Origin of the sequence: Neolewinella lacunae (assembly GCF_014349155.1) — a bacterium.
Classification (GTDB): Bacteria; Bacteroidota; Bacteroidia; order Chitinophagales; family Saprospiraceae; genus Neolewinella; species Neolewinella lacunae.
Genome location: NZ_JACSIT010000061.1, coordinates 1 through 57,671, shown reverse-complemented (window position 1 = coordinate 57,671; position 57,671 = coordinate 1). Strand labels below are relative to the sequence as shown.

Genomic DNA, 57,671 nt, shown 5'->3' with positions numbered 1-57,671 from the left:
TAACTAACGGTAAGCGGGTCCAGTAGACCAACTTTGCCACGGGTCGCGTCTTGGTCGGGGTTTTCCAGTACCAGCAAGGCACCGTAGGCATTGCGGCCAATGACCATTCTTTCCACCTCGGTTTCGAAGAGAAAATGCCAATGCGCCAGTAGCGGATTCAGGTCATTGGCTTCTGCCCCAAACAGGTAGACGAAGCCGTGTAGAAAATAACCCGCCCCGGCTTGGTCAACGAAGTATTGCCAAAGCCCCTGGGCCCACGTTGCGGAAAAGTGGATGGGGGTGGCTGCGGGATTGGGGGAGCCGAATTTTTGCTTGAAAGCCTCAATTCCTGAACTCATGGTGCTAGCTTCTTCTTAGTGATACATTCATTTTCCAGATGCCCCAACCTTCCGGCGGGTAGGCTGTGGTGATGCCGGTGTGCAACGATTCGTAGCGGGTTCTCCAGCTGCGCCCGATGGCCTGGTTTACGTCGGCCGAACCTATGTACTGGGCCAGGTGCTGGAGGTATGCCCGCCATGTGGCCAGGTCTCCGTCGGGCCCGGGTTCGGCCTGCAAGGCGACGGCAGGGATGGTGCCGAATCCCCCCGCCACCTGGTCGGCATTGTGTAAGATATTGTACTGCGCGGTGATTTGTGTCCATCCCGGGTATTGCAGTTCCATTTCAGCGCGGACTTGGGCTAGGAGACCGGGCCTTTGGGTGATGTGGACTCGTTTCCATTGCGTCTCATTGCCGATCCGGCCGGAAACTGCTTCCACGCGGACGAAAGCGGAGGGATCTGCATTGTCCGGATCCGCCTCAATTTCGGCCAGGGCATCCAGCGCCCGTTGGTATTTGGTAACGTTGGCGCGGCTGACGTTATTCGCTGCCGTGGCGCGGCGGTTGAGTTCCAACAGCAGCACCCTGCGTTGTTCTGAATCCAGAGCGGCAAAACGCGATTCGTCTACGCTGTACGCGTTCCGGTTGAGCACCCATTGGTCCACCAATAGTTGGTTGATGCCCTGGGTTTGCAAGTCCAGTTGGCGGTCGTATTCCGTCAGCATCGCCGCATTGTTCAGGGGGACGGCTGCATCGGGGGTAAAGGCTATTTCCTGCCGTTGAATGTTGTGGGGGGGCGGCGCGCTCAGGTGGGCCAGGGAATGTGCCTTGGTGGGGCCCAGCGTAGAGAGTTGGGATTCAATGGTGTTGGCATTGGATTGTACCTCCTGAAGGAGTGGAGATTGCAATCGGCCGTTGCGAACCGATACCCGTTCGATGAAACGCACGGCGGGGTCCGTCGCTTCCAGCACGCTTTGTATCAGTTGGTTGCCGTGTTGGTGATGTGCCTGTGCGGTAGGCCCGTAGGCCATTGCGTTGAGTTTGCCCGTCAGGCTGCTTCCGCCCATTTCTACTTTGAGGTCACCACTTCTTTCCTCTACGGTGAAGGGTAGGCGGGCAGTGCCCAGGTTGCCCTGACGGTTAAAGGCTTGAAAGGGCACCCCCCCCTCAAAAATATCAAATAGCCGCCCCACTTCCGGGGCAAGTTCATCCTGCTTGCGCTCTACCTCGGCGTCCTCGGTTTGGGCGGTGGCAATCAGGGCAGGGTCTGCCGCTGGCCCGTCCGCCTGGGCGATGGCAAGTTTGGCTTGCTCCGCCTCAGTCAAAAGGATGCCTTCCTGAGCGCTCACGCGTTGGAGCAGCCCCCGGGCTTCGGCGGCTTCGGCGGCGGGCAAATCCCCCACCTCCCCAATCCAACGCCTTACTTTGGTGCCCAGCGGTTCCGGCGTGCCACTGGCCACCATCACGGTGGTGCTTCCCCCTACGCCGATCCACATCCGATGGCCTTCCCCTCCGCCACTGAAGGTTTTATTCTTCCCCACCTCATCATCCCCCAGCTCATTATCCCCATCTTCTGCACCTGCGCCCGCGCCCAAACCCAAATTCGCCAAAAGCCCCCGTGCCCGCTCCACCAGAAAACCAATGGCCTGGTCGATGGCTCCAAGGACCATCTGCTGAAAACCCTTCACCACATCCGCTACCCGCTCTGGCAAGTCGCCCAGGCCCAGGTAGCTGGCAATAAAGTCAATCACGGGCACCAACAAGCCCGCCAGGGCCTGCTCCACCCGTGCGGCCATGCCCCCGATGTTGCCCGCAATGAGGTCGGCGACGCCACTGACAATGGTCTGGACCAGGCTGAAAATCCGCGCCGCATTCTGAAATATCCACTGCAACACCCGGAAGATCGCCTCAATGGCCTGTACGATGGCTCCCACCGGATTGAAGAGCATGAGTAAACGCGCCGTAGCCATCGCCACAATGCGTTCCACCAAATAGCTCACCGCCGCATCGATGATGCTTTGCAGGATCATGGCCGGGTCCAACCGCTCGCGAATCATCTCATAAATGCCGGCTGGCCCCTGGGTAATGAGGATGCTCAGTAGCTCGTAGGCCTGCTCCAGTAAAGCCACGTTTTCCTCCCCGATGTGCCGGGCCAGAATCTGGCGGATGTTGGGCCAGGTAATGCCCATCAACTGCAAAAAGAAGGTGATGATGCTGCCCACCGACATATCCGGCGGCAACTGCACCCCCACCGCCCCCATGGCCGAAAACATCCAGGTCAAGAAGCCCGATAGGAGGTGGGTGAAAAAATTATCGAAAAACTGGCTAAAACCCTGCCCCACGGCCGCCATAAGGTTGTTGGCGAAGTTCCTCGGGTCGTCGGCAATGTCGCTGGCCACCTGCTCAATCTGGGCCACTAAAGCCCAAAAGGCCCCCGGCGCAATCCCCACCAAAGAGAGCAGGCCATTGATGATGGCCCGCACCGGATCTTCCAGGAAGGCATTGACGGCGTCGGCTACTTTCTGGATGAGTCCCTTGGCCGCTTCCCGGAGGGCATCGATGCGTTCGCGGGCCTCTTGCACCGCGTCGCCGGCCTGGCTGACCAGGTCGTTGGTAAAGTTGGTCTGGGTCTCGTGGACCCGATTGCGCAGGCCATCGAGCCGCTCCTGGAAGCCGCCCCGTTGCTGCGCTGCCCAGGTGGCCAGCTCGGGCCCCAGGCTGTCGAACAGGTTTTGGATGTCCCGGTCGGCATTGTCAATCAACTCTTCGCAGGCGATGACGATGCCATTTACGTAGGTGGAAATTTCCCGGATCAGTGCACAGATCTCCCGCCCGAAAGTGGCTTCGGCCCGGTCGTAGATGCGGGTGATGCTGCTGGGCAGGCCGGTGACGTCGTCCCAGATGGAGACGATGGCTCCGCCGATGCCTTCGTGGCGCTCATCGACCAGGTCTTTGGCGCGCTGGAGCTCGCGGTCGAACTCGCCAACGATGCGGTTTTTGCCCGCCGTCCAGCGCTCCATGGCGGTGGAGACCATCGGGTCGATCAGGGCGTTGACGGCGTCCTGGGCTCGGGTGAAGATGGTGTCGGCGGCAGCCGAGGCGGCCACCCGTTTTTCTTCTTCGGTGCGGGCCATGGCCAGTTGGCCACCCAAGGTGTCCTGAATGGTGTTGCCCCGGCTGTTTTCCAGGGCTTGGAGGGCCTGGACCTGCAGGGCACGCATGCTGGCCTGGCTGCTGGCAATGGCTTCCTGCTCCTGGCGCATCACTTCCGCCGGGGCGATGGCTGCGGTGGCTTCCAGCTCGGAGAGCCCCTCGCGCGCCGAGGCAAAGGGTTCGTCCTCTACCAGCTCGGCGGGTTCGGTAGTCATCCCGGCTTCTTCAACGGAGTTACTGGTAGCGGCCAGGTCCGGCCCCAGGTCTAAGTCTTCCGGATCGCTGGCCGGTGGGCTGGCTCCGGCGGCGTTGACGGGAGGGGTGGCCACCGAGGTGGCGGGCTCGGGCAGGGGGGCGCTTACTTGCTCGGGGGTGCCGCTGGTGGGGTCGTTGACGGCGTCGTAAGTGCCGCTGACGTTATCGGCACTGCCCTGGATGTCGGAATTGAGGTTATCGCCCACGGCCTGGGCTTCTGCGGCGGGGTTGGCGCGGCGCAGGCTGTCTTCGTCGACGGGCCGGCGGTTTTCGATGGCGTCCTGGATGTCGTCGCAGAGCTGCTCAATTTCGGGGCTGGGGGCCGGAACTTCGCGCAGGGTGGCGGTCAGGGCGGCGTCGGCCCGGGCGAGGGTTTCGGCGTCGGGTTCCTGGACGTTGGTGCGGGCGGTTTGGGCATTTTCATCGGCGGGAGGTAGGGCCTGGTTAGCACTGCCTGCGCCGCCCATGCCACCGCTGGCGGAGCGTGCGCCCTGGCTGGATCGGGCCTCGATCTCGGGCGAGGGTGGAGGGATGATCAGTTCCACTTCCATCCGCGGACTTTCCTCCACGGCCAGTTCGGCCTCGGCACCTGCTTCGGCGGGGTCTTCCGGGGAGGGTGCTTCCGGGGCCTCGGGGGCCATCTCAATGGCACGCGGGGCATTTGCGGCCAGGTCCGCCGGAGCCAGGAGGGCGGTTTCCGCAAGTTGGTCAGCGTCGGTTTTGGGCGCGGCCGCAGGTGCAAGGAGGGGAGTAGGAAGCAATGCCTGGCCCGCCCCACCCACCAGTGGCAGTAAGGATTCCGCCTTGCGGGGGGCGGGGCGAGGGCGTTGGGCACGGGCTTCGATCATGACCAGGCGACTTGTAGAAGGTCCGGCATCCAAGGGGCTTTTACCATGCTGATGCCCCAGGGCAGGCGGTCCAGCAGGACGTCATAAGGCTTGCGGTCCACCGTCAGGTGCCAGGTGCGTCCCTGACGGCGGAGTAATCCTGGGCGTTGCAGGAAGGCATCGCGCAGGGCGGCGGGACTGGCCTGGCCAAGGGCTCCCCAGTTTTCGATGACGCCCTCCAGGAAAGCATCCGCAAAGGCCAGGGGCTCCGCTGACAGTGGTGCACCTGGGCCGGGCAGGTAGTCGTCGGGCGTCAGGCCCAGCAGGACTTTGGTCAGGGGGTAGTCCCATTCCTGGCCGTTGGGCTGGCCAAAAGCGCAGTAATGCAATAAGGCCGCCGCTGGTCCGTAGCGGGGAAGGCCGTCGTCGTCCAATAAATTTGTTTCCTTAAGGAGGTAGGGTAGGTAGGCGTGCAGCAACACAATGCCCGCGTTTTCCGGGTACCAGGTTGTGGGGGCACCCGGGCTTGATCCCGAAGCCTGCGCAAGTTGAGGGAGGCTTTTGCTGGGGCTTGGCTGGTTGGTAAGGGCTGCCCTTTTGTTCCCGTAGCCCGCCGCTTTAAGGGTGGCTACCCACAGGTTCAAATCGCCGTGGGGCGGTGCCTGGTGGGGTAGGGCAGGGGCGGGATGTTGTCCAACCTGGTGGGGGTAGAGCTTCCGCAGGGTGGCCCAGCCTTGCGCCCAAAGCGACTGGCCCGGCACCTGCGCGATGCGCCCAAATATCCTTTCCGGTGCCGCAACCGCCAACTCGAACAAAAGCTCCCAATCACCCCGGTCGGCAACGGCATACCAGGCTGCCAAAGCCGCTTGAAAAGCCGCTGCATCACTAAAACTCGGCCCCAGGTTGCCCGTTTGCAGGTAGTGGACCAAGTGTTGAATGAAGGGGACGGCTGCCGTCCGGGGGCCATTAAGCTCCGGCATTGCTTGGCGCAATGCTTTGGCCAACAGCGGGGCAATTTGTGCTTCCAGTGTCGCTTCAAGCTGATCCAGGCCCGGGGCTTCCACCGTAATTTCCAGTCGCTCAATCACCACTTCCTCCCTGCCTGGGTCCACGGCCGCCAACTGCCGCTCAAGGGCGGGCAGGATGGTACTGGCCTGAAGTAGGTCCAGGCGCTCGTGCCAGGTATTAGCCGCCAAAGGCGCAATCCCACTGGCGGCCAACACCAGATGCTGGCGGAGAATATGGTGCTGGGCGGCCATCAGACGTTCACCGTACTGGTGGTGATGGCAAAGCAGCCATTATCTCCCACCACCAAAGCCGTAGCCCGGGTGGCAATGCCATCGCGCCGGTATTCCACCTCCGCTGGGTTGGTCAGCGATAGGCCAGGCTCGCCCAAGGGGAACTCAAACCAGATCTGGGCCAGGTCTTCACTTGCCCGGACGCTGAAGCTGCGCTTACCCCCTTCACCCCGCTGGGTAATACGCCCGGATACTTCCCCGGTGCAGAGCGGTTTGGGAGCCGCTGCCCGATCGCAACGGTCTACGCTGAAGCGCTGGTGGGAGGGGAAGAAGCTTTCAACACTGTCGGGCCGTGCACCGTCGTTGCTGTACTCGATGGTCCGTTTGCGATCTGATTGGGAACTGGAGGCTTTATCCAACTCATTGTAGGCTACGGTAACCACGAAGTTGAAGCGGAAGCATTCAAAGAAACTGACCGTCAACTCGTCAAAATTGCGGGTAGCACTCGTAGAAAACTCCAGGGCCCGTTGCCCTCCGGCCAGGTTGGCTTCGCGGTTGATGACTTCGTCGACAAACTTCATGATGTTGTTGACCAGCCCGCTCATCAGTTGCGGGTAGGTGTTTAAGTTGATGTCGGCCTCCCGGTCGATGGTAGCCTGCAGGTTCCGGTTGAGGCTGCGCAAATCATCGGCACTGAGGGCAAAGCGCTGGGTGTCGCTGATGTCGAGGTGCAGGCGCTCCACCTGGAAAAGGAGGTTCTCGTAGGTCACCCCTTCGCCAGCGGGGCGTTGGGTCCAGAGCGGCGAACTGTGGATGGTACCTATGCCCCCGCAGGGCAGGCCGCAGTCGTTGGGGTTCGGATTGGTGGAACAGGTAAAAGCGGGTAGTTCAATGGTTTGGCCACAGGCTTCGCCGAAGGCATCTTCGACCCGCAGGACGAAGCCTTCCCCACTCGGGATTTCCAGGCTGGCCACCTGACTTGAAGTGAGGGTTTGCAGGTTTCCCCGGGCGTCTTGGTAGCGGTAAGGAGGCTTTCCGCCTTCCACCAGGAAGTCTTGTAAGTAGCGCCGGTTGCCATCCAGGCAGCGTGGTTCGCCAGTCCGCTGTACGTTTAAGGGAGGGAATAAGGATACGGTAATGGGCACCCGCTGGTCCTGGTTATCCACCACCGTAAAAGCTACACCTGCCCTGACTTCAAAGGCTGCATTAGGTGCCGCCTGTCGGTTGCCGTTGCTATCCTCAATAAAGTAAGGGGGCGTACCACCACTGATTTGCAGGGTAGCAAGGGCTACCGTGGCCTGTGCCGCGTTAGTAGGGTTGCTGTCGATGCGTGAACAACTGCTTTGCTCCAGGCGGGCCACCAGAGGAGGGACAGGCGGCTCCGGCGGGGTGGGCGGAAAAATGTGGATCGGCGCACCCTGGCCGCAACAGCGGTAGGGGAGGTAAAAGTCAGCTACGACCGTCCCCTCGCTAATGCCCTGGATGGGGTTTTCGTCCGTTCCATCCCCACCGTCTTCGGCCAGGTCGATACTCAGGAATTTCTCTTCTTTCATCACCCACCGTTCCTGGCTGGGGAATCCCGGGTAGCTGAAGACCAGCTGAACGGGTAAGACCGTCACGAAAAGGCTGAAGCGGCCGTCAAGGTCCGTAGTCGTCCCGCTGCTGAAGCCCCTGGCCGCGACATTGACGCCTGGAACGGGCTCGCCGTCGTTGAGCACTACACCCGTCAGGCGGAACCTCCCGGTTTGGCGCGGGCCTCCACCAGCGTTTTCGGGGCCATGGTATACTACGATAAAAGTGCCGCCCAATTCACAGCCCGCCTTAAATTGTAAACCGGGGTGCTGCCGCTGGAAGGTGGCCAGGAGTTGTTGCTGCAAAGCGTCCTCCCGCCGGCTTTCCACATTCAGCCGCAGGGCACGCAGGGCATCGAGGTCGCCGGCTGTAATGAGCTCGTCCAATTGGTCGGCGTACTCTTCCAGATCTACTTTCAGACTCGTAGCCGCCCCACCGGTCTGGGCATCGTTGAGGCCCAGGGCCGCCAGCCTTCCGAACAGGCGCCCACCCCCCTGCAATTCCTCCAGGGCCTGCTCCGCCTCGGCAAAATCGAGGATGCGCAGCGTACTTCCCAGGCGGTTTTCCAGTTGCACCAGGAAGTGGATGACGCCCAAATGAACGCCGTAAGACCCATCCAGGCCCGTACTGAAGGGCGCAGAACTGCTGTGTTGATCAAAATGGGCTTCGTAAAAGTCACCCACCGTCCCCCCGAAGTAGCGGTATCCGGTTAAGCGGCGCAGCAGGGGAGACCGTGGGAAACCCCGTAGGGCAAAGGGCGGCGCTTCACCCTTCGGCCCCAGTATTTTGGTGTCGTAAAACCGCACCGCTACTTCGGCCAACCGCCCCAGCAGGCGCGCCCGCCAGGTTTGGTACTGGCTTTCCAGGTCGGCAAAAAGAACGTCGAAGTCCTCAATCTCCAACTCATCGGTCAGCGTGCCCGTCCGCAGCGCCACCACGTCGATGGGTAAGCGGAATTCATTGATCTGCCGTCGGATTTCGCGGAGAACCGGGAGGTAGTGCTGGCCGATGGCCCCTTCGATGCGCACGAAATTGCGGGGCTCAAGGTCGTACACGAGGGGGCGGCGGATGAAGTCGTCCGTACCGTTCCAATCCACTGCATCAAAGCCGTAATTTTCGGCGGCGCGGCCCCGGCGGCTCAGGCGGTAATTCCAGGGTTCCAACACGATGGCCGGGTCGTAATAAAATGGAATCGCTTTCTCGGAAAGGGGCTTGCCCAGGAAAGAAGGCGTAATGCGAATGGGTTGCCGCAGGCTGGGCTGGGTAGGAGCCGGGGCAAGGATGGCCGGACCCAAAAATTCCGCAAAGCGCACCGCGCCGATGGCTTGGAAGTTGGCCGTCGCAACAGCCAGCGGCTGGGCTTCTGATGACGCAGCGCTCAGTCGGTTGTTGTCTCCGGCAATCTCCCGCACGCGGCGTTCAGCGGTAGCCGCCCGGAGGCGATCGCGCAATTCCTCCCGGACCTCCTCTGCCGTGAAAACATCCCGGCCACCACCCGTCGGGGCCGGGGGCAGCGGCAGCTCCGTCGCCCGGGTCAGGGCCACCAGACGATCAAATAAGGACTCCAACTCAGCCCTCCCTTCGGCCTGCTGGTTCTGGACGGGCGAGCTGACCCACAGGTGGCGCAGTTCGTCCGAAATACCGGCAGCGGTGAAGTGGTGCAAGACCAGATGGCGGGGGAAGATCCGGTCGTCGGGGCAACAGAGGCTAAAGAGCTCCTCGGCTTTGCTGCGCAATTCTTCGTAGGCGTTGATGATGGTCAACAGATGGTCAAACCAGTATTGATAGCCCAGGGCATGCGCACCCGTCAGCAAGCGACCGTCGTGGAGAAAACTCAGCCCCGTGATGCGGTTCGCAAAGGGATTGCTGGTGTAGTCCGTCAGCAAAGGGGCCAGGCTGGCGTACACTGCGTTGAGCACCACCTGCACGCGGGCCAGAAAAGTTGCCGAGAGGGTAGCCCGGTAGGTTTCCAGAACCTGGCGGGTGGTGACGGGGTTGGTGTTGGGGACGTTGAAGCGCGGCGGCCGCAGCGTCGCCAGACCCAGGCGCGCCGCCCGGTCCTGGAACAGCGAGTAGTAGGCGGCCACCCCTGCGTTGCCCGCCGCAAGTACCCGCCGGATTTCTTCCAGGTCTCCCCGCCGGATCAGTACAGGACGGATGGCCGTCTCTACCGTGCGGCCCTTGTCATCACAATTGTTGGGGGTGCAGTTGCGGTTATCCACTACCCGGCATTCAATGAGCAGGAGCAAGACTTTTTCGTCGCCTTCACCCGCCACTTGGTTGGCACCCGTCAGGAAGTTGCGGCTCAGGGCCCTCGCGTCGGGGTCGTCGTTGCGGTCGGTCGTCAGTTCCCACATCGGGTAGGTCCCTTCGCCGTCGGGTAGGTCGAAAAAGGTATAGTCGATGTCTTCCGGGGGCGAGTAGGGCCGGAAAAACTCCAGCGCTTCGTCTTCGTCCCAAATGAGCAGGTGCCCGGCCGAACTCACCCCGCAGCCCCGGCTGATGGTGATGCCGGTACCCGCCGGGTTCAGCTCCGCACGGAGGCCACACACGATGCCGATGCCGATGAGGTGGGTGCGGGTCAGCCGCCCCTGCTCTTCGAGGTAGTCAAAAAGTTGGTTGAGGTGGCTGCTGCTCAGTACCTGGTTGGGGGCGAATTGCGGATAGTTGGGATGGATGGGTAACATGATGAGGCTAAATTTTAAAGGGTACCGAGGGTGGTTTGGTCCAGGCGTACGGGTTGGTCATCGTCCCCGTCATCGCAGTCGTGCAGGGTGGCTTCGGGGTAGGCGCTGCGCAATTGTTCAAAGACCAGCAGCAGGCGGTGCAGGCGGAAGCTGACGTCCAGCCAATCTCCGTAAAAGCTTTCCACAGTTTGCCGGAAGTCGGCCCGCCGGGCGGCGTCCTCCATACCTGTTTGGCCGTAAAAGGCGGGGTCGTTTTGCTGGATCAGCACCAGGTCGTCCACCAAGTCGTCCCAGACGCTGTCGGCCCAGTCAGCGCTGGCGGCGGGGGGCAATGTCTCGTTGCTCCGGGCTACGTCGGCCAGGAAGCGCCGGAAATTTTCGCCGTAGTAGCCCAGCAGCAGGTGGGCTGTAGTGGGCGTTGCGGCGGGGGGCAGCAGGTCCAGCACCGCACTGCTCAGTTCGTCGTTCAGGGCCGTCCAGGCAAAGTCTTTGTTCCGCTCCAGGTAGGCGCAGTAGACGGCCTCGAAGCGGCTCAGTTGGCGGGCCAGGGCATCGGGGACGGGGCAGCGACACTGTTCGGCCAGCTCCGCCAGTTCCTCGGGCGAGTATTCGCTTTCGGCCTTGGCATCGCTGACCCAGCAGAGCTTCGGCAGCAGGTGGGCGGGCGTTTCGCGGCGGATGAGCCGGTCGGCGTAGCGCCGCAGTTCCATATCCTGGCTGAAGGGTTCCACGTCGGCGGGCAAGACGTAGGTGATGCGGAAGGAGTAGGGGTCTTCCATCCCCCAGTGTTCACAGTTCTCGGCCAGGCAGACGCTAAGCAGGGCATCGCCGGGAAACTTGGGCCGCAGCAAAATATGCTCCACCACGTAGAGCCGTTCGCGGGCCAGGGCGGCGGAGAAAAAATCGGCCACCTCCTGCTGCGTCACACCCGCACCTAGCGTCGCCAGGGCTTCCCCGGCGGCGTTGTGGAGTTCATCTCCCGCGTAGTTGGCGGGGTCGGGGGCCAGTTCGATGAGCTCGCGCACCACCTCCCAGGCCCGGGCTTCGGCCTCCTCGGCGGTCGCGCCGTAGATGCCGGGAGGGTCCGTGGATTCACCACTGGGGCGCCGGAGCGCAGGTGCCATGGAAAGGTTGGGAGCCGGGGCCGTCACGACAAAGCCGCTCTTCCAGCCGCCTTCAATGCGTTCCGTCTCTAAACTGAAATAAGCCCGGGCGTCCTCCATCCCCAGCAGGCGGCGGATCCTTTCCCCCAGGCCGCTACGGTTGCGGTAGGCACAAACGCCCTCCGCCCGGGTGTAGTTGATGCCCGTTCCCCGTCGCCCACTGATCTCGGGGTAAAAGCGAAGGAAGCGCACCTTGTCCTGGATGAGTTTCTCCGGACCGTACGCGCGGCGCGTGCTTTGGTCGTGGATGAGCAGGGAATAGTTGGCAATGGACTCCCCGAAGCGGGCCAATAAGTGATCGAGGAAGCGGTTCCTTCGGTCGGCAAAACGCCCGGCGGGTTCCAGCAGATCGCGCAGGGCGGCGGGCGTGGCGGCCGGGGTCAGCAACTCCGCCAGGTGCCCCAACGGCTCGCCCGCCCCCGCCAGGCTGGGGTGGGGGTAGGTCGCCGCAACGGCCTCATCGGTGGAGAAGAGGTCGCCGAAGCCGGCAAGTTGTTGGGCCGTGGTGGCAACAATCTGCTCGAAGGGAAAGAGGTAGCCTGCCAGTTGCCTTGCCTTTGCCCTCCGCCCGGCACCTGCGTCCGCGCCCAAACCTTCTTCGCTCAGGCCGTAAATGGTCGGCAAGGTCCGCTGAACCGGCAGGTACTCCGGCGCGGGGCGGTGCTTACCCGTTGGTACGGGATAGTCGAGTTGCTCCGTCGGCAGAGCCACTGCCCGGTCGGCCGCCCGCAACTGGGCCAGCACCGACCGCAACTCCGCCCGCCGGGGCAAGAGTGGCAATCCATCTTTGTAGACCATCACCTGCGAAGCGGCCAGGTACAGCGCCGGATAGTGGCCAGGGCTGACGGGAATGCACCACGGATGAGCGGGTGCCAACGGACGCCCGTCAGCGTCGTACACCGTAAAGCGCAGGGCCTCCAGGGTGCTCACACCCGGCAAGTCCATGAGGGCATTGACGAGGTCACTGACGTAAACGACGCTCCGCAGTTGGGCCGCATCCAGGTCTTCCTGCAGCAAAAAGCCCTGCTGCAAGGGCGGCCCCGTAAAGATGGCCTCCGTCGGGATGCCCAGACTTTCCAATTCGGCAAGTGTGCGGAAGGGCACCAGGGGATTGAGGAGACTTTCGAGGGTGTAGTACACCAGGGCCAGGGTTTGCTCTACGTCCGCACCCGGAGTCAGGTGAAGATCGGCGCACACCGCAACGTCTTCCGCGCGGATGCCATCCACGCGGCAGTAGTCTTCGCCCACCCGCCGGTTGTCATGCAGTAAACGCTGGCTCGTGGCCAGGATGCCTTCGCGGCGCTGGAGTTTGCCAAGGTAGCGGGCAAAGAGGTCGCTTTGGCCGAGGAGGGCTTCCAGCGTGGGCGGGTCAATCAAGGCCGCGTCTTCCGCCCCCAGCCACACCCGCAGGGTGATCTCCGTGAGGAGCAGTTGAATCAGGGCCCCGTCGCCCGTCCGCAGGCGGAGCGTGACGTCCAGAAAGAAAATGTCCCGCACACCCCGCCGGAAATCATCGGCATCAACCGGCTCCAACAAAGTACGGTCACGGCTGAAGCGCTCAATCGTAAGCCCCTCCAAAACGGTGGTGGAGGCACTGACTTCCCGGTAGGCAGACTCCGAAAGCTGTCGCCAATCCGGGAACCGCAGTTCGGCGGGGATGGAAAGGAACTCGCCTGCGGGGAGTGGATAAACCAAGGTTCCGTCCAGGCGGTGACTATTGAGGTTGCCGTATTCCTGGTCGGTGGCAAACTGCAGCAGGAAGTCGGTAAAGCCCTGGATGCGCACGGGGTGTTCTTCACGGCGGTTGCTGGGATCCAGGGCCAGTCGCCAGCGGGGGGCGGTGCTGAGTTCACCGTCTTTGCACTCCGCGAAGAGTAGGGGCCCGCAGGCACACTGCTTGCAAATGGCCCAGGCATTGCTCAGCCCCAGGCTATCAATGAGGAGCCGCCGGAAATCGTCGTTGGTCAGCGGAGCCCCAGTCAGGATCCGCCGGGCAGTGAAAAAAGGCTGGCGGTGATCAATCGCTCCTCCCGGGCCGGTAAGCAAATCCGCCAGGTCAAACTGCCCCCGGTAACCGGTTTCGGCCAGTGCATACAACAGGTTTTCCAACAGGGTAATACCCGGGTCGTGGGCATTGTAGTCGGTCCAGCGCTGGTGAGCCAGCCGCTCAATGGCGGCAAAACCCTCGGCGCGCATGCCTGCGTAATCTTCGGCCGGGTGGGGAGCGATGGCGGGGTTGATCGGTTGCATCAGGCAATGGGGTTTTCAATGGTGATCCGGTTGCGGCCCCGGTGACTGCGGTGGGTATTGTTGCACACCTCCCCAATCACCACTGCGGGCGGCGCGGGCAAGGGCGTAATCAGGTGGTGGGTGGCGGCCACGAGCACGGCTACCAGCTTGGTTGGCTTCAGGCGTTCCTGCCCGTTCTGCGCAGCATCGGCGAGGTGGCGCAGGCTCAGGTTTTTTACGTAGTCGACGTAGTCGAGTTCCTCCAGGAAGTTCAGCACGACGGAGCGGTGGATCTCGGCGGCCAGGTTGAGGTCGCCCAGGCCTTCACTGGCCCAGGGGGAAAGGTGGCCAATCAGGTCGGTGTCGATCTGCCGGAGGGCCCAGGCTTCGTCGGTGCCCGCGCGGAAACGGACGTCGGCCACCACCCGTACTTCCTCAAACAAGGGGTTCCTGACGTGCAGCGTAGCGTGGCAACTCATCCGCGCCCGCAGGAAATTGGCGATGTCTTCCCGCGTGGTAAGGCTCACGTAGGGACGCAACAAGTTGGCCCGCGAGCCACTGCCCTGGCCCAGGGGGAGGATCGTGACGTGCCCGGCCCGCAATTCGTGGTAGGTGTAAGTGCCCGTAGTCGCCCCCGGCGCAAATTCCAGGTGCTGGAGACAAATGACGCGGTCGACGGCCGGGAAGGCCTCCAGTACCAGATGTTCATAGTCCCACTCCGTAATGCTCCGGTCTTTGTGCCGCAGTCTTTCGCTTTGTCGGGTGAAGTAAGCATTGCGCGCCTCCGTCGGTCGTCCCCCGAAACTGGGGTAAGCCTGCGTAATTTTCTTAATGCCCGGCGCGGGGAGCAGCAGCTTCGTGATGGTCGCCGGGGGTAAAGGACTGAGGTTCACGGTGTCAGCTGCCGCCAGCTCCTGGCCTACTTGCACTCCGTGGGCGTGCACCCCACGCAGGTAGTTAACCGCATCGGTGTGCTTGCCGGCCCGGATACGGAGCCAGAGGAGTTCGTCGCCGAAACGGCGGTTGCGGGCTCGGGTGCCCGCCGGGAGGTCCAGCCGGACCAAGCCCGACCGCAGCAGCGCATCGGTATCGTCCTGAAGTTTATCGGCCGGGAAAGCCGTCCAGCGGTTGTCGTGCAGGTATTCCCAGGTCAGGTGTTCGGCGGGTTTTTCGAGTAAGGGGTCGGCGGAGCCTTCGTCCACCACCACCAGTAAACTCAGTTGGCTCCCCGGAACCCAGGCTTCGATGCCGAGGTAGAGCGCGCCGGCGTCCATGGTCGGCTCCGTCTGGGGCAATACCTCGGCCAGCAGCGGAAAGCGGCCGTACCTCACCTCCGGCAGGGCAGTTCCGAAGGGCAGGAGGTGGTGGATCTGGGTATCGTCCGTGTCGTTCACCGCGCTGGTCCCCAGGTTGATGCTGGCATCGTAGTCCAGCGTCAGGTAGTCCAGCTCGGGGTCGAAGGGCAGGGCGGGGAGGATGGGATTCGTTCCCCCTATGGCCAAAGCCCTGGCCAGGGCGCCCGGATAGGCCCGGTGCCCAAAGTCCCCCTGCAATTTAAAACGGACAAACCCCCGGCTGGCCGCCGCCGAAAACCCTGGGCTGCCGTCCCCCCCGGCCGGCAATGTACTGCCCGCCCCCACGGTGAAGGCACGGTTGTTGGTTTGGTAGCCGCTGATGACTTCGTTGTAGTTGTCGTGGCGCACCCAACTGCCATTCGTCAGTATCTCCACCCGCATGGTGGGGGCAGAACTGGGGACGGAGTTTTTCCAGCCGTATTTCACGTCAATGTTGGCGGCTTTCTGGAATGATTCCGGGTGGCCGATCGTGAGGACTTCCTGGCCGCTGGGTGCCGCACCGAAGGGATAAAAGCTCTTGGCAGGATCCAGCGGCCCCGTCGGACCACTTAGCTGCAACTGTTTCGCGCCGCTGACGGCTACGAACAAATTAATCTGGCTGAGTTCTACTCCCCGCAGTGCCTGGTAGTCGTAGGCCACCCCCGGCACTTGCCGTAGGGTGAGTTGCAAAACGGGGTGGCGAACGTCCAGGCCCAGTGCATGGACTTCTTCGTTGTAGGCCGTGATGGCCGGGTCGTTGGGGCTCAGGGAAATGGTGAGCACCCGCCCGGCGGCCACCGTTGCGGTGCTTTCCCACCAGCCTTCTTCGGTGCTCAGGGCCACGTTGAAGGTCTTGCCCACCAGGGCCGCAACGCCTGTACCATTCATCGTCAGGCGCACCGTCCGCGTCCCTTCGGCCAGGTAGAGGTAGTGGCTGCTGATGGCCAGTCCCTGCCGGGCAGTAGGCATTCCCGCCGTCAGTTGGGTTCCCGACGGAGCGCGGTAACCAAAGGGGTGCCAACTTTCGCTGCCCTCGGGAAGCGCTTCGCCCAGTCCGTCAGTGCTGTTCACTACGGTGGCGGCGTAGAGGCGCCCGCCGTCGGCCGGGGCAAATACCGGCCGGTTTTCGCCGGGGAAGGCAAAGATGGCGGGGTTTTGGGCCACCTTGAAGATGGCGCGCATTTCCGCAATCCGGGCGGTGGAAACGCTGACGGGAGCCTTGCTCAGAAAGCGGCGCTCCCGTTTGGTCGCTTCGTCTTTACCGCCGCGGAAGACGGTGCCGGCGGGCAGGTACGCTGCCGTCACGCCGTTGCGCGCCTCCAGGTGGAGGAATGCCTGCGGAGCGGCTGCCGCCCCCGGAGCCAGGCGCAGCACCCGGCGGTAGTAGAAGTCCAGATGACGGTCCGTCAGTGCATTAAGCATGCTTTGCTGCCGGCGTCTGACTTCCAGAAAGGCCAGCAGCAAGGCCAGGTGGGGGGCGTGATCGGGGCTTTGCAGCAGACGTTCCCATTCGGTCTGGGCCTGCTGGCGCAGGTGCAGCAGCGCACTGACGAAACCCTCGTAGATGCCGTGGAAAAAGGTGTGGCCAGCGGCGTGGACGATCTCCCGGGCGGGGTCCGTCCCCGGCGTATCCGTACCGTACACGGCCGTTTGGGCGTTCACTGCACCTGCGTACGCGCCCCAGTCTTCGCCCTCGCTCCAGTAAGTGGAGAGGCTCAGCGTACCGTCAATCAGGTCCTGGAGGCGCTGGCTGGGGCCACCCAGCGGGTGTTGGCCCACCAGATCCGGGGCCAGCAAATCGCGGTTGTCATCCAGCAGTCCCCCCGCCGCCGCAGCTTTGTGGTAGGCCATCCAGCGGGCCAGGTCCGGTGCCAAACGGTGGCGGATGAGGGCGCCGGCGCGCAGGTGCAAGGGGGAGTTGACCGGCAATGCCCGGACCACCCCGTCCAGCTGAATCGCGATGGTGCCGACGAGGTCGAACAGGCTGGCGAGGAGCTGCCGGCGCTCGCCCTCGGGGTCCGCCAGGTCATTGTCCTCAATGGTTTCCCGGTGCGCACTGATGCGTTCGGCCAGCAGCTCCAGCGGCCAGCTGAGGATGCGCGCCACGAGGGCCGCCGGCTGGCTGTTGTAGAAAGGCAGCCAATTGCCCCGGGCGGCCTCGGTCTCGTCGAAGTAAGTAACGAGTTCCGCCAGCCGGGCGACGTAATCCACCCAGGCTTCCGTGCTCATTTCGTCTACCCCCACGTAGGTGCTTTGCAGCGCGGCGGGCAGCCGGTCGAGCTGGAAGGCACCGTCGGCGGGAACGGGGTGGGGGTTACGGACTTGAGCGGTGGGCGTAGTGGGCATGGCGGAGATTAGGGTGTTTCGACCTGGCTGCCTTCAGCGAGGTAGAAGGGATAGACGAAATTGAAGCGGGAGTTCGTCGCCCGCACGCGGTAATCCAGGCGCAACTCGATACGGCCCTCCGTCAAAAAGCGGTTGTCCAGGCTGAGTTCCAGCACCTCGATGCGGGGTTCAAAGCGAAGAATAGCCGTCTTCATCCGGTCAAAAAGCAGGGTCTGCGTACCCGTGTCCATGCTCTCGAAAAGAAGGTCGCGCACGGAGGCCCCGTACTCGGGCAGCATCACCCGTTCGCCGGGTAGTGTACCGATGAGGATGCGGAGGCTCTCCTCAATGTCCTGGGTGCCGGCACTTAAAGCAACCGTTCCGCTTTCCCGCGGGAAGGCGGGCGGAAAACTCCAACCGATGCCGAGAAATGCTTTTTCCATGGTTGTTTAGTTGATGAGGACGGTAGTAAAACCCACGGCAATGCTGCCGCCGTGGGCGGTGCTGTCCCCCTGCCGGGCGGCGGGCATTCCGCCGATGAGGACGCTGCCGGAGCCCGCAATGATGCTGTCGGGTGGCCCTACGCAGGTGAGGGAATCGCCCACCACGGCGGCGGGCATTCCGCCGATCAGGACGGTCGCCACCCCCGGCCCGATGACCGGCCCGCCAACGTGGGGAACGGGCGGCGTACCCGGCGTCTGCAGGGGGCAGGTGTGGAAATCTCCGATTCTGGCGGCGGGGGGCATGGCTTAGTTGATTTGTACGAGTGATCCTTTGAGGGTTAGGGTGGCGCCGGCTTCGAATTTGCCGTTGGCCGAGGCGTTGATCTCCACCGTGGTACCCTCCGCCGTGATGCCGTTGCTGGCTTTCAGCACCAGGTCGCTGGCGCTGTTGATCTCGATGCCGGCGGAGGAGAAGGTGATGGCGTTGCCGTGCTGGTCTTGCAAGACAATCTTGCCGTCTTTGCCCAACAGGGCCAGGCTATCGCCCGCCTCAGTTTCCAGTGTGATGGCGTTTTCTTCGTCGTCTACCACCAGCTTGTTGCCGGCCCGGCTGACGTAGCCGGCCCGGTAGTTGTCTTCTTCCGGCGGCAGGGGAGAGGGCTGCGCAGAGCTGTGGAGCCCGGCCAGGATGATGGGATGACGCGGATCGTCGTCCAAAAAACCCACCAGCACCTCTTCCCCTACGGAAGGCCGGAAGATCATCCCCGCTGCGTTGCCGCCCACCGTGCTGGCCAGGCGGGCCCAATTGCCTTCTCCCTCGGGCTGGAGGGCGGGGATTTTTACCAGGATGCGCTCCTCGCCCGCCGGGTCATCGTGCATCTGCACCACGGTGGCAATCTGGAGGCCACTCACCGCCGGCAACAGCCCCGCCGCCGGTGGCGCACTCACCGCAAACCGCCCGGTAAACCACTCGGGGTCCAGGCCCAGCTGCGCACTCGTCCGCCACTGACCATCGGCAATTTCGTGGCGGATGCCGCTGACGTAAATCAGCCCGTTGAAAACCTCGCCCAGGCCCGCCAGCTCTACTGTATCGCCTACGCTCACTTCGCTGGTTCCCTGGAATTCGGCAGTGGCGCGGACACGGGCCAGCTGGCTGCGGCGGGCCAGTACCCCCGCCCACGTACTCAGTTCGGAGGCTTCCAGTGCGCCGCCGTGGCATTCGGTCAACGGACCCCGACCGTGGAGATCAGCCAGGGCATCGGTGCTGTAGGCATTTCCCGGCCCGGCGGCAGAAGGCGGGGCGCTTTCGGTGATGGTTTCGGCGTTGGCGGGAGACCAGGCCCGGGCCTCGGCTTCGGCGTACTGGGTGCGGGTGTCGAGCTCCGCGTCGAAGTTGAGCAGGTTGGCCCCGTATTCCAACTTGAGGACGCCCGTGGGGCCCGTAGCCGGGGCCGCAATCCGCAGACTGCCGTCCCGGGTGATGCACACCAGGCCATTGGCTTCCACCCGGCTCATGATGAAGTCCCAGTCGCTGCTGCGGTACTGGGTCAGTTCGGGAATTACCGCCGTCGTACTTTCCCCGTCAACCTGCAATCCCGCGCCGTTGATGATGCTTTCCCAGGCGTCCGAGTCGGTCTGGTCGCTGAAGTAGCGGCTCTTGCGGCCCATCGTCAGGCGGTAGGCGGGGTCTTTGACGGTGACGATGAGCAAGGAGCGCTGCTCGCGGATGCGGATTTGCTGGCTGACCACCTCCCCGCTGAAAATTGGGGCGTTGACGGCGCGGTACCCGGCCTCAACGCTGATCTTTTTACCCGGTGCAAAGGCTTCCCCTTCGCTGATGCGGAAAGTTTGTTCCTGCACCGCCCCGTCGCGGATGATGAGCGTGGCCACGGGGATTCGGTTGACTTCCTGGTCCACCACAATGGAGAGCAGGGTCAACTCCGGACCAACGGCGTTGCCTTCACTCTTAATGGTGTAGGTCGCCACCGTGGGCGCGGCCGAAGTCGGGATGATTCTGGAAGGGGGCGCACTCATACTTTACGGGTTTGGAGGGGTGGAAAGGCCAGTTGGCTGCCGACGGCAAGGGAGCGGAAACTGCTCAGCCCATTGGCCCTGGCCACGGCCATCAGTTGGCTGGTGTCGCCGTAGATTTCCTGGCAGAGGTTGGCCAGGGTGTCGCCGGCCCGAATGACCCGTAGGTGGGTCAGGTCGGGCGAAAGCAAATTGTCAATCGCCAGCCGCAGCAAGTCGCTGAAACTTCCCTTGAAAGCCAGCTCCACCGTCGCCCGGATCGGGGTGCCGTCGGCGGCAAAAAGCTTGTATTTGATGTTCATCGCCGTTACCCGGCCCTTGAAAATCATCTTGCCCCAGATGATCATAAAGTGCCGCGGCTCGTGGGTCTCGCTCTCTACGTCCAGCAAAAAGGCTTTGAACGCTTCGAGCTCGACGTGGACATCCGGACGAGGAAGACCGTCCAGGATGCCCGTGTTGTCGAAGTGCAGCTCGCAACTGAATACTTCCGGGTTTTTGCGTACAAAGGCCGCTTCGCTGCCCGTACTGCCCGTCGCTGTTTCCGTGTTGTACTCAATGGCGTGGTCCATCGCGTAGCTCTCCGGATTGACCAGCACGGGGAAGGCCGGTACCGTGGCGGGCCGCGTGTATTCGCTGTCCGTAAACGCCAGGATTTTCATTTTTTCCAGTGGACCGAGCATGGGGATGAGGCTGTTTAGCAGGTGGTTAAGGGAGGTTTTCGGGGCGGCGTACTCACCGCTCCTGTTTGTTTCTCATGATTCGCAGCGTCTGCTCTACGCACTCCCGCACCAGGGCGTCCTGGCCGTTTTCCTGGATGCGCTGCCGTTCCTCGGGCCGCGCCTGCGTCACGGGAGCCTGCGCCTTTTGGTCGGTTTTAACGGTGATGATGAATTCTTTGATGGTGACCGGCATGACGGTGAAATGAGGTTGGTAAGACAAAGGGCGCGGCCGCAGGTGCTCCCCCCCGCCCCCCCGAAGGGGGGAGAAAGTTGAAGGAGCAGTGGCCGTCCGAGGAGGCGTTAGTTGACGCGGAAGGTGCGGTAGCTCAACTCCAGGCTTTCGATCACCAGGGCGTTTTCCTCGGCGTTGAGGTCGGAGATGGACCACTTCCGGGGCCAGGCGCGGTCGACGTGCCAGCTCCGCAACGGAACCCCCGCCGGATCCAGCAGGTGGACGGTAACGGTAGTGGGTGCAAACACCCGCTCTTCAAAGGCTTCCCGGCACCAGGTCACCAGGGCCGAGTCGGTCACCAGCGCCCGTTTCAGCACCAGATCGCTGTACTGCGTCCGCACCGGCAGCTTATGCTCAAAGCGGTTCTCGCCGCCTTCCACCACGGCTTCGGTAGCGTACTCTACTCCCAGGCCACTGACGGACTGGAAGCGGTAGTCTACCGAGCCAATGTCGAAGGCAAAGTGAACGCTGAAGTGAAACCCGACGGCAAAGGGCGGCTGCATGGTGCTCTGCTTTTAGTTTTCCATCAGTTCCATGCGGTCGGTAGCCACCTCAATGGCTTCTACGGCCACTTCGTTGGTGTCGGCTTTGAGCTCGCTGGCCGTGTACTTCACCACGAAGCAGTTCATCGCCCGCCAGGTCATCACCGGCTCCAGGGCGTCGTTGAGGAGCTTGATCGTCAGGTCGCGCCGCTCCGTGCTGTTGAACTGGTGGGTCGCAAACCAGCGGTGGAACTCAGAGTCCTGGGCGAAAGTGCCCCGCTTGAGCGTGATGTTGCTGTACGTGATCATTCCCGGCATTTTCAGCTTGGAGGCTACCGGGGTGGATCCTTCGCGGTACTCAATCGGTTCGGTGGAGGATTCAATACCGGTCACTTCGGTAAAGCCTACGCGCTCGCCGCCCCACTCCACGAGGTAGCTGAATTTCAGTAAGGGTAATGTTGCCATGGCAAAAGGGGATTTTCAAATTAGGATTGGGCTTGCTGCTGGGAGAAGCGCAGGATGATGAATTCGGCGGGTCGGACGGGAGCCAGCGAGATTTCGATGATCATGCGGCCACTCGTTACGTCGTCGGCCGTCATCGTCGTGCCCAGCCCGATGGCTACGCGGTAGGCATCGCGGACCCGCGCTCCCTGCAGGGCACCGGCCCGCCACTGGAGCTCCAGGAAGTTTTCGATCATGCCCCTCACCCGGATCCACGTATTGGCGTCGTTGGGCTCGAAGACGAATTGCTCCGCCGCCTTTTTGATGGATTCTTCGAGGAAGATGAGCAAGCGGCGGACGTTCACGTAGCGGTTTTCACTGTCGTTGCCCGCCAGTGTCCGTGCGCCGTAGACGAGGGTGCCCCGGCCCGTGAAAGACCGGATGGCGTTGATGGATTTCCCCCCGGCGGGGTGGATGTTGAGGTTGCCCAGTTGGGCCGTAGTGAAGCGGACGGCCGGGGCCAAAACGCCGTTCAGGCTTTCGTTGGCGGGGGCCTTCCACACGCCGCGCTGGGCGTCGGTGCGGGCGTAAATCCCGGTCACGGCCCCGGAAGGCGGCGTCGCTTGTGGCAAATTGTTGATGCCGTCGGCAATGGCCCGGTAGGCCGGGAAGAGATTGCGGAGGTTGGCCTCCGGCTGGTAGGCGGCCTCCAGCGCAGTGCGGTAGGCGGCGTGGGTTTCGCTCAGCCGTCCACTCGCCGCCGGAATGCCGGCCGCTTGGGCAGGGTCGGTGTCGTCAATGCCCGTGTAGGCCGTCAACGCCGCCAGGAAAGCATCGCGGGGCGTCGTTACCGTAACGGGCGTGCCGTCCGCGTCCGCATCCGTTGCGTCGTGCAAGTCGGAAATGGCCGTTGTCAATGCCGTCTCGTCGGCGCCAACGCCCGCAGGGTCGGCGCGGAAGTCGCGGTAGGCACTGTCTACGTCGTCAATTAGATCGTAGCGGGCCAGGAGGTTGACGACGTTGGCATCGTTGTTCTGGAGCCCGGCGTTGGTCAGTCCGCCGGCGATGGGTCCCGTTGGCCCGTTGAGCGCCATGCCCCGGAGCATGCCGTAGTTGATGCCCCGTTCCAGGCGAACGCTGAGCCAGGGCGTATACGCTGCACCGTACTTTAGGTTGTTGGTGCCGATTTCGTCCCGGAAATTCGTGCCAAGGGTATCGGTTTCTACGCAGTCACACACCGTAAAGCGGTCTTGCAGGGCACCGCACTGGGCCAGGGCTACTTGCTGGATCCCCGCCAGTTCCGCCGCCGTCAGCGCCGCCGCGTCGGGGAACAGGAGCAGCGTCGGCTCATCCACCAGGGCAATCTGGGCCAGCGCCCGGCCGGCGCCGGTGAAGTCTGCCGGGTCGATCCCGCCAGCGTAGTTGCCAGTGGAACAGACGAAGCATTCTCCACCCCCGTTGGCGTAGAAAAGGCGGATGGCGTCGTAGAGATGGAAGGGAATGTTGACGTCGGCCGTGATGAAGTTGTTGTTCGCATCCAGCGTAGCCGAGGTGATCGTGGGGCGAGGACCGTAGCCGAAGATGGCTTCGTAATCTTTTTGGCTTTCAATGCGCTGGGGCCGGTCGACCAGGCTTTCCCCAAAGCCGTCGGTGCTGATCTCGGTGTAGCCAATGAAGGCGGGGATGGCCGTGGGCACGGCCGCCACCGAGGGGGGGAGGGTGCGGATTTCCTGGACGTAAACACCGGGAACTCTCAGGTTGGCAAGCATGGGGATAATGATTTAGCTGGTGGGTAAGTGTTGCATAAAGCGGAGGATGATGAATTCAGCGGGGCGTACGGGCGCTACGGCGATCTCGACGATCATGCGGCCATCGACTACGTCCTGGGCCGTCATCGTCTGCCCCAGGCCAATGGCTACCCGGAAGGCGTGGTCGGGCCGGGCCCCTTGCAAGGCACCGTCGCGCCAGAGCAGCGTCAGGAAGTTCTCGATCATGCCCCGTACCCGGACCCAGGTATTGGCATCATTGGGCTCGAAGACGAATTGCTCGGTGGCTTTTTTAACGGACTCCTCCAGCATGTTCATCAGGCGGCGGACGTTCACGTAGCGGTATTCGCCGTCGTTGCCGGCCAGCGTGCGCGCACCGTACACCAGGGTGCCCCGGCCGGTGAAAAAGCGGATGGCGTTGATGGATTTCCCGGAGGTGACATCCACGTTGAGGTTGCCCAATTCGCTTTCGGTGAAGGCACGGCTGGGTCGGCCAACACCGTTGATGCTGACGTTGGCGGGGGCTTTCCAGACGCCCCGGTTGCGGTCCGTTTCGGCGTAAAGACCGACCACCGCACCACTCGGCGGCACGGCCACGGGCGTAGCGTTGAGGCCGCGCATGATGCCCTTGTAAATGCCCGAGCTTTGCAGGAGATCATTTTCCGCATCCTGGCGGGCTTCTGGCGTTGTGGCGGCGGCTACGGCGGCCACCAGCGCAGGGGCAACGTCGGTCAACACTGCCGTCAGTCCTAACCCTGCACCTGCGCCCCGGCGCCCAAAAACGTTACCGAAGTCGTTGGCGAAGAGGGTCTTGGGCAAGGCCGCTTCCAGCCAGGGCGTGTAGGCGGCGCCGTATTTGAGGCCGTTGGTGCCGGTTTGGTTGCGGAAGTCGGCCCCGGTGAGGTCATTGGCCAGCAGGTCGAGCACCCCGAAGCGGTCACCCAACGTGCGGCAGTGGGTGAGGATTTGGTCGGCCAGCCCGTAGTAGGCGTTGAAGGCGGCAGGGTCTGCGGGTTCGGGGATGGATACTGCATCCGGTGCCAGCACGAGCGTGGGCTCATCCCAGGTTTCCAGTGCCGTAAGGCCGGCCGTAAAGTCGGCCACCGCCGGGTTGGCTGGAAAGCCGTCGGCCAGGGAAACAATGAAGCAATCGCCGCCACCGTTGGCGTAAAAGAGCCGGACGGCATCGTAGAGGTAAAAGCGCTGGCTGACGCTGGCCCGGAGGAAAGCGCCGGTTTCGTCCAGCTCCACACTGCCTACCGTGGGCGTGGCTCCGCGCCCGTAGCGGGCCTCGAACTCGAGCAGGGAACCGATGCGCTGCGGAGTGGTCTGCCCCAGGTCTGCCCCAGCGGCATTGCGGCGAAAGGCGGTGTAGCCCAGGAAGGCTGGCAGGGCCGTCTCAACGGCCGCAACCGCAGGCGGAAAGGTGGATATTTCCTCGACGTAGACGCCGGGGATGGGGTAATTAGCCATAGCTGCTAGGGGTTGGGAGATGGTTTGAAATGAAGGTCACAGGCCGCCGCTACCCACCCGGCCAGTTGCAGGTCGATCACGCCGAGGAGTTCCGGGCGGTCGGTCAGCCCCACCACCAGGTTTTGGTTGTCGATGTTGGTGCCCGTGAAGCGGTAAAGGCCCGCCGCCAGCGTGGGCAGTTCGAGCAAGTAATGGTCGGTAGTTGCCGCGCCGCCGCCCACGGGGAGGGTACGCAAGACGGGATTGCCAGCCAGTAAGGGGTCCCGGAGTTGCACTTGGCCGTCGGTACCCGGGGCCAGTTGGTTCAGGCGCACCTGCCGGGCCTGGCTGTTTTCAAAGTGGATGGCCCGCAGGTCGCCGGCCGTCAGGTCGTGCTGGGCCGCCGGCGTTGCTCCAGCGTTGCTGAGGTAAAAAAGCTTACCCTGCCGGCTGCTGATGCCAAAATCGGTGGCGGCCGCAAAACCGGGGTCGCGCAGGGCCACCCCGAGTTGCAGGCGCAGGCCCGGTTCAACCGGCGTGAAGGTGTCTTTGGCCAGCAGCCAGCCCCCCAACGTGGAAGTTACCCAGCGGAGGTTGAAGCGCTGCAGGGTGGCCGCGCCCGCCGCCGTCGGAAAAATATCCAGCAGGTTGCGCAGGTCGTAGCGGAGGTAGTCCTGCCGCTCGGCGATGGTCAGGGCACTGCCGTCGTGCGGGACTTTTCCCGCCATCCGCCCCAGGTAGGTGGGGTGCCAGCAGCGGAGGGTGAGCAGTTTGCGGTAGCCGATCTGGAAGCCCATCAGTAAATGCTTTCGTTGAGGGTGATCTGGTTGATGGGCGGGCCCACGGTGGGTTGGTCGGGGACCATCTCGACGTTGGCCGTTTGGACCATGTAGAGCACGGAGGGCAACTGCTTGCCCCCCAGCATACTCCACAGGTGGTTTTCTTCCTCGAAGGTGGGCGAAAGCAGGTTGAACTTCAGGCTCCGTTCCCCGAAAAGCACGCCCGCTGGCCAGGTCACCACCCCGTCGTCGGTCAGGTTCTTGCGCTGCTGGAAGACGGCAATGACGTTGGAAAGGATATCGAGCGCATTGGCGTAGTTCTGGTGGTTGGCCGTGATGAGCAGGTAGAGGTTCAGGCCCACGGGTGGGTTGCGGTACAAAATGCCGTCGCTGGCATCAGTAGCCAGGGGGTTGGCGCGGTAGTTGCGCTGGTTTTTGCGCGTGGGGTCTTCTTCGGTTCTGACGAGGGTGAGCACTACCGCATCGCTCAAAGCGTGCTCCGTCCCATCGGTGGCCGTGCCGAGGGAGTCGGCCCGGGCGATGTTGCCGATCAGGACGCGGTTCAGGTCCCAGGTCTGGATCTCATTGAGGCGGTCCTGGAGATAGCCCCTGACGACCCCCAGGAGGGCACTGACATTATCTTGTACGCTGGGCATGTGTTTTTGGGAGTGGGATTGACGATGTAAAATTGCCGCTTTATCCCCCTCAAAAAATCCTTAGAAACCCGGATTTTGAAAAATCATGGTTTTCCATGAGTGGAGTAATGGGTAAAGGGTAAACGGGGGAAAGGGAGCTACCGCCCGGGGTAGGGGAGAGCGTTCAATAATGCAGCAGTTCATAGTTCAGCAGACATCCTTAGATGAACAGGCTCACTACGCACTACTGAACTATGCACTGAAAAACTACCCCACCAACTCCCGCCGCAGTGCTTCCCGGACGATGCCGGCGGTATTCCGGACCCCCAGCTTCTGAAGAATGTGCGAGCGGTGGGTTTCCACGGTGCAGCGGTTGACGAAGAGTTGCCCGGCAATTTCGTCGGTGGTGTGTTCCTGTACGATGAGTTCGAGCACCTGCCGCTCGCGCTTGGTCAGGGCCTCGGTGGTGCCCTGGGGGTAGTCTCCGCGCTGCCGGCCCAGCCACGCCGCGCTCAAGGTGGGATCGATAAAAGTGCTGCCTTCCCGGACGCAGCCGACGGCCTGGCAGAGGCTTTCCGAGGGCGTTCCTTGTAAGAGGTAAGCCACCGCGCCCGCCTTGAAATAGCGCTTTACGGCAGTCATCGGCTGGTAGCTGCCCAGCAGAATGGTGGGTTTCAGTCCTTTGCGCAGTACTTCCAGGACGGCGGAGGCCGGCCGGTTGCCAATGACCACGATGGCCAAATCGTAAGCTCCCTCGGGAACCGCCCCGAAGGGCAGTAAACGCCGCTGGGCGCCAGGCAGGCATCGCTGGAGAATTTGGGACAGGCCGGTTTGGTAGATGGGGGAGCCCCCGATGAGCAGGTAGTTCATGAAAATCTCGGTTGGAATGGGATAGATGGGATAGGAATACAATGATCGGGCCAACGGGGCGCGTTGGCCATATAACTTTAGTTGCTTCAGGCCGGGGACGCCTGGGGGCAGGGTGTACAGCGAATAGTAAATGCAGGAGACAGTGTGCCACTTTATCGTCCCACAGCGGCTTCGCGTTACTCTGCGGAACGAGATAATTTTCGTTGGAGCCCGCTTCCATTTTTTTCGCACGAATGAACGGGGATCTTTTTTTCTGAGGGATGTATGCAAAAATGCTTCAGCGTTCATCCAAATGAAAAAACCACTGGTATGAAGCACTTTCTTCCCCTCCTGGCCATCTTTTTTACCCTGCAACTTTCTGCCCAGGCTGACTGCATTTCCGGGATAGTTGTAGATGATTCCGGCGCTCCCCTGATTGGCGTCGGTATTCTCCTCAAAGGCACTAACTCGGGGGCGGTGTCCGATCGGGACGGCAAATTTTCGCTCTGCGGACTGGCTCCCGCAAAACAGGTACGCCTCAACATTTCTTACACTGGATTCGTAACGCAGGATGCGGATTACCTGGTCGGGGATAGCCTGATTCGGGTTGTTATGATCGGTCAGGTGTTGCTCGAGGAGGTAGTTGTTACGGGCTACGGTACAACGGCAAAAAGGGAAATGTCTGCTGCGGTTGTCCACCAGGAAGACCTCAGCAGTATCTCCCGCAAGCGCAGAGGTCCAAAACCGGCGACGGGGAACAGCCACCGTACTGACCCCGAAAGCAGAGAATCCTACAATGAAATCCTTCCCAACAAATTCATTGCTACCCAGAAGGAAAATACCTCCACGATTTCTACCGATGTGGACCGGGCGGCGTATGCCAACGTCCGCCGCTTTCTCCATGCCGGCACCTTACCCCCGGCCGATGCAGTAAGGTCCGAAGAGATGATCAACTACTTCCCCTATGAGGACCCCAACCCATCTTCCAAAAGCGACATTGCGCTTCGCAGCGAGTTGATGACCTGCCCCTGGAACTCCAACAATCAACTCCTCCGCATCAGCGCAAAAACGATGCCCCTGGCTCCGGCGGAAATCCCCCCCTCGAATCTGGTTTTCCTGCTCGACGTATCGGGCAGTATGACGAGCTACAACAAATTGCCCCTGGTGAAACAGAGTCTGCTCCTGCTGGCCCAGTCCCTAAGGCCTTCCGATAAAGTATCCATTGTCGTTTACGCCGGTGCCGCTGGCCTGGTGTTGCCACCCACGTCCAATGCCGCGTCTATCTTCAATGCGCTGGAGGATCTTCAGGCAGGGGGCTCTACGGCCGGCGGTGCCGGTATCCAGCTGGCTTACCAGGTGGCCACAGAAAGCTTTATTGCCGGCGGTAATAACCGCATCATTCTGGCCACCGATGGCGACTTCAACGTCGGCATCACCAACCAAAATGAGCTGGTGAAACTCATCGAAGAAAAAAGAGAAACAGGCATCTACCTCACGGTGCTCGGCTTCGGCACTGGCAACTACCAGGAAGGCACCATGCAATTGCTGGCCAACAAAGGCAACGGTAACCATGCCTACATCGATACTCCCGCCGAGGCCCATAAAGTATTGGTTGAGGAATTCGGCGGAACCCTTTACACCGTAGCGAAAGATGTCAAACTCCAACTCGAATTTCAGAAAAACGCAGTAGCTGAATACCGGCTCATCGGCTACGAAAACCGCCTGCTCAACCAGGAGGATTTTGATGATGACACCAAGGACGCTGCCGAAATGGGTGCTGGACACAACGTTACCGTTCTATACGAGCTGGTGCCTGCCCCGGACTTTGCCAACTACCAAAGCATCGGAGAACTACGCCTGCGCTATAAGCCAGATGTAGTGGGAGCCTCCCAGAAAATAGTCCACCCCATCACCAAACGCAACGAACGAAGGGAAAAACCCTCCGCTGACTTACGCTGGTCAGCCGCCGTAGCAGAATTTGCCATGCTTCTCGCTGGCAGTGAATACCTCGGGGATGCTACCTGGGAACATTGCCTCGAACTCGCTGAAAATGCCCGGGGAAAGGACCCCAATGGCTACCGCGCAGAAATGATCGGACTGATCAAAACGGCTCAAATGATCAGCGCCAGGTAGCTATAATGCAGGGGGGGGATCCGTAGACAAGCCGCGAAGACTTACCCAAGGATTCCCCCCCTTTACCTCTCCCCGCGTAGGGCACTTGGGCTCCGGCGGAAAGCAGCAACAGCGGACCAGCCACTACTTCACGTAAGCCACCTCCTTTACCGCACGAATAATTTTCGTAGGGTTGGGCAGGAATTCCTCCACCAGGGTGGGCGCGTAGCCCAGGGAAACATCGGCGCTGTTCACCCGGATGACCGGAGCATCCAGGTAATCGAAGGCCGATTTCTGGATTTCATATGCAATCTCCGAACTGACGCCAGCGAAGGGCCAGGCCTCATCAATGACTACCGCACGGTTCGTTTTCTTGACGGACTCCACAATCGTCTTCCGGTCGAGCGGGCGAATCGTCCGCAGGTCAATGACCTCCGCAGAGATGCCTTCTTTAGCGAGTTCTTCGGCGGCTTCCAGGGCAACGAGAACCATCTTATTGTAGGCAATCAGCGTCACGTCCGTCCCTTCCCGGCGCACGGCTGCTTTACCGATCGGTACCAGGTATTCTCCCTCGGGGACCTCGTCTTCGTAGCCATACAACAATTCCGATTCCATTACGCACACCGGGTCGTTATCGCGAATGGCGCTTTTCAGCAAGCCTTTGGCATCGGCGGGGTGTACACAAGAAATCACTTTCAGTCCGGGCGTGTTGGCCATCCAGCTCTCAAAAGTCTGGCTGTGTTGCTGCGCCAGCTGCCCCGCCGAACCCGACGGGCCCCGAAACACGATCGGGCAATTGAACTGCCCCGCACTCTGCGAAAGCGTCTTGGCCGCGTTGTTGATGATCTGGTCGAAGGCCAGCACCGCAAAGTTCCAGGTCATGAACTCCACGATGGGCCGCAGGCCATTCATCGCCGCGCCAACGCCAATGCCCGCAAAACCGAGCTCGGCAATCGGGGTGTCGATAACGCGCCGGGGACCGAACTCGTCGAGCATCCCTTTACTGACTTTGTAAGCACCGTTGTACTGGGCTACTTCCTCACCCATGAGGAAAACCTTGTCGTCACGACGCATCTCTTCAATCATCGCTTCGCGGAGCGCGTCACGGAGGGCAATTTTTCTGGCCATAGTGGGTTATCTTTGCGGGCGCAAATGTAGCGCTTCACCAACACTTCTAAAAACGATTTGCCGGTGGGCGCAACACTACCGCCCCGCGGTACGTTTTCGGTCCTAACAACGCCGCCCCAGGCAGGGTTGGCCGTTTCTTCAGATTACTCCAGTTATCGTAATTTCCCATGAAAGTTTCTTTTCGCAACTCCCGTACCCTGGTAGTGATGGCTGCCGTAGCCCTCTCCACCCTGAGCTCCTGCAACCGCGGGATGGGCTGCCCCACCAACTTTTCCCTCAACGAATTCTTTGCAGATTGTGTTTCAGTTGCTTTGAACCTGCTTTAGTGGACTAAACCGGAACTGCTGCTACCCCGCCCAGCGCCTGAACCCGCCGCCCGCAGTAGCTCCAGATTCCGTTTCCGGCCGCTGGCAAACTGAACCCGCTTTCCATGCATTGGCATTCTCTCACTTCCGTCAGTGACGTTCACGACCTCATTGAGCGCAGCCGCGTCGTGCCCTGTCTCATTCTTAAGCACAGCACCCGCTGCCCCATCAGTTCCATGGCCAAACACCGCCTGGAACTCGGTTGGGATCTCGAACCAGATACGGTAGAAACCTACTACCTGGACCTGATCCGCTACCGCGAAGTGAGTAATTTCATTGCCGATACATTTGAGATTCCCCACGAGTCGCCCCAGGCCCTGCTCATCAAAGGCGGCGTTTGCGTTTACGATGCTTCGCATCTGGACATTCGCGTCGACGAACTGCGCGCAGCGTGAGTACGGAAACGGTGTTACTGACCACCGGCGACGGCAGCCACAGCATCGTCAGCCAGCCCTTTGGCGTCCCCTACCACAGTTGCCACGGGGCCATTCAGGAAAGTCGTCACGTCTTCTTAGACGCGGGCCTCTGGGACCGCCTGGGGGAAGGGCCGCCGCAGCTCCGCATCCTCGAGATGGGCTTTGGCACCGGTCTCAACGCCCTGCTCACCCGGCAGGTAGCCACTCATTTCCCCTGTACGGCCATCCACTATTACGCCTGCGAACGCTTTCCCCTGCCCAGCGCCACGGCCGCCCACCTCAACTACCCCGAATTACTGAATCTCCCCAGGGCCGACTTCCTGGCCCTGCACGACGCTCCCTGGGGCCAGGAAGTTACCCTGGACCCCAATTTTCAGCTCTGGAAATGGGAGGGTGATTTCCTGGCCGGCCTCCCCACGGCCTGGCCCCTGGGCCGGATCGACCTGATTTACTACGACGCCTTCGCGCCCAGCAGCCAGCCCGAACTCTGGACGCCGGAGGCTCTCGCCATTTGCTTCGCCGCCCTCGCGCCGGGGGGCGTTCTGGTGACCTACTGCGCCAAAGGAGCCTTCAAACGCAACCTCAAATCCGTGGGTTTTATCGTCGAAGGCCTCCCCGGCCCGCCGGGTAAGCGCGAGATGGTCCGCGCCCGCCGTCCCTTTTCAAACGCTGAACCCGCGTTATGACCGATCAGGACTATCTCCTCCGCTGTGCCCAGTTGGCCGAGCTGGCCGATGCCCGGGTGCGGGATAATCCCCGCGTCGGTGCCGTCCTCGTTCATGCCGACCGAATTATTGGCGAGGGCTACCACCAGCGGGCTGGCGAAGCCCACGCCGAGGTCAATTGCCTGGCCAGCGTGCGCCCCGCCGATCGGCCGCTCATTCCCGCCAGCACACTCTACATCAGCCTGGAACCCTGCTACGTAACCGGCCGCACGGGGGCTTGTGTGGACGTCATCCGCCGCGAAAAAATCCCCACCGTCGTCTTCGCCCAGCGCGACACCACCACTGGGGCGGGGGGGCAAAGTGTTGCCCTACTGCGCGAAGCGGGCATTACCGTGCGGGAGTACCCGGCGTTTGCCCCAACCCTGGCCCCCAATGCCCACCGCCGGGTTTTTACCCAGCTCGGGCGGCCCTTCGTATTGCTCAAGTTTGCGCAGTCGGCCGACGGATTCCTGCGCCCGGCCAACCGCCAGCAAAAGTACTGGCTCACCAATCCCATCAGCCGCCGCCTCGTCCACCGCTGGCGGGCGAATACCTCGGCCATCCTCGTCGGCGGACGCACCGTGGTGGAAGACGATCCCGCCCTCACCACCCGCCTGTTCCCCGGCCCACACCCCCAGCCCGTCATCGTCGACCCGCGCGACCGCACCACGGGCCGGGAACGCATCTTCCGTGGCGAAGGACCGTCTCCCCTGCTGTTTTCCGGCCTCCCGCGTCCCTCGCTCGAAGTCACGCAGTACGCCATCGGACCCGATTTATCCACCGGGGCGCTGGCGCAGGTGCTGGGCAAGTTGTACGAGCGAGGCTTTGGCCACGTCACCGTCGAAGGCGGCAGCGCACTCCTTCAGGCCTTCTGCACCGCCGGGTGCTGGGATGAAGCCCGCGTCTTCACTACCCCCCACCGCTTCGGTACTGGCCTGCCCGCACCGCAGCTCCCCGCTTCCGCCGCAGCGCTCCGCCATGAATGGATTGGTAGCGACCTCCTGACGGTTTTTACCCCCGGGTGAGAGTTTGTAGTTCATAGTTCATAGTTCATAGTTCATAGTTCATAGTTCATAGTTCATAGTTCATAGTTTGTAGTTTGTAGTTTAATAGCTACACATTGATGAACTGTCCCAACAATCCTCGGTACAACATCAGACATCAAACATCTGACATCCGACATCAAACATCCTCACTCCAACTCAAGCAGGTACCATTCGATCGCTTCTACGTCGAGGTTGGCACGGCGTCCGATCGCTTCTGGGGCGTAGTGCGCCGCCAGGTAGTCCAGAATAATGGGCTCGTTGGCACCCAGTTGCCCCAGGTTTTGGGTCTTCTGCATCCAGCGGATCATCTGTTCCCAGCCGTCGCGGGTAGCGCGGTTCTGGGTGATGAGTTGGGCGGAGTGGCAGGCGGTGCAGGTGCCGCGGACAATCTCAAAGCCTTCGGCGTACACCAGGCCGGTGGCTACGTGCAGGCCATTCTCGACGCGCTCTGCGGGGTCGGGTGCACGCGTGCCGCCGCCCGCTCCCGGCCGGTAAACGGCGACGACGGGCTCCGGCGCGGGCGCAAACCAGGCGGCCAGGGAATCGCCGAGCAGCAATTGGATCATCGCCAAAATGACCACCACCACGAAGGCATTGAGCAGCCCGATGAGCAGGTTGAAATTGCTTTGGTTGGGGAGCATCAGGCGATGACTTTTACAGCAATCCGATGACAGGCGTTGTTGAGGTAGCCGCGGGGGTTCCATCCGGGGACGAGCATGGGTTGGGCCACCCCAGCCCCGTCGGTGGCCCGCGCCCACACCTCGAAATATCCTGCGGAGGGGAAAGAAATCCGGGCGCTAAAGTCCTGCCAGGCGTAGCGGTTGGCCGCCGGGGCCAGGGTGCAGGCCTGCCAGGTGGCCCCAAAATCGATGGAGTACTCCACCCGGGCCACCCCGCTGGAGGCCGCCCACGCGTGTCCCCCCAGCGGAAGGGTTTGGCTTTTGCGCAGCATTGCCCCTGTTTTTGGGAAGGTGATCAGGGATTTGACGGGCATCTCTTCGATGATGCACATGTCTTCGTCGGCCACCTTCGCGCCGGGAGGCACGGGCGAGCAGGGAACGCGGTAAGACTGGCCGAGCATTTTTTCGCCGTCGTGTATCCGGTCGCGGACCACCAGTCGGTCCAGCCACTTGCCCGAGACCGAGGCCGGGTAGCCGCCAATGACCAGCCGCAGGGGATAACCATTCAGCACGGGTAAGTCTTTACCGTTCATCGACCAGGCGATGAGGCTTTCTTCTTCCAGGGCCTTCGCCACCGGGACGCCCCGGGAAATGACCACCTTGGCCGGATCGCCAGATAGATGGGTGTCTTTGCCGTAGTATGCCACGTACACCGCCCGGTCGGTAATCCCCACGTCCTGCAGAACATCGCGCAGCCGCACGCCCGTCCAGGCTGCGCAGCCGACGGCGCCGGTAGCCCACTGGTTGCCAGTAGCGGGCGGATTGAATTCCTTGCGGCCATTGCCCCCACATTCCAGCGTAAGGTGGTAGGTAACGACGGGAAATTTAGTTTTCAGCTCCGTCAGGGTATAGCTTTTTTCGCGCCGCACGGCCTCGCCGCCTACCGTGAGGGTCCAGTTCGTCGCGTCTAAGTTGGCCGGCACCACCCCGTTGTTGCGCACGAAGAAGCGGTCGTTGGGCGTCAGCGAATCGGCGAGCAGCTCCGGCGGCGTCTCCGCATTGATGGGTTTGTCGTTGAGCACGATCAGGCCCGGGTGTTTACCGGGCAGGGGACCGACGGGCTGGGCTGGCCAGCCACCGTCGTCCAGGTAGGCCGCACCCGCTGCGAAGCCCAGGGCCGCCAGCCCCGTTTTTTGCAGGAACGCACGCCTTCCCTCCGGCCGGATGCTTTCGATTTTGTTCCGCCCCGGTCGCTTCCCGTTTTTTTCGCTTTTTCCCCTGGCCATGATTTTTCGCTTTGCCGGTCAAGGTAAGGTGCGCGGCCGAAACAGTGGCTCCAGGAACCACTCTCCCCAGGTCCTCTCACCCTTTTCACCCACAGAGCTTGATTGTGTCACCTACTTGTAAAAATGAAAGCATTACTATCATTTTTTGTTACTATCGTATCATTCTGGCGAACGAGCCTCTCAATGGACTTGTTATATTTCTTTTAACCGAATAGAACCTGAGCTGAAATGAAAATCTTCTTATCCCTCCCGCTCGTCGCGGGCCTGCTCCTCGCATCCCACGCCGTGAGCGCCCAGACGGAGCAACCCGCATCCACCACCCAGGCCGAAGCACCATCCACCGCTATTGGCCCCCGCTACAAAAACCCGCTCGCCGCTGGTCGGGCCGGATACAAATCCCCCGCAACGGCCAGCACCAGCGAAATGACCCTGGTGGGCCCCGCCTACAAAAACCGCAAGCGTACCCCGACCGCTGCTGCCGACCCCACGAGCCGCCAACCCCAACTGACGGGCCCCCGCTACAAAAACCGTAAACTGGGCCGGCCGAATTAAGCAAGGCTGTCTCGGATCCGAACCTCCGGTCGGGCACACACCCTAACCGGACCGGAGGTCCGGATCCATTTAAGCCGGTGTCGCGTCACATCATCCATCTGACATCCCCCATCGGACATCCCACATCACCCGAGGTACCCTTTCAACAAGCTGTTGTTCCGGTTGCGCCGCAACCGGCGGATGGCGCGCTCTTTGATTTGCCGGACCCGTTCGCGCGTCAGGTCGAAGCGTTCCCCGATTTCTTCGAGGTTCAGCTGGGTCTCTCCGTCGAGGCCAAAGTAGCAGGCCAGCACCGTTCGCTCGCGGGGGGCGAGGAGGCTGAGGTTGGCCAGTACTTCCTTGGAGAGGGATTCGTGCATGATTTTCACATCGGGGTGGTTCTGCCCATCCGAGGCCAGCGTATCGAGCATGGTGATTTCGGAATCGTCTCCGGCCACGGGCGCATCGAAAGAAAGATGGCGCATCCGGCCGCTCAGGGCACGTTCCACGTCGGCCAGCGTCACGTTGAGCATTTCGGCCAGTTCTTCCGGCTCGGGCTCCCGTTCGTATTTCTGTTGGAAGGAGGCGATGGCTTCGCTGACCTTATTATAGCCAGCGGCCTTATTGTTGGGCATACGTACCAGGCGGCTGTATTCCACGATGGCCTGCATTATGCTCTGGCGGATCCACCACACGGCGTAGGAAATAAACTTGAAGCCCCGCGTTTCGTCGAAGCGCTTGGCCGCTTTGATGAGGCCGACGTTGCCCTCGTTGATGAGGTCGGCCAGGCTCAGTCCCTGGTTTTGGTACTGCTTGGCTACCGACACCACAAAGCGAAGGTTCGCTTTGGTGAGCCGTTCCAGCGCGGCCTGGTCGCCCTCGCGGATGCGGACGGCCAGCTGGGCCTCGTCTTCCGGCGTCAGTAGATCGATCCGCCCGATGTCGGTTAAGTACTTCTCCAGCGCGATGCTCTCGCGGGAGGTAATCTTGTTACTGATCTTAAGTTGGCGCATAGGTTCTGATCCTTTTCAAAGCTGGGGGACTCCTGAGAAATGCCCAGGGGCAGTTTGGGGTGGGCGGCTTGCCGCTGCTCAACCTCTCCTCTCTTTTGGCCCACTAAAGTTACTGCATAGCGAAGCTAATTGGGTAATAGTGGAAGAGATGGGGAGGTGAAAATAACCAAACTGCGGCAGTTTGCGAAGTCCCCAACGTGCTCTAATATAGCTAAAGTTTCTCGCTCCGCTGCTTTGCCGCATTTTTCCGGGGCAAAACAGCGCGTTTTTGGCCGTTCACCGCCCGTTTTCATAGCGTTCCCGGCACCTGCGACCGCGCAAAAAACATTTGGTGAAACAACAGAATTTTGTTGCTCGCCCCGCTGTATTGGTCATTCAGGGTGTCACAACGCCGTACGGGGCGCGGCCGCAGGTGCCAGGGTGGGGTAGACGAGCGAGGGCAGTCCTCAGCAAGGACTTCCGCCGGGAGCCCACGCCAAGACCCCCAAATGGTGGATGAACCGGTAAAAAAGCAGCGTAAATCTATAGATCGAAGCCGATGTCTCCCCGGTAATTACCGCCTTCAAAGTGGATTTTTTTGGCGCTGGCGTAGCTCTTTTGCAGGGCTTCGCGGAAGTCTTTGCCGTAGCTCGTAATGGCCAGCACCCGGCCGCCGCTGGAGACCAGTTCTCCCGCAGCGTTCCGGCTGGTGCCCGCGTGGAAGACCATGCTGTCATGCACCGCTTCAATGCCCGCAATAACTTTACCCTGCTCGTAGGGCCCGGGGTAGCCGCCGCTGACCATCACGACGGTCGCCGCCTGCCGTTCGTCCATCTCGATGGTGGCCGCCGCCAGTTCACCGTCGGCGGCTTGCAGGCAGAGTTGGAGGAAATCGGTCTTGAGGCGGGCCATGACGGACTGCGTTTCGGGGTCTCCCATCCGGCAATTGTACTCTATTACGTAGGGATCATTGTCCACCGCAATGAGGCCGATGAAGATGAAGCCTTTGTAATCCAGTCCCCGCTGCTGGATGCCGCGCAGGGTGGGCTTGATGACCCGTTGTTCTACTTTGGCCATGAGGTCGGCGTCCACAAACGGGGGGTGGCTCACGGAGCCCATCCCACCGGTATTGGGGCCGGTATCCCCCACGCCGATGCGTTTGTAATCTTTGGCGACCGGCAGCAGGCGGTAGCTTTCGCCGTCGGTCAAGACGAACACCGAAAACTCGATACCGTCCAGGAATTCCTCTACCACCACTTCGGCGCTGGCTGCACCAAATTTGCCTTCCAGCATGCTTTGCAATTCCGTGCGCGCTTCGCCTGCGTCATTGAGAATGACAACGCCTTTTCCGGCGGCCAGGCCATCGGCTTTGAGTACGATCGGGGGCTGGCAGTGGTTGAGGTATTCGAGGCCTTCTTCGAGCGTGGCGGCGGTAAAACTGCGGTAGCCCGCCGTAGGAATGCCCTGTTCCTCCATGAAAACCTTGGCGTAGGCTTTGCTGCCTTCGAGTTGGGCGGCCTCGGCGCTGGGGCCGAGGAAGCGCACGCTGCGTAGGTCCGCATCCGCCCGGAAAAAGTCCTGAACGCCGCGCACCAGGGGCTCTTCCGGGCCACAGATCACCAGACCGATCCGGTGTTCCAAAACCGCAGTTTTGAGAGCAGCAAAGTCGAGGGGATTGATCGCCAGGTTCTGGCCGAATTCGCTGGTGCCGGCGTTGCCAGGGGCCAGGAACAGCTGCTTACAGAGGGGACTTTGGCTCAGGCGCCACGCCATGGCGTGCTCGCGGCCACCGCCGCCCAGAAGTAGTACATTCATTTGCCAGTGGGCTGTTTCGGGTGGCGAAGGTAATCAAAGGAGGGCGGTAAGTGCCGAACTTATTGTCCATAAAAACGCAGCCGGGCAGCCAGAGGTACCGGGCCCCGGGCTCCCGGGTTGCGTCAGGACCTGCGTTTAATGGGCGTCGGTCACCGGTGCCGACGGGCCAGCCACAGGAAGTAGCCAATCGGCAGAAAAACGGCGAGCAGGAACAGCGCCAGGCCGGTAATGCTCAGATAGCCTTGTCCGTCAAGCGATGTCAGTACCACGGCATAGACCAGATAGGCCAGACCAAGGCAGCAGACGAGGCGCATTACCGCCAGTAGTTGCAAACTGATTTCGTGCTGCCTGGCGGCATTCGCTTCCGTGATTTTCACGGGGTAATTGAACCAGCGGAAATCGGCCTTACTGACGGAGCCCAGGACGTAAAAAAGGCCGAGGTTGATTGCCGGCAGCATCCAGAGCATCCATTTTGGTCCGTAGCCGTCGGCGGTCCCGTCCAGCCCGAAGTGGATCGGCACCGTTGCGGGCAGGCGGCCGTAGTAGAAACTCACCACGGCAAAGGAAAAGATCACCCCCGCCAGCGGCAGGATACGGTACCAGGATTTATCAAGGGGGTTACCCACCTGGTGGCGTGGGTCGTCGGGCGTATGGAGGGTACTCATGGAAGGGGGCGGTTGGGCTATTCCAGGATTTCGTCCGTGCCCAGGTACAGGCGGTCGGCAGTGGAATACCAGTGGCGGCGGGCGGGCAATTTCATTTGGTTGACGGTGGCTTCGCCTTCCAGCAGGATGTATTCACCCGTACCGGGGCCATCCTTGGCGTGGTAGAAGCGGTAGCCAGCCAGTGCGTAAGTTACGGGGTCGAACAGAAAAAACCAGATGTCCTTGCCCGTTTCCGGGGTGTAGTGAACCTCCATTTCCAGCATTTCCCGTCCGTCGTACCAAACGCGGTGTACCGTCGGTTGCAACAGGGTGCCCGGGTCCTCGAGTTTCATGGGCAGGCCCCAGAGGTAGGTGTAGTAGTCGCGCAGCAGTAAGGTTCGGGCTTCGTCCAGGTGAAGGCTGGCGCGGGTGGAGTCGGAGATGTCCGTACGGCCCTGGTGGCTGAAGGAATAAGTGCCGTTGAGGAAGCGGAGCTGCACCTTGTCTTTGCCGCGCACCTGGTAAAGGTCAAAGTCCGCAGTAGCAGGGTAGAGGCTCAGGCGGGTGTGACGGACGGTGCCGTCGGTGCGGCTTTCGGCCAGCTGGAGCAGGTGGGCCTTGGCGGTCCACTGCTTTTCGGGGTCGTGGTAGCGGATGCTGCGGGCCAGGAGGCTATCCGGCGAGATGCTTTCGGGGGTACGCGACCATTCCCTGAGGCTTTCCTCGTTCATCCGGATGTAGTGGGTGTTTTTCGCGGCTTTGGCCAGTTCGAGGCTGCGCTCCATCAGGCGTTTGCCTTTGGCTTCGTTGCCCAGTTGGTACTCAATCAGGGCCTGGTAGCGGAGGCGGCCAAACTGTTCCTCATCCTGGGCTGCCCAACGGTCCATCCAGGCTTTGGCTTTTTGCAGGTTCAGCTTGTTATCGAGGTAATAGCGGGCGGCGGCGTAGTACTCTTTAGGGTCTTGGGCGGGGTTAAGAAAACTGGCGGCCCTATCGGCAACCTGCTCGTCGGTAGGCAGGGAGATGGTCAGGGAAACCCGGTACCATTCCCACTCCAGGACCAGATCGACGGACTGGGGCCTGACGTTCATCCAGCGGTATTCCAGGGTCTCAATGCGCTCGGGCAGGCGAATGGGCCGGGCGGGAATGCGAAGAACGTCTTTGCTGTCCTGGTAGCCCTGGGTGCCCCAGTTCTGGGTGCTGCGGTTGAGCACCCAGGTCCAGTCTCCGCTCCGCCGGGGGATGAGGTAGAGGGAGTAGGTTCCGGCCCGGAAAGTACTGTCGCCCACCCGGAACTCTCCGTCGGCCTTCAACAGGGTATTCTCGTTGGCTCCCGCCCGCCAGACTTCCCCCCACGGCAAAAGTTCCCCGAAAATCACCCTGCCCCGTACGTTAGGCCGGTGATAGGATACGCTGAGTTGGGTATAGCCAGCCTCGGTACTTGTTTCGGCGGGAGGACTGGAGCTGGGGGCCACGAACTGTGCACTGAGCCAGAGCGGCAGGGACAGCAGAAGCGTTAAAAGAGATTTCATGGGCAGGAGTTTGTACCGTTTTCTAACGAAAAGCTACCGTTTTTTGATGTAAATCTATCGAATATGCCTTTAAGTTCATGAGAGGGAAGTTTGAACGGTGCTACGCGGGGAAGGAGATCTTTATCCATTAACGAAAGCCAGGGCCCGTTCGTCCATCCAGTTGTGGGGTTTACCCCGCAGGGCGAAGCCGACGTGGCCACCCCAGTGCGGTTGCTCCAGGTGGATCAGGGGATGGGTGGCCGCCAGTTCGTGCGGCGAGCAGGCCGGCGGCACGATGGGGTCGTTAGTAGCATTGACGATCAGGACCGGCGCGGTGGTGCCCGCCACGAAGTTGCCCGACGAAAGATAGTCATAATAAGCATCCAGGTCGTCGAATCCACCGATGGGGGCGGAAAACCAGCGGTCAAAGTCCCGCCACACCCGCACGTCTTTCAAACGGCTGAAGTCCACCCGCCCCGGAAACTGCGCTTCCTTGCGGCGGATTTTCTCCGTCAGCGCCCGCCGGAATTTGAGGCGGTAGATGATGTTCTCCGCCCGGTCCAGGCTATCGGCGCTGTGGGCAATGAAAACCGGGGCCGAGAAGGCTACGCCGTGGGTGACTTGCTCCGGGCGCTGTTTTCCCTGCGTGCCCAGGTACTTCAGCGTCAGGTTGCCGCCCATGCTGTAGCCCAGCAGCACCACGCGGTCGTAAAGGCCCGTGGCCAGGGCGTGGTTGATGACCGTCTCCAGGTCTTCTACCTGTCCGTGGCTGTAGAGTTTTTCGGTGAGGTTCATTTCCCCGGAGCAGGAGCGGCAGTTCCAGGCCAGGGCGTGCCAGCCGTGGCGGTGGAAGTAGCGCGCCGCACTGGCCACGTACACCCGGCGGCTATCCCCCTCCAGGCCGTGGGAAAGCACCACCAGCTGCCGGCTTGCGGGGTGGTCCAGCCAGTCGAGGTCCAGAAAGTCACCGTCCGGCGTGGTAATCCGCTCCCGGCGGTAATCCACCGGCACGCTGCGGAAGAGGTTGGGGACGATGGTCTGGTAGTGGGCGCGGAAGCGACTGATCATTAGTAAAGGAGTAAAGGAGAAAGGAGAAAAGGATTAAGGGAGCTGCCGCAAGGGATAGGCTATTGATGGAGGCGTTGTACGCCGAAGGATGACAAGATGGCTTTACCGTGCTGCCCGGCCCTGGAGGGGCCGCTTACGTAGCGTCGGTGGAGCCCGACGTTTTCGTTTAGGAGACCATTTGCCTTAAAACCCACCGTTTTCGTTCGTCCCCTACACCGCCCGCGCCACCGGCCCCAGCAGGTCATCTTCCACCACGCGGCAGGTGAGGGCGGAGTCGTAATCCAGGAAACCACCGGCGTGGTAATCGTAGAAGGTGGCCACCTCCCCGGTTTCAAACGGTTGAAAGTCGTATTTGTGCACGTAGCGGCTCCGGTCGGCGTCTTCCAGCCAGATTACGTTGTCGGGTAGCTCTTCCATCATTGCTTTTTGTCGACTTCCCCGGCACCTGCGTGCGCGCAAAAAAAGCGGGCGGCATTGCGGGTATAAAGACCAGAATTATTTCACCGTAAACCATTCGCGGGCCGAGCGGGCGGGCAGTACCGTGGCGCTGATACTGCCCTCGGCCACCAGAAAGTAGTCTTTGACCTGGGCCGCAGGCAGGGCAACGGTGTAATTGCTATCGGCCACCGGCTCCAGGCGGGCGTACTGAAAGGTGCCCGCGTTTTCGGCGCGGTGGGCTACCCAGACGGCCTCGGCGGGCTCGCCAGCGGCCAGGGAGAGGCTGATGACTACCTGCTCGCCGTCGCGGGTGGCGGAATGGTCGGCAATCACCGGGGTAGGTTTCACCAACAGGGGGTGGGCCGCGAGGTATTCACTGCGCCGCTTGAAAAATTCCTCGATTCCGATGACGGCACCGCCCTGTACGTCTACCGAGCTGTGGTAGTTCTGTGTGTAGGTTTCCACGGGGTAGAGTGGAGTGGGTTCCTGAACCACGAACGGAGTAATGAGGGCGCGGATTTTCTCGGCCCGCTTGCGGTAGAGGCCGCTAGCCATTTGCTCCTCGTAAATCGTCTTCAGGTGGGCCACGTACATCTTGCGGTAGAGGGGCCGGTCGAGCAAGCGGAGGATGAGCGGCCGGTCTTCATTGCGGTCGGAAAAGTGCAGGAATGGGCTGATGGTGGCCAGCTGTTCGTCCGTCAGTACCTTGTTTTGCTCCACGAGGCGGAAGCCACCGATGCTCAGGTTGAGGTCCCACACCACGGGCCGCCAGATGCCGCTGTCGTCTTGGAAGAGGTAGTAATTGTGGCAAAACAGGCCCAGGTAACTGTCGAGGTTGGCCAGGGCGTTGTTGAAGGCCAGCATCCAGAGGGCCTCGTCCACGTTAAGGTGCTTGCCGAGGTCTTCTTTTTCGTCCTGCAGGGCCTTGGTGAGGTTGATGAGCTGTTGCCAGCCGTATTCGGAGCGCTTGACTTCGTAGCGGGCCGCGTAGCACAGCGAGTCTTCGCCCAGGTAGGTCAGGTTGGCGCCGACGCCTGGGGGGCAGGTGCTGGGCGGCGGGTTTTTGCTTTCGGGGTCGCACTTGACCAGCAGGCCGTCGGTGGAATTAAACTCGTCTTCCCCGAATTGCTCATCGACCGATTCCGTCAGGTTGTAGAGGCCGTAGTATTCGCCATCGACCGTCAGGCGGGCGAAGTTGCAGTCGGGGGCGGCAACGTAATCGCGGGCAATGGCGTAACTCAGGGCTTCGCGCAGGTAGCTGGGGTCGCGGAAGAGGTTGCTCAGCTTCAGGGTCTGGTACTTGCCCTCGATGCTTTGGTCCTTTTTGGTTTCCGAGACCTTGATGTTGAAGGGCAGCTTTTTCTTGTCTTCGCGGGCGGGGCCGAAGTAGGAACTGTTGCCTTTGAGGCGGACGCCGACGCTATCGTAAGTCATGCCATTTACCTTGAGCGTGGCCAGTACGCGGTCTCCCAGGTTCTGCTTTTTCCAGAAGTTGAGTTTCTTCTTCCAGTTTTCGTCGAGCATCGTCAGCTCAATCTCCACGATTTTGCTGAGGTCGTAGAGGCCCGGTGCCGGCGGGCGTTCGCCTCGGGGCGGCAATCCCTGCGGGGAGGCTTCGGCCAGGGTTGTACCGGGCAATTGCACGTTCTGGGCGCGGCCGCAGGTGCAATGAATGGTTAGGATAGCAAGGAAGGCAAGGCGGTAGACGAGGCTCATCGGGGCAAAAAGGGCTATTGTAGCGCGTGAAGATAGTACCATCACCCAGGCAAACGCCGCCGGGGCCGTATTTATCTTAAGGCTGGCCCGAAAATGAGCCGCCCTGCCTCCGAATTCACGGAAGCAGGGCGGCAAAGTAACTAAGCGTAAGAAAATCTTGGCTCCGGCTTATTTGCGGGCTTGCTTGTTGGCTTGTTCCACCAGGTCGTTGACGATGGTCTCGGCCGTATCGAAAAAGTTGTACACTTTATCGGCCTGGGCAGTCAGTTTTACGTCGGGCTTAATGGCCTTAGCGTTAGCACTGAGTTGGTCAGTCCACGCTTTGCGGGACATAAAACGGTCAGACTGGGCAATTTCCTGCAAGATGCTGGCGGTTTCTACGAAGGCGGCCCGGGCGTAGTCAGCGTGCTCCGTACTTTTCCAGTTGTCGCGCAACTGATCGGCTTTCTTCATTACCATAGCCTTGCGTTGGTCAAAGTTGTTCACCTTGATGCCTTCGGCTTGTGTCATGGCTTCGGCGGCGTTGAGCAACTTGGAAAGGCCGGTGGAGGTAAACTTGTGGTCCAGGGAAACCTTCCCGTCGATGTTTACCTTTTTCCATTCTTTGTACTGGTCCATCTCCCACTGGTAGGAATAGTCGGAAGGCACCAGGTAGCGGATGGTGGGCACCTTTTCCATCAGGATGGTGCGGTTCAGGCGATTCTGGTACATACGTTCCAGGGCGAAGAATTCAAGCGCCTTCTCGCCGGTAATGACGTCTTCGAAACGGTCGAAATAGTCTTTCTGCAATTCCATTTCGGCGATGTCAATTTCCCAGTAGTTTTCAATGAAGTCGGCGGTTTCTTCCCGCTCGTCTTCTGCCGTGTCATCTTCCTTCATCTCCTCGCGGTAGTCGTCAAGCAGGGTGGTACGGCGTGTCATAAGGCCGTTCTTAGCTTGGGTGTAATCGAGAAAGATGGGGGTAAAGGCAGTGGTCTGCTTTTCGTCCAGCTCCAGGGCCTCGATGGCCAGGGCGCGCAGTTCAACGTTGAAACTGTTCTTGAAAATGCGCTGGTAGTCTTCGGCGGTGGCGACGTCGCTGCCGCGGTTGGTGGAGGGCTTGGTCATTTCCTCCTGGGCAGATGCGCTGCCGGCCAGCACGAACAGGAATAAGAGTAGGGATGTGAAATACTTGGTCATAATCTGATTGGTTTTGTGGGTTACTAATGCGGTCTTGAGGGATAGCGGCAACCACCGGCAATGGATACACCGTGGAGGGACGGACCAGGCCGGGAAGCAAGTATCTTCAATTGACTGGCTCATCGAAGGGTGCGCACCAGAAGTGCATTAAACAACGCGCTTCATTCACGACGCCGGGTTAAAAATCAACCTGCGTCCGCTGCAAGAGGTCTTAGCCATCCTTTCATCTACCTCTAGCGTGAGGCCGTCCAAATTTGTTCGCCGGCGGGGGGGATTTCCCTCAACCCAAAGCCCCTTCCGCCGTTTCCCCTAAGTGTGGATTGGCAAAGTGCCGCCCACTGCAACGGTCCGAACGGTTTACTTCCTGAGGACATGAATTAGCCTTACCTTTGCGCCCCATATGAAGCATATTCGTAACTTCTGCGTTATCGCCCACATCGACCACGGTAAGAGTACCCTCTCTGACCGCCTGCTGGACTTTACCCAATCCGTTTCCGAACGGGATAAGATGGATCAACAGCTCGATGATATGGATCTGGAGCGGGAGCGTGGCATCACCATCAAGAGCCACGCCATCCAGATGCACTACACTCACCCCGACGATGGGCAGGAGTACATCTTTAACATGATCGATACCCCCGGCCACGTTGACTTCAGCTACGAAGTTTCCCGCTCCATCGCCGCCTGCGAGGGGGCGCTGTTGCTCGTGGACGCCACCCAGGGCATCCAGGCCCAGACCATCTCCAACCTCTTCCTTGCCCTTGAGCACGACCTGGAAATCATCCCCATCCTTAATAAGGTCGATATGGAAACGGCCATGATTGAAGAGATGGCCGACCAGATGATCGACCTGACGGGCTGCGAGCGCGAAGACATCATTCTGGCTTCCGGCAAGACGGGCATTGGCGTCCCCGAAATCATGCGGGCCGTCGTCAACCGCATCCCCCCGCCCAAGGGTGACCCCGCCGCGCCCCTCCAGGCCCTGATTTTCGACTCCGTCTTCAACCCTTTCCGCGGCGTGATTGCCTACGTGCGGGTAATGAACGGCGTGCTGAAGAAGAACGATAAAATCCACTTCCTCGCCACCGAGGCCAGCTACCACGCCGATGAGGTAGGGGCCATGGAACTCAACATGAAGCCCACCGCAGAAATCGGCTGCGGCGATGTAGGCTACGTCATCACCGGCCTGAAGCGCTCCTCCGAAATCAAAGTCGGCGATACCGTCACCCACGACGCCCGCCGCGGCGAGATGCTTTCCGGCTTCGAGGAAGTAAAACCGATGGTCTTCGCCGGCATCTTCCCGCTGGACAACGACGACTTCGAGCCCCTGCGCGACAGCCTCGAAAAACTCCAGCTTAACGACGCCAGCCTCATCTTCGAGCCCGAAACCTCCGCCGCCCTTGGCTACGGTTTCCGCTGCGGATTCCTGGGGATGCTCCACCTCGAGATCGTTCAGGAACGCCTCTTCCGGGAGTTCAATATGGACGTCATCACCACCGTGCCCAACGTTACCTACCGCGTAACGGACACCAAAGGCAACGTCTTCGAAATCCGCAACCCCGCCGAACTGCCCGAACCCAACAACCGGGCCATGGTCGAGGAACCCTTCATCTCCTCGCAGATCATTACCACCACCGATTACATCGGGGCCATCATGAACCTGTGCATCGATAAACGGGGTACGCTGCTGAGACAGACCTACCTGAGCCCCCACCGCGTAGAGCTCCACTTCGAGCTGCCGCTGGCCGAAATTGTCTTCGACTTTTACGACCGCCTCAAGTCCATCAGCCGCGGCTACGCCAGCTTCGATTATCAGCCCCTCGACTACCGGGAAACCGACCTGGTGCGGATGGACATCAAGCTGAACAGCGAAAACGTCGATGCGCTTTCCGCCCTTGTCCACCGCTCTAAGGCCGAATACATCGGCCGCGGGATGTGCAAGAAACTGCGCGAGTTGCTGCCCCGGCAGCAGTTCATGATCGCCATCCAGGCCGCCATCGGTGCCAAGGTGATCGCCCGCGAAACGCTCTCGGCCATGCGCAAAGACGTGACCGCCAAATGTTACGGCGGAGACATCAGCCGCAAGCGCAAGCTCCTCGAAAAGCAGAAGGCAGGTAAGCGGAAAATGCGGCAGTTCGGTAAAGTCGAAGTGCCCCAGAAAGCCTTTTTGGACTGTTTGAAGCTGGATTAAGAGGTCAAGACGTTTCACGTAGCAGCAATGCTTGAGCCGTTGCACGGCTTCATCTTTTTGAACCATTAAGGACACTAAGCGCACTAAGTACACTAAGCTTGGGGCTGCGCCGGACAAGCCTTGAGGCCAAGACGTTCCACGGCGCAGTAAAAACCTCCCCCCCTCGACGTAAAGCGTCTCGACCTCACGTCGGTGCTCTGGGATGAAAATCGTCCCTCCAAACGTTTTCTGCTCCGTATCCCCTACCTTGCACCTGCGGCAGCGCCATACTGCCCATTGGCCCGATTTACCAAGTAAGCAAACGATGCAAGACCTTCAGCAATGGCTCCGTGAACAGGAAGCGAACCGCGTGAAAGTGGGCGTGACGGACGTGGACGGCCTGCTGCGCACCAAGTACCTGAGCAAGGAAAAAGTGTTGCAGAGCCTGGGCGAAGGCTTCGGTTTTTGCAACGTTCTTTTCGGTTGGGACAGCCAGGATGTGGTGTACGACAACGGCCGCGACGACGGTAGTTTTGCCGATCTTCCGGCCCGCCTGCTGCCCGGCAGCCGCCGCAACATTCCCTGGGAGGGCGACCTGCCTTTCCTGCTGGCCGATTTTGCCGGGTCGGACGCACCCATGGCGGCCGCCTGCCCGCGGGCGCTGCTGCTGCGGACGGTGGAAAAGGCCCGGGAAATGGGCTTTGAAGCCCGCTTCGGGCCGGAATACGAATGGTTTACCTACTCCGAAACGCCCGGGAGCCTGGCCGCGAAAAACTTCGCCAACCTGGAGCCGCTCTCGCCGGGCATGTTCGGCTACTCGGGCCTCCGGACCAGCCAGAACGCGCCCTTTTACCGCGATTTATTCGAGCAACTGGGGCGTTTTGGTATCCCATTGGAGGGCTTGCACACGGAGACGGGGCCCGGCGTGATGGAGGCCGCCATTGCTTACGGTCCGGCCGTGGAAGCCGCTGACCGGGCCGTGCTGTTCAAGCAGGGGGTTAAAGAAATCGCCTACCGCCACGGCCTGGTCGCCAGCTTTATGGCCAAGCCGTCGGCCGCTCTGCCCGGCTGCGGGGGGCACCTCCACCAGTCGCTCTGGCAAAATGGCAACAACGTTTTCCACGATCCGGCGGGCCGCTACGGCATGAGCGACTTGTTTGCGCACTACGTAGCGGGTCAGCTCGCGCTGCTGCCCGCTTTGCTGCCCATGTTTGCGCCCAACGTGAACAGCTACAAACGCTTTGTGGCGGGTTCCTGGGCGGCGACGCGGGCCAACTGGGGCGTTGATAACCGCACGGTGGCCCTGCGGGTCATCCCCGGCAGTCCGAAGGGAACGCGCCTGGAAACCCGCGTGGCCGGTGCCGATGCCAACCCTTACCTGGCCATCGCTGCTGCACTTGCCGCCGGGCTGTATGGCATCGAAAAGGCCCTGCCCCTTACCCTGCCGCCCGTGGAAGGCAGTGCTTACCATCAGGCAATCGGGGAATCTTTACCGACGGATCTGGGCGCGGCCGCAGGTGCAATGCGGCGGAACACAACAGCCGGGGAAATCCTCGGCCCAGACTTCACCGACCACTTCCTGCGCACCCGCGAATGGGAATGGCGGCAATTTTCGGGGGCGGTCACCGACTGGGAGCGCCGCCGCTACTTCGAAACAGCCTGAGCGCATGCAAGATTACGAAACCATCATCCGCTACGCCTGGCGGGCCTACGACCACACCCGGCAGATCAAGCAGATCAAAGACATCAGCGCGCGGGTCTCCACCAACTCCGTCTACCAGCTCACGATGGAGGATGGCAATACCCTCATCGCCAAGGTGACCGTGTTTGGCTCCTTCGAGAACTTCGCCGAAGACCACACCATCATCAATGTCCTTTCCAACAACCTGCCCGTGCGCTACGCCGACCTGCTGAGCCGCGCCCTGATGAAAGGACCCAATATATTCTTCCACCGCCACGTGGGCGAAGACCAGGACGCCTGGATCATCTTCTACCGCCCCTTGCGCATCCTGGAGCACATGCCCCGGCGGCTTTCCGACGACCAGGTGACGCAGTTGGGGCGGGAAATGGCTTTTTTCCACCGCGATTGCACGCTGGTCAGCCACACCCTGCCGCGCTCCGACCGGAACATGACCACCGACGTCAATTCCCTCCTCCAAACGGCGGCCGCGGATTACCCGGAGCACCTCGATCTGATCCAGGAACAGTGTCGTTTGTTTCTGGAAAATACCTTCCGGATCAACGTTTACGGTTTTCAGAAAATCCCGGTCTTCATAGATTGGAACATCGGCAACTTCAGTCTGGACCGGGCCGGCCACCTGGCCAGCCGCTGGGATTACGACTGGTTCAGGATGTCGACCCGCGTGGCCGATTTCTACTTCCTCAGCCGGGTGGTTTCCGAGGTGGGCGACCGCACGGTGTTCACCTACGAAGTCGATCGCTTACTGGAAGACCGCTTTGTGTCTTTTCTGCAGGCCTACCACGAGGTTTTCCCCCTTTCCCGGGAGGAGGTGCTGTTCATCAAAGAGGCTTACCGGTTTTTTCTGCTCAATTACGTCCTGCGCCTCGGGCAGTTCTTTTTCCAGCCCGCCATTGCCAGGTCGCTCGCCCACGATGCGCTGACGCTGCACCTGCCCACGCTGGATGAGAAATTCGACGAAGCCAAGCTGCTGAACGCGCTGAACCTTTAGCGACTATCCGTCTGAACGAAAACGTCGGGGCTCCACCCGACGCTACGTAAGCGGCCCCGTAGACGGCTTACTTTCAGCGACAAGCTCAGGTGAACAGTCCCCAACTTACCTTTATTCCTTTCCCCCCTTATTCCTTTCCTCCCTTATTCCTTTCATCCTTTCATCCTTTATTCCTTTCATCCTTTATTCCCTTACTCCCGTGCACATCGACCGCTTCTCGGAGGTTTCCGACCGTTACAAAGTGATTTTCCTGGACAGTTACGGCGTGCTGATCAACCACCGCGGGCTCATCCCGGGCGTGGTGGAATGTATCGCCCGCTTGCGCGCCGAGGGTAAGCACCTGCGGGTCCTGACGAACAACGCCGCCCGTTCCGCCCAGGCTGCCTCCCGCCGCCTGGTCAAATACGGCCTTCCGGGCTTCCCGCCGGAAGAAATCATCACCTCCGGAGCCACAACCCGGCAGTTCCTGCAACAAAAAGTGCGCTCTGGCAAGGTAGCTTATCTCGGTACCGCCGCCGCTGCGGAGTACATCATCGGGGCGGGTTTAGAGGCCATCCCCGTTGCGGAGGTGGACATGAGCCGGATTGACGACATCAAGGCCATTGCCTTTCTCGACGATGAGGGCTACGACCTGAACACCGACGTCAACCGCGTCATCAACCTCCTGCGGCAGAGCCAGGCCCCGGTGGTAGTGGCCAATACCGACCTGTTGTACCCGGTAACGGCCAACGACGTGGCCCTGGCCACGGGCAGCATCGCCCGGCTGGCGGAATACGTGCTGGGAAGACAGTTCGTGAAATTCGGCAAGCCCGCCATGCAAATGTTTCAACTGGGCCTGGAAAGCGTGGGCCGGGAACTTACCGACGTCAGTCTCTCCGATATCCTCATGGTAGGTGATACCCTGCACACTGACATCCTGGGCGGCAACTCCTTTGGCATCGATACGGCGCTGGTCCTTTCCGGCAACACCCGGCGGGAAAGCGCCGCCACGGAAATCCAATCTTCCGGCATTTTTCCGGATTACGTCTGCGCCTCCATCGGCGAATAAAGGTGCTACCTTCGCCGGTGCACATCCTGCGCCTCAACTGCGTTTAGCCGGACGGGACGTCTGCAACCGATCAACCTGGCGGGGCGTCCCGAGCCACCCTGCATTCAAACATTCAAAGTAGATCATGGAACAGCCCAGTGAAGAAGACCTCGTATACATCCGCCTGCTGCGTAAGCAACTGGGGCAGGAATGGCACCTTGCCAGGGAAAAAGTCATCGCAGCCCTCCCCGAAGGTTACGACCCGGAGTACATCGCCAAGTTTGTGGATGATCGGCCCGATCCGGGCATCCACATCAATCCTTATGGCGTAGAGCCCCGCTTTTATCCGCACCGGGTAACGCGCCGTTTGCTGGAGTTTTACCGGAGCAAGGAGTAGAATTTTAGTTTGGGGCAGCAGGATCCCTATTTTTTTGGCTTCGAGTCGCTTGCCCTTTTTACCTTTGGAGTGGGTTGCGTGATTTGTCCTTGTTTTGTCGTTCATCCTAACGACATGGGCGATACACCAATTTTAATGACTCAGGCGGACTGGCGTAGGCTGATTCGTGTAATGCGCTTGTGTAAACACCCTCTCCTTATGTCCAGATACTTACCGGCTATTTTATTTTTGTTCCTTGGGGCACCGCTTCTTTCCCAAAAAACGGGTTACATCGTAACTAACGAGGGAGATACCATCCGGGGAAAAATTACTTTCCCTTCTAGTTTTTCCGACGACGAACTCATCCGATTCGAGGCGATGGATGGGGACGCAGAGGAATTTACTCCGGCCGACGTTGCCGGTTACCACCATCCTAAGAAAGGAACTTTTGTGTCCTCGCGTACCATTGACCTTACCGATAAGCGCTTATTGGGTACGCCCAAGTTCCTGGAACGCCTGGCAACAGGAACAGCCAGCCTCTACAAGCTCAACTATACCGAGCGCATCAGGGGCACCAATGACCTGTTGCTGGAGACTCCGGCCCGCAAGTATTATTATCTTTTACCCGGTGCTTACCTGGCCGTTGGTAATCAGCTGAAACTTGATGAATTGCTGGAAGTTGAAAATGCCTGTTCTTTCCAACGTAAGAGTTACCTCTTTTCTGACTACCAGGTCGGGCAATTTTTCCGGGAATTGTCCGCCTGTAAAAACCACGATTTTTTTTGGAATGAGAAGTCTCCGAAAACCAATAATTCCTTAGCTTTCTACGGTGGAGTCGGTTTCGCCAACTCAGGCTGGTCTTCGGGGACGGGCTTCTTTCAATACATTGATTTCAACCGGGATAAACTTTCCTTCGGGGAAGCCGGATTGATGCTTCCCGTCAACGATGGGTTTCGGATTGTGGGCAGTTTATCGTACGATCAATACGAGTACACTGGCGATCTCAACATCGTACCCGGCGTTCCTGAATGGAACGAAAGCCAAACCATTACCGGGGCCAGCAGGATCGATGCCAGTTACCTGACCTTCCAGATAAGTGGTCACCTCGCCCTCAACCCAAAAGCGCAAAAGCTGCGCACCTACCTCATCGGAGGAACGTTTTATGGCGTTCTACAGCAAAGCGATTACCTCATCGAATCCTGTTATACCGAATTAGCTGGAACCAGTTTCCGTTTTTTCGTGTGTCAAGATGTAATTCCAGGCGATGATAGAACGGACGGTCGCTCCCAACCCGAAAACTTGCTTGGCTTCAATCTTGGTTTTTGGGTGGATTTTTTGCCCAATCAAAGGCTCTCCCCTTTCCTCAAGCTGACTGGTGGCTACAGCGTTTCAGCGCCAAGCTCTATATACCGTTATAATGAAGTGCGTGGGATGGTGGGTGTAAGGTTCAGATAGTGACAGAGCGAAGCATACTGAAAGCTAACTGCATAACTTTAGCCGGTTTATGGTTCGTAGTTGAGTAGTGCCTACCGACTACTGAACTATGAACTACTAAAACTTCCCGAAAATGCCCTGGAAAACGCTAACCACCGCCGTACCGTACGAAAATCCCTGGATCCGCATTGAGCACCACGAGGTGATCAACCCTGCGGGGAATCCCGGCATCTACGGACTGGTAAAGTTCAAGAACCACGCCATCGGTATTGTCCCGGTGGACGACGAAGGCTACACCTACCTGGTCGGCCAGTTTCGCTACGCCCTGGGCACTTACGAATGGGAAATCCCCGAAGGCGGTTGCCCGGTAGGCAGCGATCCCCTGCTGACGGCGCAACGGGAGCTCAAAGAAGAAACCGGCCTGGTGGCCCGGGAATGGACGCGCCTGCTGGACTTCCACCTCAGCAATTCCGTCACCGACGAATACGGCGTGGCCTACCTGGCCAAAGGACTCCGCCAGGAAGAGGCTGAGCCCGAAGACACCGAAGAACTCCAGCTCCGTCGCCTTCCCCTGCGCGAAGCCATTGCCATGACCCTGGATGGCCGCATCCGCGACGCCCTCAGCATCCTGGCCCTCCAGCGCGTGGCCCTGCTCGATTGGCCGGCATGAACGGGTGCGCAGAGGCCCTCACCGAATTTATTTTCCCCCTTGCTTGGGGGGAGCGCTCCAAAATGGTGTCCTAAACTTGTAGCGGCCAAACGACAAAGGGCAAAATGCCTCCGCTGCCAAATGTAGCCTTCCGATTTCCCCTTCAAGACCATTTAAAAAGACTAGCGCCATGCCTACCGTTGCCAAAATTGCCTTACTTGAACAGTTTGAACTTTTTTCTGCTCTGACGAACGAAGAGAAGATCCAACTCTGTGAGGCGATGGAGCACCGCAAGAAGCCGCGCTACTCCGTCATCTACCAGCCCGGCGACGCCAGCGACCACATTTTTCTCCTCACCCAGGGCGCGGTAAAAATCAGCACCCACAACAGTGAGGGCAAGGAAGTGATCAAGCAATTGATCCACCCCGAAGCCATCTTCGGTGAGTTGGCCCTCGTTGGCGAGACCCAGCGGACCGAAACGGCCCACTCGCTCAAGGAAGAAGTGCATTTCTACACCATCCGCGTCAGTGATTTTCAGCGGATTCTGGCCAAAAGCCCAGCCCTGAGCCTGAGCCTTCTCCAGCTCTTCGGGCAGCGCATGATGGCCGCCGAGCACAAACTCGAAAACCTCATTTTCAAGGATGCCCGCAGCCGCATCGTCGGTTTTCTCTACGAAGTGGTGGCTGAGCGTGGTCGCCGCGTAGGATTTGAGATGTTGCTCAAGCACAGCCTTACCCACCAGGACATTGCCAACATCACCTGCACCAGCCGCCAAACCGTGACGCTGGTACTCAACGAGTTGCGCAAGGAAAACCTGATCTACTTCAACCGTGGCCGCATCCTGGTGCGCGACATGGAAACCCTCCAGGCCAGCGCCGCCTGAGCCGCTGCTGCACGCACAATGCGCCGGTAGGTACCACGAAAAGCCTCTTTGCGGCGTTATGCTTGGGTATGGTCCATCGTTTTCCTCCCATTTCTTTTTTTCGCCGGGCCCTTAGCCTGGTGCTGCTGCCCTGCTTGCTGGTCGCCTGCTACTCCTTTAAAGGAATTTCTATCCCGGAGGGCGTCGAGACCGCAGCAGTACCCAATTACGTCGATAACGCGATCGGTGCTCCGCCCACGCTGCACCTGGACCTGACGGAAAGCCTCCGCAATAAAGTCCGGGACGAAGCCCGCCTGGTCATCACCGAAGAGAACCCCGATCTGCTGATTACGGGTACCCTCGTCGATTTCCGCGTCACGGCCGAAGCTGCCCGCGCGGGCGACGAAACAGCGGCCTTTTCGGCCCTCAACCGCCTGACGATTGTGGTGGCCATCGACTTCAAAAACCTGCAAAAGCCTGCTGACGACCCCGGTAACTGGAAGCAGAACTTCTCTTTCTTCTTCGACTTCCCCGGCAGCCAGACCCTGGCTTCGGTGCAGGACGAGGCCATCGAAGAGATTTCCCGACAGATCAACGAGCAAATTTTCAACAAAGCTTTTGCCGACGATTGGTAAGCTGCCGGGGCGCTGACGCAGGATGCAGGGGCACGCTTGCCGAAGCAATGGAAGCCTACCCGGCGGGCATTGCTCCCGAGTCCCTGACCCGGCACCTGCGACCGCGCCCGGTTGTTCTCCCTCCCTCCCATCCGCCCGGGAATGGCAACCTTCGTCCATTTGTTACCGTCTTTCATCGAAATACCCCCGCCGTTCGTCGGCGCGTTTACGATCTTGTGTTACGTTCTTCACCCTAATCATTAATTCATGCGATCACTACTATTCGTCGTCTGTTTCCTTTTGGCCTTTACGACCTTAAGTGCCCAAGACGGAAGCCCCAAAAAGATCACTTCCGTGGAAGGCATCACGGAATACCAACTGGACAATGGCCTCCAGGTCTTGCTCTTCCCCGACCCTTCGGTGCCCACCACCACGGTCAACATCACCTACAAGGTGGGCTCCCGCCACGAGGCTTACGGAGAAACCGGCATGGCCCACCTGCTGGAGCACCTGGTCTTCAAAGGCACGCCTAAGCACCCGGATATCCCGGCCGAGCTCACCAGCCACGGTGCCCGCCCCAACGGTACGACCTGGTACGACCGGACCAACTACTTTGAGACCTTCGCGGCTACCGACGAAAACCTCGAGTGGGCGCTGGATCTGGAAGCCGACCGCATGGTCAACTCCTTCATCGCCAAAAAGGACCTCGACAGCGAGATGACCGTGGTGCGCAACGAATTCGAATCCGGCGAAAACGACCCCGGCGGCGTCCTCATGGAGCGGGTATTGAGCACCGCTTACCTGTGGCACAACTACGGAAAATCTACCATCGGCTCCAAGGCCGACCTTGAAAATGTCCCCATCGAGCGCCTGCAGGGCTTTTACCGCAAATACTACCAACCCGACAATGCGGTATTGCTGGTAGCGGGCAAATTTGACGAGGCGAAAACCCTGGAACTGATCAACCAGAAATTCGGCGTCATTCCCCGTCCGGACCGCGAACTGTATCCCACCTACACGCGGGAACCCGTCCAGGACGGTGAGCGCTTCGTGGAACTGCGCCGTACGGGCGACGTGCAGGTGGTACAGGCCGCCTACCACATTCCCGCCGGCCCGCACGCCGACTACGCCCCCATCGCGATCCTGATGGACATCCTTACGGACGAGCCCAGCGGCCGGCTCTACAAAGCCCTCGTCGAGGAAGGCGACGCCAGCGTGCTGTGGGGATTTGCGCCCGCGCTGGCCGAGCCGGGCTTCGCCTTCTTCAACGCCAACGTACTGCAGGAAAATGACCTGGCCAAGGTGGAAGCGGCCCTGAAAGCGACCATCGACTCCCTGAAGATGAATCCGCCGACCGAAGAAGAGGTCAAACGTGCCAAAGACGGCCGCCTGAAGAACTTCGAACTCGCGCAGCGTAACGCCAACCGGGTGGGTCTTTCCATGAGTGAATACATTGCCCAGGGCGACTGGCGCCTCGGCTTTATCTACCGCGACCGCATCGAGCAGGTGACGCCCGAAGACGTAATGCGCGTAGCCCAGACCTACTTTAAGCCCTCCAACCGGACCATTGGGCGGTTCTTCCCGACGGCCGCGCCCGACCGCGCCGAGATCCCCGAAGTGTCTAACCTCAGCCTGCTGACGGAAGGATACACCGGCCGCGCCGCCATCGCCGAAGGCGAAGAATTTGATCCGGGCTACGACAACATCGATGGCCGCACCGTCTCCGGCACCGTCGGCAAAACCAAGGTGGAATACGCCCTGTTGCCGAAGGAAACCCGCGGCAACAGCGTCAACGCCACGATGAACCTCCGCTTCGGCAACCTCGAAAAACTCAAAGGCCGTTCTGACGTGGGCGACCTGGTGGGCCGCATGCTGATGATGGGTACGGAAAAATACAGCCGCCAGGAGATCCAGGACAAATTTGACGCCCTCAAAGCGCAGGTTTTCATCGGTGGCGGCGCAACGGGGGCTTACGTCTCCATTGAAACGGAGAACCAGAACCTGCCAGCCGTCATCGATCTGGTGGGCGAAATCCTCCGGACGGCCAGCTTCCCAGAAACGGAATTCAACAGCTTGGTGAAGGAAGCACTGGCGGGCGTGGAAGAAAGCCGCAGCGACCCCCAGGCCATCGTATTCACGGAAATGCAGAAGCGGACGAGCGACTACCCCAAGGGCCATCCTTATTACGTCAATGACTTTGACGAAGACGTTGCCGCCCTCAAATCCATCAAATTGGAAGACCTGAAGGCCTTCTACAAAGACTTCTACGGTGCTTCCGACGCTACCTTCGCGGCGAGCGGAGACATGGATAAGGAAGCCGTCGTGGCGGCACTCGAGCGCAACTTCGGCAATTGGAAAAGCCCCGAGAAATACGAGCGCATCCCCCGCCCTTACCGCGCCGTCAAACCCGATATGGTAAAGCTGGAGACGCCGGATAAGGCCAACGCGTGGTTCATTGCCACGCAGGTCATGCCCATCGACCGTAACCACCCCGACTACGCAGCCCTGAACATGGCCAACTTTATTTTGGGCGGTGGTTTCCTGAACAGCCGCCTGGCTACCCGCATCCGCCGCACCGATGGCCTGAGCTACGGTGTAGGCAGCCAGTTCAACGCCAGCGACGAAGACCAGCGGGGCACCTTCATGGCCTACGCCATCTACAACCCCGAGAACCGCGAAGCACTGGAAAAGGCCTTCCGCGAAGAAATCGAACGGGCGCGCACCGAAGGCTTTACCGCCGAGGAACTCAAGGACGCCAAAAGCAGCTGGGTACAGAGCCAGCAAATGAACCGCGCCCAGGATCGCTCTTTGGCCGGAATGCTCAGCTCCAACGCTTACCTGGATCGCGACATGCAGTGGTCCAAGAAGCTGGAAGAGAAAATGATGAGCCTCACCCCCGAACAGATCAACGCCGCGATGACCAAGTACATCGACGTAGATAAAATGATCATCCTTCGCGCGGGAGACTTTGCGCGGGCGGAGGCTAAGCGGCCGTAGGCTAATGCGTGAATGACCGCCAGAGGCAGCAGCGTAGTTAATGCGCAACTAAATTCAAGCAATTATTCGGTTTCGTTTTTATTTTAGCCACGGTGCTCGCATAAAATGGAATAGCTCCGCAGTGACTGGTCACTGGCGGAGCTATTCTGTTTTGGGCGCGTCCGCAGGTGCAGAGGAATGGCCCAAAGGGGAGAGCAGGGGAAGTTGGGCCTGGCGTTAACTAGTGGTCTGTCAAACTTAAATTTTCGGGTAATCTGCAGCATCTTTTGCCGCCTGCCGTCATCAAAAAGCCTCAACAACGCTATGGCGTTGCCTGCGTTTTTTGATTTAGTCAGTCAACAAAATCTACTAGC

45 protein-coding genes (1 of these 45 running past the window's edge) are annotated in these 57,671 nt (G+C 60.5%); 16 read left to right on the top strand and 29 right to left on the bottom strand.

Annotation, left to right across the window (positions count from 1 at the left end):
- The 18 genes from H9S92_RS03725 to H9S92_RS22620 all read right to left on the bottom strand — a co-directional run.
- A protein-coding gene (locus tag H9S92_RS03725; RefSeq protein WP_187465375.1) for a hypothetical protein crosses the window boundary here: on the bottom strand, positions 1–338 show its 5' portion. The gene continues 277 nt to the left of window position 1, outside the view; the window shows 338 of its 615 coding nt (coding positions 1–338); the start codon lies at positions 336–338; the stop codon falls past the left edge of the window.
- A gap of 4 nt (positions 339–342) precedes the next feature.
- Positions 343–4,572: a polymorphic toxin type 15 domain-containing protein gene (locus tag H9S92_RS03720; protein WP_187465374.1), complete on the bottom strand. Its 4,230-nt coding sequence runs from the start codon at positions 4,570–4,572 to the stop codon at positions 343–345.
- Positions 4,569–5,810: a contractile injection system tape measure protein gene (locus tag H9S92_RS03715; protein ID WP_187465373.1), complete on the bottom strand. Its 1,242-nt coding sequence runs from the start codon at positions 5,808–5,810 to the stop codon at positions 4,569–4,571. Before H9S92_RS03715 ends, H9S92_RS03720 begins: the two co-directional genes overlap by 4 nt.
- Positions 5,810–10,048 carry a carboxypeptidase regulatory-like domain-containing protein gene (locus H9S92_RS03710; protein ID WP_187465372.1) on the bottom strand — a complete coding sequence of 1,413 codons (4,239 nt, stop codon included), beginning with the start codon at positions 10,046–10,048 and terminating at the stop codon, positions 5,810–5,812. The genes H9S92_RS03715 and H9S92_RS03710 overlap by 1 nt, the downstream gene beginning before the upstream one ends.
- 14 nt (positions 10,049–10,062) lie before the next feature.
- Positions 10,063–13,461, bottom strand: a complete 3,399-nt coding sequence (locus tag H9S92_RS03705; protein WP_187465371.1) for a hypothetical protein — start codon at positions 13,459–13,461, stop codon at positions 10,063–10,065.
- On the bottom strand, positions 13,461–17,120 hold the full coding sequence (locus tag H9S92_RS03700; RefSeq protein WP_187465370.1) for a hypothetical protein: 3,660 nt from the start codon (positions 17,118–17,120) through the stop codon (positions 13,461–13,463). The genes H9S92_RS03705 and H9S92_RS03700 overlap by 1 nt, the downstream gene beginning before the upstream one ends.
- An 8-nt stretch (positions 17,121–17,128) precedes the next feature.
- On the bottom strand, positions 17,129–17,542 hold the full coding sequence (locus H9S92_RS03695; RefSeq protein WP_187465369.1) for a GPW/gp25 family protein: 414 nt from the start codon (positions 17,540–17,542) through the stop codon (positions 17,129–17,131).
- Positions 17,543–17,548: 6 nt separating this feature from the next.
- On the bottom strand, positions 17,549–17,845 hold the full coding sequence (locus H9S92_RS03690; protein WP_187465368.1) for a PAAR domain-containing protein: 297 nt from the start codon (positions 17,843–17,845) through the stop codon (positions 17,549–17,551).
- Positions 17,846–17,848: 3 nt separating this feature from the next.
- Complete coding sequence (vgrG, locus tag H9S92_RS03685) at positions 17,849–19,576, bottom strand: type VI secretion system tip protein VgrG (RefSeq protein WP_187465367.1); 1,728 nt, start codon at positions 19,574–19,576, stop codon at positions 17,849–17,851.
- On the bottom strand, positions 19,573–20,253 hold the full coding sequence (locus H9S92_RS03680) for a CIS tube protein (protein ID WP_187465366.1): 681 nt from the start codon (positions 20,251–20,253) through the stop codon (positions 19,573–19,575). Before H9S92_RS03680 ends, vgrG begins: the two co-directional genes overlap by 4 nt.
- Positions 20,254–20,305: 52 nt before the next feature.
- Positions 20,306–20,485 carry a DUF5908 family protein gene (locus tag H9S92_RS03675; protein WP_187465365.1) on the bottom strand — a complete coding sequence of 60 codons (180 nt, stop codon included), beginning with the start codon at positions 20,483–20,485 and terminating at the stop codon, positions 20,306–20,308.
- Between the two features lie 107 nt (positions 20,486–20,592).
- Entirely contained in the window at positions 20,593–21,027 is a 435-nt protein-coding gene (locus H9S92_RS03670; RefSeq protein WP_187465364.1) for a phage tail protein, read from the bottom strand.
- A 12-nt stretch (positions 21,028–21,039) separates the two neighbouring features.
- A complete protein-coding gene (locus H9S92_RS03665) occupies positions 21,040–21,471 on the bottom strand; it encodes a phage tail protein (protein ID WP_187465363.1) in 432 nt (143 codons plus the stop codon).
- Positions 21,472–21,491: 20 nt separating this feature from the next.
- Positions 21,492–23,216 (bottom strand): phage tail sheath family protein, encoded by a 1,725-nt coding sequence (locus tag H9S92_RS03660; RefSeq protein WP_187465362.1) that lies wholly within the window; start codon positions 23,214–23,216, stop codon positions 21,492–21,494.
- A 12-nt stretch (positions 23,217–23,228) separates the two neighbouring features.
- Positions 23,229–24,686: a phage tail sheath family protein gene (locus tag H9S92_RS03655; RefSeq protein WP_187465361.1), complete on the bottom strand. Its 1,458-nt coding sequence runs from the start codon at positions 24,684–24,686 to the stop codon at positions 23,229–23,231.
- A 5-nt stretch (positions 24,687–24,691) separates the two neighbouring features.
- The gene (locus H9S92_RS03650; protein WP_187465360.1) at positions 24,692–25,462 is read right to left on the bottom strand and encodes a hypothetical protein; all 771 of its coding nucleotides are present in this window, start codon (positions 25,460–25,462) and stop codon (positions 24,692–24,694) included.
- On the bottom strand, positions 25,462–26,100 hold the full coding sequence (locus H9S92_RS03645) for a DUF4255 domain-containing protein (RefSeq protein WP_187465359.1): 639 nt from the start codon (positions 26,098–26,100) through the stop codon (positions 25,462–25,464). Before H9S92_RS03645 ends, H9S92_RS03650 begins: the two co-directional genes overlap by 1 nt.
- Positions 26,101–26,346: 246 nt before the next feature.
- A complete protein-coding gene (locus H9S92_RS22620; RefSeq protein ID WP_290283562.1) occupies positions 26,347–26,949 on the bottom strand; it encodes a response regulator transcription factor in 603 nt (200 codons plus the stop codon).
- A 309-nt stretch (positions 26,950–27,258) separates the two neighbouring features.
- Here H9S92_RS22620 and H9S92_RS03635 point away from each other — a divergent pair, with 309 nt between their 5' ends.
- Positions 27,259–29,061, top strand: coding sequence for a vWA domain-containing protein (locus H9S92_RS03635; RefSeq protein ID WP_187465358.1), 1,803 nt, complete (start codon positions 27,259–27,261; stop codon positions 29,059–29,061).
- Positions 29,062–29,184: 123 nt separating this feature from the next.
- On the opposite strand, the gene H9S92_RS03630 is transcribed toward H9S92_RS03635, so the two are convergent.
- The gene (locus H9S92_RS03630; protein WP_187465357.1) at positions 29,185–30,168 is read right to left on the bottom strand and encodes a pyruvate dehydrogenase complex E1 component subunit beta; all 984 of its coding nucleotides are present in this window, start codon (positions 30,166–30,168) and stop codon (positions 29,185–29,187) included.
- 167 nt (positions 30,169–30,335) lie between these two features.
- Between H9S92_RS03630 and H9S92_RS03625 the strand changes: the two genes are divergently transcribed.
- The 4 genes from H9S92_RS03625 (at position 30,336) to ribD (ending at position 32,678) form a co-directional block, all read left to right on the top strand.
- Positions 30,336–30,494: a hypothetical protein gene (locus tag H9S92_RS03625; protein WP_187465356.1), complete on the top strand. Its 159-nt coding sequence runs from the start codon at positions 30,336–30,338 to the stop codon at positions 30,492–30,494.
- Positions 30,495–30,598: 104 nt separating this feature from the next.
- The gene (gene ytxJ / locus H9S92_RS03620) at positions 30,599–30,928 is read left to right on the top strand and encodes a bacillithiol system redox-active protein YtxJ (RefSeq protein ID WP_187465355.1); all 330 of its coding nucleotides are present in this window, start codon (positions 30,599–30,601) and stop codon (positions 30,926–30,928) included.
- Positions 30,925–31,635 carry a tRNA (5-methylaminomethyl-2-thiouridine)(34)-methyltransferase MnmD gene (mnmD, locus tag H9S92_RS03615; protein ID WP_187465354.1) on the top strand — a complete coding sequence of 237 codons (711 nt, stop codon included), beginning with the start codon at positions 30,925–30,927 and terminating at the stop codon, positions 31,633–31,635. Before ytxJ ends, mnmD begins: the two co-directional genes overlap by 4 nt.
- On the top strand, positions 31,632–32,678 hold the full coding sequence (ribD, locus tag H9S92_RS03610) for a bifunctional diaminohydroxyphosphoribosylaminopyrimidine deaminase/5-amino-6-(5-phosphoribosylamino)uracil reductase RibD (RefSeq protein ID WP_187465353.1): 1,047 nt from the start codon (positions 31,632–31,634) through the stop codon (positions 32,676–32,678). Before mnmD ends, ribD begins: the two co-directional genes overlap by 4 nt.
- Positions 32,679–32,845: 167 nt before the next feature.
- Here ribD and H9S92_RS03605 read toward each other — a convergent pair whose 3' ends face one another.
- Positions 32,846–33,340, bottom strand: a complete 495-nt coding sequence (locus tag H9S92_RS03605) for a hypothetical protein (RefSeq protein WP_187465352.1) — start codon at positions 33,338–33,340, stop codon at positions 32,846–32,848.
- Positions 33,340–34,605 carry a sulfite oxidase gene (locus H9S92_RS03600; protein WP_187465351.1) on the bottom strand — a complete coding sequence of 422 codons (1,266 nt, stop codon included), beginning with the start codon at positions 34,603–34,605 and terminating at the stop codon, positions 33,340–33,342. The genes H9S92_RS03605 and H9S92_RS03600 overlap by 1 nt, the downstream gene beginning before the upstream one ends.
- Before the next feature lie 228 nt (positions 34,606–34,833).
- Between H9S92_RS03600 and H9S92_RS03595 the strand changes: the two genes are divergently transcribed.
- The gene (locus tag H9S92_RS03595) at positions 34,834–35,157 is read left to right on the top strand and encodes a hypothetical protein (RefSeq protein ID WP_187465350.1); all 324 of its coding nucleotides are present in this window, start codon (positions 34,834–34,836) and stop codon (positions 35,155–35,157) included.
- A gap of 125 nt (positions 35,158–35,282) precedes the next feature.
- Here the strand turns inward: H9S92_RS03595 and H9S92_RS03590 are convergent, their stop codons facing one another.
- The 8 genes from H9S92_RS03590 to H9S92_RS03555 all read right to left on the bottom strand — a co-directional run bounded on the left by H9S92_RS03590 (position 35,283) and on the right by H9S92_RS03555 (position 44,499).
- Positions 35,283–36,149, bottom strand: coding sequence for a sigma-70 family RNA polymerase sigma factor (locus tag H9S92_RS03590; RefSeq protein WP_187465349.1), 867 nt, complete (start codon positions 36,147–36,149; stop codon positions 35,283–35,285).
- A 522-nt stretch (positions 36,150–36,671) separates the two neighbouring features.
- Entirely contained in the window at positions 36,672–37,943 is a 1,272-nt protein-coding gene (gene purD, locus H9S92_RS03585; RefSeq protein ID WP_187465348.1) for a phosphoribosylamine--glycine ligase, read from the bottom strand.
- Positions 37,944–38,092: 149 nt separating this feature from the next.
- Positions 38,093–38,608: a DUF1648 domain-containing protein gene (locus tag H9S92_RS03580; RefSeq protein ID WP_187465347.1), complete on the bottom strand. Its 516-nt coding sequence runs from the start codon at positions 38,606–38,608 to the stop codon at positions 38,093–38,095.
- A 17-nt stretch (positions 38,609–38,625) separates the two neighbouring features.
- Positions 38,626–40,119 (bottom strand): DUF6503 family protein, encoded by a 1,494-nt coding sequence (locus H9S92_RS03575; protein ID WP_187465346.1) that lies wholly within the window; start codon positions 40,117–40,119, stop codon positions 38,626–38,628.
- A gap of 120 nt (positions 40,120–40,239) precedes the next feature.
- The gene (locus H9S92_RS03570; RefSeq protein ID WP_187465345.1) at positions 40,240–41,166 is read right to left on the bottom strand and encodes a YheT family hydrolase; all 927 of its coding nucleotides are present in this window, start codon (positions 41,164–41,166) and stop codon (positions 40,240–40,242) included.
- 210 nt (positions 41,167–41,376) lie between these two features.
- The gene (locus H9S92_RS03565) at positions 41,377–41,586 is read right to left on the bottom strand and encodes a hypothetical protein (RefSeq protein ID WP_222935962.1); all 210 of its coding nucleotides are present in this window, start codon (positions 41,584–41,586) and stop codon (positions 41,377–41,379) included.
- Between the two features lie 75 nt (positions 41,587–41,661).
- Positions 41,662–43,362, bottom strand: coding sequence for a CotH kinase family protein (locus tag H9S92_RS03560; RefSeq protein WP_187465343.1), 1,701 nt, complete (start codon positions 43,360–43,362; stop codon positions 41,662–41,664).
- Between the two features lie 126 nt (positions 43,363–43,488).
- On the bottom strand, positions 43,489–44,499 hold the full coding sequence (locus H9S92_RS03555; RefSeq protein WP_187465342.1) for a hypothetical protein: 1,011 nt from the start codon (positions 44,497–44,499) through the stop codon (positions 43,489–43,491).
- 400 nt (positions 44,500–44,899) lie between these two features.
- Here H9S92_RS03555 and lepA point away from each other — a divergent pair, with 400 nt between their 5' ends.
- From lepA to H9S92_RS03505, 10 genes are all read left to right on the top strand, one after another.
- On the top strand, positions 44,900–46,690 hold the full coding sequence (lepA, locus tag H9S92_RS03550; protein ID WP_187465341.1) for a translation elongation factor 4: 1,791 nt from the start codon (positions 44,900–44,902) through the stop codon (positions 46,688–46,690).
- 304 nt (positions 46,691–46,994) lie between these two features.
- A complete protein-coding gene (locus tag H9S92_RS03545; RefSeq protein ID WP_187465340.1) occupies positions 46,995–48,332 on the top strand; it encodes a glutamine synthetase family protein in 1,338 nt (445 codons plus the stop codon).
- A 4-nt stretch (positions 48,333–48,336) separates the two neighbouring features.
- Positions 48,337–49,359 carry an aminoglycoside phosphotransferase/kinase family protein gene (locus tag H9S92_RS03540; protein ID WP_187465339.1) on the top strand — a complete coding sequence of 341 codons (1,023 nt, stop codon included), beginning with the start codon at positions 48,337–48,339 and terminating at the stop codon, positions 49,357–49,359.
- Between the two features lie 199 nt (positions 49,360–49,558).
- Positions 49,559–50,407: a TIGR01459 family HAD-type hydrolase gene (locus tag H9S92_RS03535; RefSeq protein ID WP_187465338.1), complete on the top strand. Its 849-nt coding sequence runs from the start codon at positions 49,559–49,561 to the stop codon at positions 50,405–50,407.
- A 124-nt stretch (positions 50,408–50,531) separates the two neighbouring features.
- Positions 50,532–50,783, top strand: coding sequence for a hypothetical protein (locus tag H9S92_RS03530; protein WP_187465337.1), 252 nt, complete (start codon positions 50,532–50,534; stop codon positions 50,781–50,783).
- Between the two features lie 198 nt (positions 50,784–50,981).
- Positions 50,982–52,217, top strand: coding sequence for a hypothetical protein (locus H9S92_RS03525; protein ID WP_187465336.1), 1,236 nt, complete (start codon positions 50,982–50,984; stop codon positions 52,215–52,217).
- A 112-nt stretch (positions 52,218–52,329) separates the two neighbouring features.
- Entirely contained in the window at positions 52,330–52,866 is a 537-nt protein-coding gene (locus tag H9S92_RS03520; protein WP_187465335.1) for an NUDIX domain-containing protein, read from the top strand.
- 169 nt (positions 52,867–53,035) lie between these two features.
- Positions 53,036–53,728: a Crp/Fnr family transcriptional regulator gene (locus tag H9S92_RS03515; RefSeq protein ID WP_187465334.1), complete on the top strand. Its 693-nt coding sequence runs from the start codon at positions 53,036–53,038 to the stop codon at positions 53,726–53,728.
- 68 nt (positions 53,729–53,796) lie between these two features.
- A complete protein-coding gene (lptE, locus tag H9S92_RS03510) occupies positions 53,797–54,342 on the top strand; it encodes an LPS assembly lipoprotein LptE (protein WP_187465333.1) in 546 nt (181 codons plus the stop codon).
- A 246-nt stretch (positions 54,343–54,588) separates the two neighbouring features.
- Positions 54,589–57,318 (top strand): M16 family metallopeptidase, encoded by a 2,730-nt coding sequence (locus H9S92_RS03505; protein WP_187465332.1) that lies wholly within the window; start codon positions 54,589–54,591, stop codon positions 57,316–57,318.
- Positions 57,319–57,671 lie beyond the last annotated feature (353 nt).

What these genes read in the sequence shown, in the direction of transcription:
- H9S92_RS03595 (WP_187465350.1), top strand. Translation starts at nt 34,834, where the DNA reads ATGAAAATCTTCTTATCCCTCCCGCTCGTCGCGGGCCTGCTCCTCGCA.
- H9S92_RS03505 (WP_187465332.1), top strand. Translation starts at nt 54,589, where the DNA reads ATGCGATCACTACTATTCGTCGTCTGTTTCCTTTTGGCCTTTACGACC.
- H9S92_RS03660 (WP_187465362.1), bottom strand. Translation starts at nt 23,216, where the DNA reads ATGCTTGCCAACCTGAGAGTTCCCGGTGTTTACGTCCAGGAAATCCGC.
- H9S92_RS03720 (WP_187465374.1), bottom strand. Translation starts at nt 4,572, where the DNA reads ATGATCGAAGCCCGTGCCCAACGCCCTCGCCCCGCCCCCCGCAAGGCG.
- H9S92_RS03525 (WP_187465336.1), top strand. Translation starts at nt 50,982, where the DNA reads ATGTCCAGATACTTACCGGCTATTTTATTTTTGTTCCTTGGGGCACCG.
- H9S92_RS03680 (WP_187465366.1), bottom strand. Translation starts at nt 20,253, where the DNA reads ATGCTCGGTCCACTGGAAAAAATGAAAATCCTGGCGTTTACGGACAGC.
- H9S92_RS03670 (WP_187465364.1), bottom strand. Translation starts at nt 21,027, where the DNA reads ATGCAGCCGCCCTTTGCCGTCGGGTTTCACTTCAGCGTTCACTTTGCC.
- H9S92_RS03575 (WP_187465346.1), bottom strand. Translation starts at nt 40,119, where the DNA reads ATGAAATCTCTTTTAACGCTTCTGCTGTCCCTGCCGCTCTGGCTCAGT.
- H9S92_RS03515 (WP_187465334.1), top strand. Translation starts at nt 53,036, where the DNA reads ATGCCTACCGTTGCCAAAATTGCCTTACTTGAACAGTTTGAACTTTTT.
- lptE (WP_187465333.1), top strand. Translation starts at nt 53,797, where the DNA reads ATGGTCCATCGTTTTCCTCCCATTTCTTTTTTTCGCCGGGCCCTTAGC.
- H9S92_RS03715 (WP_187465373.1), bottom strand. Translation starts at nt 5,810, where the DNA reads ATGGCCGCCCAGCACCATATTCTCCGCCAGCATCTGGTGTTGGCCGCC.
- H9S92_RS03700 (WP_187465370.1), bottom strand. Translation starts at nt 17,120, where the DNA reads ATGCCCACTACGCCCACCGCTCAAGTCCGTAACCCCCACCCCGTTCCC.
- H9S92_RS03520 (WP_187465335.1), top strand. Translation starts at nt 52,330, where the DNA reads ATGCCCTGGAAAACGCTAACCACCGCCGTACCGTACGAAAATCCCTGG.
- H9S92_RS22620 (WP_290283562.1), bottom strand. Translation starts at nt 26,949, where the DNA reads ATGAACTACCTGCTCATCGGGGGCTCCCCCATCTACCAAACCGGCCTG.
- H9S92_RS03695 (WP_187465369.1), bottom strand. Translation starts at nt 17,542, where the DNA reads ATGGAAAAAGCATTTCTCGGCATCGGTTGGAGTTTTCCGCCCGCCTTC.
- H9S92_RS03665 (WP_187465363.1), bottom strand. Translation starts at nt 21,471, where the DNA reads ATGGCAACATTACCCTTACTGAAATTCAGCTACCTCGTGGAGTGGGGC.
- H9S92_RS03560 (WP_187465343.1), bottom strand. Translation starts at nt 43,362, where the DNA reads ATGGTACTATCTTCACGCGCTACAATAGCCCTTTTTGCCCCGATGAGC.
- H9S92_RS03605 (WP_187465352.1), bottom strand. Translation starts at nt 33,340, where the DNA reads ATGCTCCCCAACCAAAGCAATTTCAACCTGCTCATCGGGCTGCTCAAT.
- H9S92_RS03645 (WP_187465359.1), bottom strand. Translation starts at nt 26,100, where the DNA reads ATGCCCAGCGTACAAGATAATGTCAGTGCCCTCCTGGGGGTCGTCAGG.
- H9S92_RS03705 (WP_187465371.1), bottom strand. Translation starts at nt 13,461, where the DNA reads ATGCAACCGATCAACCCCGCCATCGCTCCCCACCCGGCCGAAGATTAC.
- H9S92_RS03590 (WP_187465349.1), bottom strand. Translation starts at nt 36,149, where the DNA reads ATGCGCCAACTTAAGATCAGTAACAAGATTACCTCCCGCGAGAGCATC.
- purD (WP_187465348.1), bottom strand. Translation starts at nt 37,943, where the DNA reads ATGAATGTACTACTTCTGGGCGGCGGTGGCCGCGAGCACGCCATGGCG.
- ytxJ (WP_187465355.1), top strand. Translation starts at nt 30,599, where the DNA reads ATGCATTGGCATTCTCTCACTTCCGTCAGTGACGTTCACGACCTCATT.
- vgrG (WP_187465367.1), bottom strand. Translation starts at nt 19,576, where the DNA reads ATGAGTGCGCCCCCTTCCAGAATCATCCCGACTTCGGCCGCGCCCACG.
- H9S92_RS03540 (WP_187465339.1), top strand. Translation starts at nt 48,337, where the DNA reads ATGCAAGATTACGAAACCATCATCCGCTACGCCTGGCGGGCCTACGAC.
- H9S92_RS03675 (WP_187465365.1), bottom strand. Translation starts at nt 20,485, where the DNA reads ATGCCGGTCACCATCAAAGAATTCATCATCACCGTTAAAACCGACCAA.
- H9S92_RS03635 (WP_187465358.1), top strand. Translation starts at nt 27,259, where the DNA reads ATGAAGCACTTTCTTCCCCTCCTGGCCATCTTTTTTACCCTGCAACTT.
- H9S92_RS03570 (WP_187465345.1), bottom strand. Translation starts at nt 41,166, where the DNA reads ATGATCAGTCGCTTCCGCGCCCACTACCAGACCATCGTCCCCAACCTC.
- H9S92_RS03630 (WP_187465357.1), bottom strand. Translation starts at nt 30,168, where the DNA reads ATGGCCAGAAAAATTGCCCTCCGTGACGCGCTCCGCGAAGCGATGATT.
- H9S92_RS03625 (WP_187465356.1), top strand. Translation starts at nt 30,336, where the DNA reads ATGAAAGTTTCTTTTCGCAACTCCCGTACCCTGGTAGTGATGGCTGCC.
- ribD (WP_187465353.1), top strand. Translation starts at nt 31,632, where the DNA reads ATGACCGATCAGGACTATCTCCTCCGCTGTGCCCAGTTGGCCGAGCTG.
- H9S92_RS03655 (WP_187465361.1), bottom strand. Translation starts at nt 24,686, where the DNA reads ATGGCTAATTACCCCATCCCCGGCGTCTACGTCGAGGAAATATCCACC.
- H9S92_RS03690 (WP_187465368.1), bottom strand. Translation starts at nt 17,845, where the DNA reads ATGCCCCCCGCCGCCAGAATCGGAGATTTCCACACCTGCCCCCTGCAG.
- H9S92_RS03565 (WP_222935962.1), bottom strand. Translation starts at nt 41,586, where the DNA reads ATGATGGAAGAGCTACCCGACAACGTAATCTGGCTGGAAGACGCCGAC.
- H9S92_RS03555 (WP_187465342.1), bottom strand. Translation starts at nt 44,499, where the DNA reads ATGACCAAGTATTTCACATCCCTACTCTTATTCCTGTTCGTGCTGGCC.
- H9S92_RS03600 (WP_187465351.1), bottom strand. Translation starts at nt 34,605, where the DNA reads ATGGCCAGGGGAAAAAGCGAAAAAAACGGGAAGCGACCGGGGCGGAAC.
- H9S92_RS03545 (WP_187465340.1), top strand. Translation starts at nt 46,995, where the DNA reads ATGCAAGACCTTCAGCAATGGCTCCGTGAACAGGAAGCGAACCGCGTG.
- H9S92_RS03650 (WP_187465360.1), bottom strand. Translation starts at nt 25,462, where the DNA reads ATGGGCTTCCAGATCGGCTACCGCAAACTGCTCACCCTCCGCTGCTGG.
- lepA (WP_187465341.1), top strand. Translation starts at nt 44,900, where the DNA reads ATGAAGCATATTCGTAACTTCTGCGTTATCGCCCACATCGACCACGGT.
- H9S92_RS03580 (WP_187465347.1), bottom strand. Translation starts at nt 38,608, where the DNA reads ATGAGTACCCTCCATACGCCCGACGACCCACGCCACCAGGTGGGTAAC.
- H9S92_RS03530 (WP_187465337.1), top strand. Translation starts at nt 50,532, where the DNA reads ATGGAACAGCCCAGTGAAGAAGACCTCGTATACATCCGCCTGCTGCGT.
- H9S92_RS03710 (WP_187465372.1), bottom strand. Translation starts at nt 10,048, where the DNA reads ATGTTACCCATCCATCCCAACTATCCGCAATTCGCCCCCAACCAGGTA.